This window comes from Streptomyces sp. NPDC048297 (assembly GCF_043201585.1).
In the GTDB taxonomy this organism is placed as follows: domain Bacteria; phylum Actinomycetota; class Actinomycetes; order Streptomycetales; family Streptomycetaceae; genus Streptomyces.
The window spans coordinates 1-46,861 of record NZ_JBICZA010000049.1 but is presented as its reverse complement, the minus strand read 5'-3'; the positions used below and the strand labels follow the sequence as shown (position 1 = coordinate 46,861).

The following is a 46,861-nucleotide window of genomic DNA, read 5'->3' as shown; positions in this document are numbered from 1 at the left end:
CGCGGGCCTACTCGGAGACCTTACGGATCATTCGGGAAGGTACGCCCTCCGCGTCCTCGCCCGGGGCTGATCCACAAGTCCTGAGCATTGCTCCAGTGCATCACGGCCACCCCGACCTTGCCCTTGTAGAGCCGTCCGTCGTGCGAGCGGGTCCCCTCCGGGTAGATGCCCAGCAGCTCGCCCCTGCTCAGGACACCGAGCCCCTCGCGGATCGCGGCCTGTCCCGCCTCCTTGCCGGAGCGGTCCACCGGGATCTGGCCCGCGCTGCGGAAGAAGAACGCGGTCAGCCGGCCCTTGATGCCCGGACCGGTGAAGTACTCCGCCTTGGCGAGGAAGGTGATGCGCCGCTTCAGGATCGCCGGCATCAGGAAGTGGTCGGCGAAAGAGAGGTGGTTCCCGGCGACGATCGCCGCACCCGACGCCGGCACGTGCTCCAGCCCCTCGATCCGGGGTCTGAAGGCCAGTCTCAGCAGGGGGCCCAGCAGCTTGCTGCGTCCTGCCCCTGTCGACGGCGCTTCGTCCGGTCTTGGGTCCCCCTTTAACGCGCTGATGTGGGAGCCGTCGACGGCAGCCCGGGAGAAGTCCAGGGCGTTCGCGCTGCGGAGTTTGGCGAGGAGTACCTCGTGCAGCCGCGGCCGGACATCGGCTTCGGTCCACTCGGCCAGGTGGCGCCAGCAGGTCATGCCAGAACCGAAGCCGGGTTCCTGCGGCAGGTGTTCCCAGGCGGTCCCGGTGTGCAGCACGAACGGGATGCCCTGGAACACCGTCGGTCCGGATGCCGCTTGCGTCCCGGATGCCGGGTCCGACGCTCGACCCTGGGCAGCAGCGGCTCGACCACCGCCCACAACTCGTCGTCGACTTCCCACGGCTTCGGCCGCCCCACCCCGAACCCCCAGATCACCAGTCTGGGGGTGATCCAACCACGTCGAAGATCATTTCGTTAGGAGTTCTTACGCTCGTGTCCTCTTTTCCACCGCCGTCCGGACGCGACCCCACCGCGCGCTACCGCAAGGTCTGATCGCGCGAGTTGAGCCACTCCGGCCCGAGATCCTGCAGCTGATAGCCGCTCGGGTAGGTCACGAGGGCCGGGCGGTAGGGCCGATCGTCCGGACGCGGTGGAAAACCACGAAGCACGAAAGCCCGGAACTTGAGCACGGCTTCCGCGGTCTTTCGCTCCCACCGGGACGGTAGCGGCAGGCCGACGGTGCGCAGCAGGTCCTCGTCCAAGAGAGCGCGCGAGAAACGCTGCATCGGAGCCTTCATCAGTGGACGCATCCGGGGTGGTAGCACGTCGGCAGCGATGTCCATCGCCGCCGACGACAGTCGCTTGCCCGCCTTGGTGTACGCGAAGTTCATGGCCTCGTACTCGTCGGCGAGGCGCGCGAACTCGTCAAAGGTCCGCGGAAGGTCCTTGATTCCCATCAGCTCGCCCAGCCGGCGCCCGACTGCTGTCATCGCCCGCTTCTCGTGGTCGGTCAGCTGGCGCCAACCGTAGCGGCCGATCCACCGCACCGGCACAACGATGTAGAGGGCGATGATGTAGCGGTGGTCATCGTTGCTGATGTTGTAGTGCCGGTGCATGCGGTTCATCCGGCGCAGGAAGGCACGGCCACGCTCGTCTTCCAGTCCATGGTGGGTGATCTCATAGAGGATCAGCAGGGTGTCATCGGCGCGCTTCTGTGTTCGGTTGGAGAACTCGCCGGTGCGATGAAGCAGCTCGGCGATGCTGGGGACTCCGAAGGTGCGGAAGAAGGCAAGCGAGGCGGACTGCCAATAATCCCACGGGAATTCATAGTCGGTGACCTGGCGGAAGATCTCCTCGCAGTCCTTCTCAGGGTCGAGCTGCCGGATCAGCCGGAGCCGGGCGTAACGGTCAGGCATGGGATACTCCTCAGTGGGCAGTAAAGAAAAGAGGGACATCACGTGCTGTAGCGCAGCGTTTCGCGGCACCAGTCATAGTGGCCGCGCATCCAGGTCCTGAGCACGGCCAGGTAGTGCCGGACCTCTGGTGTCGCGGTAGGCAGCACCAGGGCTTCGAGGTCGAGGTACGACCTTAGGGTGGAGTTGTGGATCTCAACGGCCTCGTCCATCGCTTCTCGGGCGCTACGGCTCTCCCGTTGGAGGATGGACGTGAGGTTCTCGATCAGCGGGTTTACCGCAGCCTCCCGGCCTGCGGAGTGGATGTCGTTGCACCAGGCCATTTCGTAGGCCGCCGTGCTGGACAATGTGCGTACCTGATCAGCGGCGAGGTCCTCGCTCGTCGCCCGACAGCCGGCGGCTATCTCGGCCAGGGTCACGTAGGGGGCGGTGGCGATGTTGTAGAGGCGGTTGACGGCGTACTCGGATGTGGTGGGCGATGCGCCACCGGCCCGCATCGCCGGTTCGTACAGGTAGCTGTAGAACCAGATCGTCATCTGGGTGCAGAATCGCTGGAACTGCTCCGGGCGGGCCACCGTCGACGTGCGCTTGACCAGATCGGCCAGGACATTCAGGCGGTGTGTGCGGTCCCCGTCCGCCAATCGAGGCAAGGCCACTAGGACACCCGTCGGGATGAAGGCCGAGATCGCGGCGATAGCCGCGGCAGCAGAGGTGTGCGGGCCACCATTGCCACCGTCCTCGTCGAAGAACTGGTCATCGTAGAAGAATCCGAAAGCTAGCCACTCGGCGAACAGCTTGAGCCGGTCCAGGTCGGCCTCCGGACAGACTCGCGCCGCGAACGTACCGAAGCTCGACTTCACGTATCTCGCGAGCTGGCCCGGCGTGCTGTACAGCGCATTCCGTTCCATCCAGGTGGCGACATACGCGTTCAGCGTCTCGGCATGCGGGCTGATGGCCGACGGAATCGGGAAGTAGAGCTCTGGTACCACGATCGGCAGAACATCGACAGTCACGGACACCTCGTATCGTCTTCTGGGTAGGTTCAAGCACTCGATCGGCTTGAGGTAGCGCGGATAGGGGTGCGGTCATGGTCGGCGGCGAGATCGACGAGCTCCTCGCGTTCTACGACTTCCCCGCAGAACACTGGGTGCACCTGCGCACGACAAATCCCATCGAGAGCACTTTCAGCACCGTGAAGTTGCGGACCAAAGTCACCCGTGGGGCCGGCAGTCCGACCGCGGCCCTGACGACGGTGTTCAAGCTCGGCGAGTCCACCCAGACCCGCTGGCGCGCGATCACCGCACCCCACCTCGTCGTCCTCGTCCGCAACGGCGCCCGCTTCAAGAGCGGTCACCTCGTCGAACGCCCCGAAGCCACCGCAGCCTGAACGACCCCGCTGATCCACAATTCTTGACAATTACTCCAGCACGTACTTGAGCAGCTAGTAGAACACGGCTCGCTCCTCACGCGGCCGACCCCGCTTGGAACCGGTGTCTTCCCAGGTCACCGCTAGGATCACGGATGCGGGCCGATGTGTACCTGTCGTCATCTGCGGCCATGTCCGGGCGGTCTTATGCCGGCCCTTTCCCGAGTTGACTGATGGCCAGTCAGGGCGTGGCGCGGGCGGCCCCACCGCCCAGTGCGATGGTACGGTGCTTCACCGGGTCAAGCACGGCATCAAAGCCGACGAGGCGAGCCTGGCATGCACTGGCGGCCGAGTAGGTCGAAGTCTGGCTGACCGCCGAAGGGTTTCCCGCCGCTCGTCCGCCACATCGCGGGACTCGTCCAGGTCGTGGACGGCAGCGGCCATCAACGGGGCGAAGAACTCTCCCGGCAGACGGACACGTTCGAGCAGTGCTGCGTACCGCATGGGCAAGGTGCCGTGTGTGGTGGGCTTTCCGGCACGTCAGCCGGGCCTGCGAGGTCCAGCAGCCGCGCCACCTCGGTGGCGCATGACAGGAATGAGCGTGCGCGTCCCCCCGGGAAACCTCAGGCGGTCTTCTCCTACGTCTGTGGAGCGAACTTGAAGTCGGCGAACTCGAAACCCGGAGCGACGATGCAGGTCACCAACACGGGCTCACTGACCGGCCGGGCACGCTGCCACACGCCGCCGGGGACCAGTACGGAAGGGCTCTCGCCTCGCTCGACCCACGGTCCGAGAAGCTTCGTGCCGACGTGTGGAGGCACCGACGATGGAGCTTCCTCCTCGTGACCGCCGAAATGTATTTCGAGCGGGCCTCCCCGTTGCCACAGCCACAGTTCGTCGGAGCGGACCCAGTGCCATGGGTTCTCTTCGCCCGGGTGGAGGAGAAAGTAAATGGCGGTCGCGTAGGTCCGTGGACCCGGGTAACCGGCGGGCTGGGTGGAGCCTGATGTCCTCCAGTATTCTTTGAACCATCCACCTTCGTGCGGCTTCAGGCCGAGGAGATCGACGAGCGGGGACAAGTTCTGGGGCATGGAATCCTTCCCGGTGGTCGGCGGTATGTGACGACGTGACGAACAGCTTCAAGCCTTGGCTAAGGCTTGTCCCGTAACTGCTGGTCACGGGTGAGATGATCTTGGTATGGCTGGTGTGATCACGGCTTCGGTGCCGTCCTGGATAGCCCCGTTCACCGGGCTGAGTCCGCGTCAGTTCGGCAAGCCGACCGCCGAATTGCGGCGTGAGGGCGCGGACCCGGTCCGCAAGGGCCGGCCCTGGAGTCTGCCGCTGGAGGACCGGGTCCTGCTGGTCGCCGCGTACTGGCGCACCAACCTCACCCTGCGCCAACTCGCCCCGCTGTTCGGAGTGTCGAAGTCGGCGGCCGACCGCATCGTCGATCACCTCGGGCCGTCCCTCGCGCTCCAGCAGCGCAAGCGGTTCCGCAAGGACACCGTGCTGATCGTGGACGGAACCCTGGTGCCCACCCGCGATGACAGCATCGCCGAGCAGTCGAAGAACTATCGGTACTCGACGAACCACCAGGTCGTCATCGACGCCGACACCCGGCTCGTCGTCGCCGTCGGCCGGCCGCTGCCCGGAAACCGCAACGACTGCAAGGCATGGGAACTGTCCGGCACAAAGGACGCGGTCGGCCGCACCACCGTGATCGCGGACGGCGGCTACCGCGGCACCGGCCTGGTCGTCCCGCACCGCCGCGAGCGCGTTCAGACCGAACTCCCGGCCTGGAAAGAGGAACACAACACCTCCCACCGCAAGGTCCGCGCCCGCGTCCACCACGCAATGCTCGGAATCGCCCGCCATCACAACCTCACCCTCGCCGGGTGACGGAAAACAGGCAGGTCACCAGTCATCCCGTAGATCATTTACGGGACAACGCTTAGCTGCTTGCTCTGGCGTGCGGGCTCGGGTTCGCCGACGTGATCCACGCTCAGAAGGTCACGCTCGCGAGATCCCTGCCTGTACACGGACACCCCCTTGCAGCCGAGTCGCCATGCGGTGACCAAGGAGTCGGAGACATCGTCAGGCGTACAGGTTTTCGGCAGGTTGACCGTCTTCGAGACCGCGTTGTCGACGTACTCCTGCCATCGAGCAGCAGTACGTACGTGCCATTCGCCGGAAATATCGTGGGCATAACGGTACTTGGCCAGGACGTCCGCGGGTATTCCGAGAGAGGAGAGGCCCACCCGGCGCAGCAGGTCCAGCGCCTGGCGGCGCGAGATACCGCGGTACCGTTGCAGATCGGCCAACAGCTCCTGGTCCGCGAATACGACTCCTTCGTCCAGGATCACGTCTTTGTTCCATACAGCAGCGAAGCGCGGCTCAATGGAACTGGAGCACTGCGCGATCATTGATATCGTGCCGGTCGGTGCGATCGTGGTGATGGCACAGTTTCGAAGCGGGGCGCTGCCGTCGACTGTTCGCCAATTCGGGTATGCTCCGCGCTCCTTTGCCAACTCCCGACTCGCCGTCCTGGCGACCCTCCGTATCGTTGCTCCGAGTTGGGCGATGAGTCCCAGCGCCTCGTCGGAGTCGTACGGGATTCCAAGACCGATCAGCAGATCCGCGTACCCCATGACCCCCAGACCGATCCGGCGATTGGCCCTCGTCAGCTCCGTGATGCGCGTATCCGGGTACCGGGATATGTCGATGGCGTCATCGAGCAGGCGGACGGCGACGGCAGTGGTCTCCTCAAGAGCGGCCCATTTGATACCACGGCCGTTCGGCTCCAGGAAGGACGCGAGGTTGAGGGAGCCCAGGTTGCTCGCCTCGTACGGATAGAGCGTCTGCTCACCGCACGGGTTGGTGGTCCGGATGGGCCCCAACTGCCTGAGCAGCGGATTCGATCGGTTGATCGCGTCAGGGAAGAGTACCCCCGGGTCACCGGTACGCCAGGCGTTCTCGCAGATGCGTGACCAGATGTCGCGAGCTGCCACGCGTCGTACGGTCCGACTGTCCAGGGGGCTGACCAGTTCGACGCTCCCGTCCAAGAGCAGGGCCTGCATGAACGCGTCGTCGACGGAGACCGACAGATTGAATGTGTGGAGCTGCCCCACGGTCCGCTTGGCGTCGATGAACTCCAGCACGTCCGGGTGGTAGACGGACAGCGAGGCAAGGTTGGCGCCCCGCATCTTTCCGCCCTGGGACACCACCCGGGTCTCCGCGTCGAAGAGGCGGAGCCAGGAAACGGGGCCGCTCGCTCCTCCCCCCTCTGCCGAGCTGATGACTGATCCCCGCTCGCGCAGTGGCGTCAGGTCGAAGCCCGTGCCGCCCCCTGTTCGGTGGCAATTGGCCGCGTCCGCGAGCGTGTTGAAGACGGCACGGAAGTCGTCCTCGAGAGGCAGAACGAAACACGAGGCGAGTTGCCCCTGCCGGGTACCGGCATTGTTGAGAATTCTTCCCGAGGGCCAGAAGAGGTTCTGCTCCATGAGCGAACGAAAGCGCGTGTGCCATACCTTTCCGGATCCTGGACGGAAAGATTCTTCATTTGCTGCCAAGGATCGCGCGACCCGTTCGATCACTTCTTCCGTGGACTCGCGAAGGGACGCCGAGCCGTCGATTCTGCGTGCGATCTTTCGCTCAATAACAGAGGTATCTATGGGGCGATCCCTTCAGGATTCCGCGGCACGCCGGAATGAAGATGACGTCAGTCGGCAGAAGTCGCGGGGTTCTCGGCGAGGTACGGGTCCTCGACCCGTAGGTAGCGCGGTCGAGATACGCCCTCGACCAGTACCTTGTCGCAGAACATCGACAGAGGGCGGGCCCAGACGAGCCCGTCTCCATAGAGCTGACGATAAACGGCCAGTTCTTCACCGGTCTCGGTGTGTCTGCCGACTGCTAGGAACTGATAGCAGCGTCCTTTGTAATGCTGGTACACCGCGTACTGCTGCGGCAGTTCCACGCTACGCCACCTCACTGCAAGAGTAATTCCAGGTAGATGAGGCGTTCGCCTTCAACTCCCGACAAACGCCATGATCATATGCTCGACTCCGGTCGATCCGCCAGGCGCAGCACGTGCGTTGGTCCGTCCGTACCTGGAGATCTTCCCGTTCGCCCTCCCGGGCCCTTGAAAACAGCCGTACCTACCGCCGTGTGGGGACGCGGCGGTAGGTACAGGTCTGCGGGGTGCCTCAGCGGACTGTGCGGGCCGCCTTGAGGATGGTGGCGGTCACGACGAACGGCCGGGCGGCCGGGACGTCGTGGCCGGAGTGGGTGGTGACGATGTGCGCGTGCACCCGGTCGGCCATGAAGAACTGCGTCTTCGTGGGGATCGCGTGGTCGTCGAGGGCGACGATCTCCCACTTCGGGGTGTTCGCGGGAGGGCTGACGGCGGCGCCCTCGGACAGGGCGGAGGCCTGGATCGGGCGCTGGACCACCGCGGCGGTCGCGACGTCCCTCCTGGACAGGCCGCCGGCGTACACGTCACCGAAGGTGGCGGGGTTGATGTAGAGGTCGGTGCCGTCCGGCTCGTTGCGGGCCACCAGGTTGTCCCCGGTCAGCTTCGAACCCGGGTCCTTGTAGGTCAGGTCGGCGGGCGACTCGCCCTTGAGCGGGATGTAGGCGGCGACGTAGACCAAGGCCTTCACGTTCGGGTTGGCCGCCCCTGCCTGGCTGATCAGCGCGCCCGCGTAGGAGTGTCCGACGAGGACGACCGGTCCGCTGATCGTCTTCAGCACGCTTTCGAGGTAGGCCGTGTCCGAGGCGACACCGCGCAGCGGGTTCGCCACCGCCACCACGGGGTATCCGGCCCGCTGGAGCGCGGGGATCTCGGCGCTCCAGCTGGAGGAGTCCGCGAAGGCCCCGTGCACCAGCACGATCGTCGGCTTGACGGAGGCCGCGTGCGCGGACAGGGGCCTGGCCCGTGCCTGCTCCGTGGTGACGCCGGCGTACGCCGAGGCGGCTCCCGCCAGGAGAGCGGCCGCGACCAAGGGCGCCGCCCAGGCGCGAGAGAGCTTCTTCATCACAGAATTCCTTTCGGGCGGATCCGGAAAGAGCAGCTCGGACCGCTGCTCATGGCTTCCACGGGGAGGGTTGGCGAGCAGACGCGACAGGGGCCGAGCCGGCGCCGCGTGACGGTCGGCGCGGGGCTACTTCTGCGCCGAGTGCAGGGTGACCGCGTTTCCCTCGGAGTCGAGCACGAGGGCGAAGAACCCGTTTCCCGGACGCTCCTCGGTCGGGTCGACGACGCTCCCGCCGTTCGCGGTCACGCGCTCAAGTGCCTCGGACAAGGGCTCGTCGACGTGGAAGTACGGAAGCGCCCCGAGGGTCGACGGCACGAAACCGTCCGTCTGGTTGAGCGAGACGCTCGGCGTGCCCGGCAGGATCGTGATGCGCCGGACTCCCATGTCCACGATCTCCGTGGGCTCGTGCTGAAAGACCGCCTCGTAGAAACGCTTCGCCCGCTCCAGGTCCTCGGCAGGAATCTCGATCCAGATCGTCTGCATGGCAGTTCCGTTCGCATGTAGGGACAGCTGCGCAGCGATTCTGGGCCGGAGCCGGCGGATATCTCCAATGCCTAATCGAGAGACTCAGATGCCTCATCGGCATACGACTTGGAAGAGGGCGGTCTTCTCCGACGTCCGGCGGCGTGGACACGTGGACACGTGGACACGTGGACACGTGGATACGCGAACCTGGTCCGGAGGCGGGCTGTTGTCGGAGCGTCAGTCCGGGCCGGGGGCGAGCAGACGGCGGGAGATCTCGGCGAACCGGTCGAGTTCGGGCATGACCCGATGCTTGGTGAAGGCCAGGGCGACCATCCGCGGAGCGACGTCCGTGAGCGACAAGTAGGCGACGTCGTCCCGGCGGTAGAAGTCGGCCATACCCGCCGGCATGATGTAGCAGCCCGCCTCGGAAGCCACGGCTTCCAGGCACTCCTCGATCGTCACCGGGAACCGCTGGGAGTCCGCACGCAGCGGGCTGGAGCCACGGGAGATCCGGCCACGCCACTCCGGGACGTCCGCCCGTTCCTGCAGCAGAGTCAGGTCGCGCAGTTCATCGATGCTCACGGCCTTCTGCCGGGCCAGAGGGTTCCCGCTCGGCACGGCCGCCACCCGGGGCTCCGGAAACAGCGGGACGATCTCGAACAGGCCCTCCGGGAGCGGCAGTCGTACGAAACACACGTCGACGCGGCCGTCGAGCAGATAGTCGACCTGATCGGTGATCGAGGTGTGGACGACCTCGACGCGTACGTCCGGCGTCGTCCGGGAGAACTCCCGCACGATGGGGGTGACCACGACGCCGGGCATGAATCCGATGGTGAAGTGGCTCTCCTCGCGGTCCGCGGTCCGGACCCGTCGCTGCACGGTCAAGGACATGGCCAGCAGTGGCTTCGCCTCGTCCAGCAGCTTGCGCCCGGCGCGGGTCAGCAGGGTGCCCTGCCTTGCGCGGTGGAACAGAACCACACCCAAGTCCTCCTCCAGGGCCCGGATCTGGCGGCTGAGGGCCGGCTGGGTCATGTACAGGCGGCTGGCGGCCCGGACGAAGCTGCACTCCTCGGCCACTGCCACGAAGTAGCGCACCCTCCGCATATCAAGGTCCATGCCAGGCATCGTAGTCACCCGCCCAGCACCCTCCTCCCATGCCGATCCGGCATGGGAAAGGACGAAATCGGCATGGCCGACGGACCCGCGTCGCATTTCGATGACGAGTCGACCGGCATGAAGTCGAGGGCCGGTCACGGCAGGTCAGCCGAACACGGCCGGCCGCGGTGGCATCGGCGATTCGCCGGGCGTCGTCGGGGATCGGGGAAAAGTGAAGCATTACGACCTTGTCGTGCTGGGAGCGGGCAGCGGGAACATGCTGCTGGGCCCGGAACTGGCCGGACTGAGCACCGCCATCGTGGAGCCCGACCGCTTCGGCGGGACATGCCTGAACCGTGGGTGCATCCCGTCGAAGATGTTCGTCGTCACGGCCGACGCCGTGATCGGGGCGGCGTCGGCGAAACGGCCGGGCGTCCACACCGAGGTCGAACCGGTCGACTGGAAGGCCGTCCGCGACCGGGTGTTCGGCCGGATCGATCCGCTCCACGACAGCGCCGTCGCCTACCGACGCCACACCGCGGACGTCTACACCGAGCCCGCGCGCTTCGTCTCACCGACCACGGTCCAGGTCGGGTCCGAACTCCTCGGCTCCGACAGGTTCGTCGTCGCCGTCGGGGCACGGCCGGTGGTACCCGCGATCCCGGGACTGGACAGCGTCCCCTTCCACACCTCCGACACGATCATGCGCGTCGATGAGGTCCCCACGTCGCTGGTCATCATCGGAGGCGGCTTCATCGCCGCCGAACTCGCCCACGTCTTCGGCGCTTTCGGCTCCAGCGTGACGATCGTGCAGCGGGGGCCCGGCTCCTGATGCAGGAGGACGAACAGCAGTCGACCCGCTTCACCGAACTGGCCTCGGAGCGCCACCGCGTCCTGCTGGACACCGAGGTCAGCTCCGTCGCGGCCCGAGGACAGGGCGTCGCGGTCCAGGTCACCCGGGGCGCCGCCCAGGGCCACACTCAGGAGACGATCGAGGCCGACGCGCTACTCGTCGCCGTGGGCCGGCGACCCAACACTGACCTGCTCGACACGGCGGCCGCCGGTCTCGAACTGGACGAGCACGGGCACATCGCCACCGACAACGCCTATCGCACCTCGGTCCCCGGCATCTGGTCACTGGGCGACGCCACGAACCACTTCCAGCTCAAGCACCTGGCCAACGCCGAGGTACGGGTCGTACGGCACAACATCCTGCACCCCGACGACGTCCGGACGCTCAGCCGCGCCATCGTCCCGCACGCCGTCTTCGCGGACCCCCAGATCGCCGCTGTCGGACTTACCGAACAGCAGGCCCGGGAGCGCGGTGTCGACCACGTCGTCAGCGTCCGTAACTACTCGGAGGCCGCCTACGGTTGGGCGCTCGAGGACACCACGAGCTTCGTGAAGCTGCTCGCCGACCCCCACACCCGGACCCTCCTCGGCGCCCACATCATCGGGCCGCAGGCGGCGACACTGATCCAGCCCCTGCTCCAGGCGATGGCCCTGGGACAGACCGTGGACCAGCTCGCGCACGACGTCCTGTACATCCACCCCGCACTCACCGAAGTGGTCGAGCAGGCGCTCCTCGCACTGTGACCGCCTGAGCGCAGGGGGAGGGGGACGACGGTCGGGTGCCCCGGCCGGCCGGTCAGGTTGCCGCGTTCAGAGTCGCGGCACCGGCCTGCCGGTCCGCCTGCGTGACCAGCCACTGGCGGATGCGGAAGGCCCCGCGTCAGGCGCAAGCTGTCGCCGACGACGAAAGCGACTACTTCTGTCGGTGGCTGTGGCGGGTGCTCCCTCCGGGTGTGCGTCGCCGCGTTCGCGCCGGACGCCGGTGACTCGCCGGCGGCCCTTTCACCGACCCCGCCCCGGTCACCCGGCCGATCGAGCAGGCTGCCAGGACCACCGTCCACTGAGCCCGCTCCCGCCGAGTGGCCGAACGGTGTGCTCCACCCGGCATGAGTGCGTAAGAAAAGGAAGACAGCTGTGTCTGTATCGAACCAGCCCACGGTGGTCCTGGTGCACGGGGCGTTCGCCGACGCCTCCGGCTACGCGGGCGTCGTGCGGGAGCTGACCGCGGCGGGCGTCCAGGTGGTGGCACCGCCGAATCCGCTGCGTGGGCTCGCCGGCGACGCCGCCACCGTGCGAGCGGTGGCGGGCGCGATCGAGGGGCCCGTCGTCCTCGTGGGCCACTCCTACGGCGGCGCGGTCATCGGCGAGGCGTCGGTCGGCCTGGACAACGTCGTCGCCATGGTCTACTTCGCCGCGTTCAGCCTCGACGTCGGCGAGAGCTGCGCCTCCGTCCAGGCCCCGTTCCCGCCGTCCCTGCTCGCCGGCACCGCGCAGCCCACGCCGTACGAGGCCGCCGGCGCGGTGGGCGGCCCCGACCTGTACGTCGGCGCCGACCGGTTCCGCGAGACGTTCTGCGCCGACGTCCCCGTCGACGTGGCGCAGGCCATGTGTGCCACGCAGCGCCCCCTTGCCGCGGCGGCATTCACCGAGAACGCCACCGGCGCCGGCTGGAAGAACGTTCCCACCTGGTACCAGCTCGCGCGGCACGACAACGCCATCTCTCCCGAGGCCCAGCGGTTCATGGCCGAACGGATGGCCTCGACCGTGGAGGAGGTCGACGGATCCCACACGGTGTTCGTCGCCCAGCCGGTGCGGGCCGCGCAGCTCATCCGGCGGGCCCTGGCCAAGGTCGGGTGACGTCGGCACCCACTGAGCACAAAGCCGGCCCACGCGACCCTCACCCGGGTCGCGTGGGGCCGGTGGTCCAGCGAGCGAGACGGCTGGGCCGGGGGACGCGGGCACGGCCCGGCCTCAGCGGTACCCTCACCTGGTGAACGCGCCGACGGATTTGCCCAGGTTGTGGCGGCCAGCGGAACTGACAGGCCGACATGCCGAGCGGCAGGCCCTCGACCGACTGCTCGGGGCCGTTCGCGGCGGTGAGAGCCGGGTACTGGTGATGCACGGCTCACCCGGCATGGGCAAGACGGTCCTGCTCGAGTACCTGATCGGCCGGTCGCAGGGCTGCCGGGTGGCTCGGGCGACAGGCGTGGAATCCGAGATGGAACTGCCGTTCTCCGGGTTGCACCAGCTGTGCGGGCCGATGCTGCCCCTGGTGGACGGCCTGCCGGAACCGCAGCGTGACGCGCTGCGGATCACCTTCGGGATGAGTGCCGGGCCGGCGCCGGACCGGTTCCTCGTGGCCCTCGCGGTACTGGGCCTGCTCTCCCAGGCCGCCGAGCGGCAGCCGCTGGTCTGCGTGGTGGACGACCACCAGTGGCTCGACCGTGCCTCGGCCCGTGTCCTGGCCTTCGTCGGCCGCCGCCTCGGGACAGAGTCGGTGGCACTGGTCTTCGGCACCCGGATCCGGGACTCCGACCTGACCGGGCTGCCCGAACTGGCGGTCCGCGAACTTCCTGACGGTGATGCCCGCGCACTGCTGGAGCGGACACTGGACCGACCCATCGACGCGCACGTCCGCGACCAACTCGTCGCGGAGGCACACGGGAATCCCCTGGCGCTCCTTGAGCTGGCTCGCGGTCTCGTAGCGCGCAGGCTCGCCGGCGGGTTCGGCCTGCCCGGCGCTCTGCCGCAGTGGCGCTGCATCGAGGAGAACTTCTACCAGCAGATCACCGCGCTCCCGCTCGACAGCCAATTGCTGCTGCTGGTGGCAGCCGCCGACCCCTCGGGTGACACGGCGCTCGTACGGCGCGCCGCCGTCCTGCTCGGCATCCCGTCCAGCGCTGCCGCCTGTGCGAGTGACGCGGAACTGGTCGACTTCGGCTTGCGCACCCGGTTCCGGCATCCCCTGATCCGGTCGACGCTCTACCGGACGGCGCCGCCCGAGCTGCGACGGCGGGTCCACCGCGCCCTGGCCGAGTCCACCGACTCGCCGCGCGACCCGGACCGGCACGCCTGGCACCGGGCGCAGGCCGCCGCGGAGCCGGACGACGATGTCGCCGCGGAACTGGAGACCTCGGCCGGCCGGGCTCGCGCACGGGGCGGGCTGTCGGCCGCGGCGGCGTTCCTGCGGCGGGCGGCCGAACTGACGACGGACGCGGTACAGCGGGCCGACCGGCTGCTGGCCGCCGCCGATGCCGAGGTGCAGGCCGGCTTGTTGGACACGGCGGCCGACCTGCTGGACACCGCCGGAGCCGGGCCACTGAACGACCGCCAGAAGGCGCACTCGGACCTGATCCGGGCCCGGCTCGCGTTCGCCACCAGCCGCGGCAGCGACGCCCCGCCCCTGCTGCTGGCGGCTGCCCGCCGGCTCCAGCGGGTGGATCCGGCCCTGTCCCGCGCCACCTACCTCGACGCGCTGTCGGCCGCCGGCTTCGCCGGCCGCACCGCTCCCGTCGGCGCCAGCATGGCGGACGTCGCCCGTGCGGCGGCCCAGGCGCCACCACCGCCGCACGAGCCACAGGTGTCCGATCTCCTGCTCGACGGTACGGCGGCGGCCTACGCCGTCGGATACGCCGTAGGCCTGCCGACCCTCCGCAAGGCTTTGGCCGCCTTCGACTCCGGCATGCCCGCCGAGGAGGAACTGAGCCTGCTGTGGATGGCGACCACCACGGCCATGCGCCTGTGGGAGGACGACCACTGGGAGGCACTCTCCGCACGCCATCTGCGGCTCGCCCGGGAATCCGGCGCCCTCAGTGAGCTGCCGCTCGCCCTCACCTCGCGGATCTACCTGCTGCTCTTCAGCGGCGACCTCGCCCAGGCAGCCCGTCTCGACGACGAGTTGCAGGCGATCGTCAGCGCGACCGGCAGCGGCATGGTGGCCTACAGCGCCCTGGGCGTGGCCGCCTTCCGCGGCGACCAGGCCACGTTCGCGCCGCTGCTCACCACGGCCCGCGCCGACGCGGTACGGCGCGGCGAAGGCAACGGGATCACCTTCGCCCAGTGGGCGAACGCCCTGCTCCACAACAGCCTCGGCAACTACCGGGAGGCACTGCTCGCCGCCCAGGACGCGGCCGCCTACCGGCAGGATCCCGGCACGCTGATCTGGCCGGCCGTCGAGCTGGTCGAGGCCGCCGTACGCATCGGGGAACCCGAGGCCGCGACCGAGGTCTACCAGCAGTTCGCCGAGGTCGCCCAGGCCAGTGCGACACCGGCGGCCCTGGGCCTGTGCGCACGCTCCGACGCGCTGCTGACCGCGGGCCCGGAGGCCGAGCAGCACTACCGGGCGGCGATCGGCCATCTCGAACACACCCGCCTGCGCCTCGACTTCGCACGCGCCCACCTGGTGTTCGGCGAATGGCTGCGCCGCGAGCGTCGTCGCAACGAAGCCCGCGCGCACCTGCGCACCGCCCACGACATGTTCGTCGCCATGGGGACCCTGGCCTTCGCGCACCGCGCCGAACTCGAACTGAAGGCCGCCGGAGGCCTGTCCAGCTCGCCGTCCCTTCCCGCCGCGCACACCGACCTGACCGCGCAGGAGGCCCAGATCGCGCGGCTGGCCCGCGACGGCCTGTCCAACCCCGAGATCGCCACCCGGCTCTTCCTCAGCCCGCGCACCGTCCAGTACCACCTCCGGAAAGTGTTCGCCAAGCTCGGGATCACCTCACGGAGCCAGCTCGACCGGGCCATCCCCGATGTCACGTGAGCAGGGAGCCATCCTCGTCGTCGCGGGAGTCCTCACCTGAGTTCAGGGCGTTGCCGCATTCGGCCGACGTTCGCGCGACCGGTGTTCCAGACATCCCGGACCGTGGGTTCCTCAGGATGTCCCGACGGGCTCGGATGGCGATGGTGATGCGTCCTGTCACTGACCGCGCCGAGTGCGGTCGGCTGGGAGGGGCGGGAGCGCCGGGACATGGCGCGCAGGGGCAACGAGTACGTGGGCGAGCGGAAGACGGCCTTCAACCACGGCAACGCCAAGAAGATCTTCGCGCGCCTCACCTGACGAGGACAGGCGCACCGGACGCCATGCCCGTCAGGCGCGACGCGCCGAAGGCCCCGCACCGTGGGGGCACGGCATCGCGGCACGGCGCTGATGCGGAATGTGCGCCCGGAGGGGCAGGTCAGCGGGCGAGGCGGGGGAAGAGCACCTCGGCGTTACCGCGGTCGACGGCCGCCGCCTGGCCCGGGGTGAAGTCCGGGTAGGTCTCCAGGAAGTGGTTGTAGTAGGTGCCGGCCTCCTGCGGGGCGAAGGGCCAGTCGCTGCCGTAGAGGACGTGGCCGGGCTCGGCGAAGGCGAGCAGGGCCGGCAGCGCGCTGGGGCTGGCGGACAGGGCGGTGTCGAAGTAGAACCGCTTCAGGTCGCGCAGGATGTCCTCGGCCCTGCGCTCCCGGTCCACGACGGTGGAGGTCAGGCCGGAGAAGCGGTAGGCGGCGTAGGGCAGGAAGCCGCCGCCGTGGGACAGGATGACGCGGACGTCGCGGTAGCGGTCCATCACGCCGTTCAGCACCATGTTCAGCGCGGTGCGGGTGGTGTCGAAGACGTAGTCCGCGAGTGGGGCAGGGGTGCCGGGCAGCAGCGTCATCGGCGGCTGCGCGGGGTGGACGAAGACGTTCGCGGCGCGGCGGTCCAGCTCGGCCCACAGCGGGTCGAAATCCGCGTCGCCGAGGTACTTGCCGTGGGCGTTGGACATGAGGACCACACCGTCGGCCCCGAGGACGTCGAGCGCGTGGACGGCCTCGGCGACGGCGGCGTCCACGTCGGGCAGCGGGATGCTCGCGAAGTGGCCGAAGCGGTCGGGGTTGTCCTGGACGACCTCGGCCCCGTACTCGTTGACGGCGCGTGCCAGGTCGCGGACGGCGGCGTCGTCGCCGAGGTGTACGCCGGGCGAGGTGACGGACATGACGCCGGTGGCGATGCCCTGCTGGTCCATCATCGCGATCGCGCTCTCGGGGCTCCAGGCGGGGATGGCCCAGCCGCCGGAGTTCAGGCCGCGCGCGGCCAGGGTCTCGGCCCAGACCGGCGGGACGATGTGGTGGTGGACGTCGATGCGTACGGGGAGGTCCATGACTCAAAGCATCCTAAAATTTAGCTTGCTAACGACTTCATTTAGTAAGCTAACAGTCATGCGACAGGTGAGCAAGCGCGAAGAGGAAGACGCCCAGTGGCCGGCCGGGGACGAGGAGGGCGTGAGGGAGCTGGCGCAGGCCGCTGACCGGCTGTTCTATGCCATGCGCCGCTCGCGGGCGGCCACCATGGGCCGCTCCGGGGCCGGACTCTCCATGGCGCAGCTCACGCTGCTGGAGCCCCTGGCCGCGGACACCCAGGGCAAGGGGCTGCCGGTCGGCAGGCTGGCCGTGACCGCCGAGGTCAGCGTCCCCACCGCCACCCGGATGCTCAAGCAACTGGAGACGGCGGGCGTGGTCACACGGCAGCGCTCCCCCCACGACGAACGCCAGGTCCTGGTCCGCCTCACCGACGACGGCGCCGACCGTCTCGCCGCCATGCGGGCGGAGCTGCGCTCACGCCAGTCCGAGGCGCTGTCGCACTTCACGCCCGAGGAACGCCGCGAACTCGCCGCGCAGCTCCAGCGCCTCGCCGCCGTCATCGGCGACACCGTCCCCCAGTTCGGCGAGGGAGAGGCCACACACCAGTGACGCACCCGGGGTCCGCCGGCCGCCGCACGGAGGAGGAGTTGAACGACGACGTGGCGGCGGGCCTCCGGCCAGGATCTGGTCGCCTTGAGCGGCGGCCTCGGCCGGAGGCCCTCCTGAACGCAGGGGGCTGCTCCCCGTTACGGTGCGGGACTCGTACCGTGTTGAAGGACGGGCGGGCCGTCGAGGGGGTGCGGTTGGGGCGCGTGACCGAAGGTTCCGTGACTGCCGTCGCCGTAGGTGAGCCACGTGCCCATCGGCGCGGTCTGGCCCTGGCCCGGCACACGGTAGTCGCAGACCCCCTGGGGGAACACGGCCTTCAGCGCACGCTGCTGGCTCTCGGTGAAGTGGACCCGGTAGTCGCTGAAGTCGACGGGGCGCAACCGGCACTTCAGGACGTCGGACGCCGCCGGGGCACCGGCCACCGCGCGCGGGTCCGAGCCGATCGGGTACTGCGTGGCGCAGGGTCCGGAGGCCGGGGCGGTGAGCGGCGCCAGGATGCGCCGGCCGTCTGGCAGGTAGCAGCCGTCGCCGAGCCCCGCCGGCTTGTCGGCGGCGACCTTCTGCTGGGCGCTGCGGTTGCTCTCGTCCACGGCGATGTTGGCCAACCAGGCGTCCATCGCCCGAAGTTCGTAGGCGCTCGCGGCGTTCTGCTGTGCCGGGTCGGCGCTGTTCTCGATGATGACCTGGTTGGCGGCGGTGCCGTTGGCCTTCAGGAGGCGGGCTCGCATGGCGAAGGACCACTGTGCGGTGTGGATGTCCGAGAGGGGGCCGGCCTGGTCGAGGTAGGTGCGCTGATCGATGATCGGGATCGCGCGCAGGCCCTGTGCTCCGGACGGGACGAGACCCTCGCGGTAGGTGTCGGCAATCGCTTCCTTCTTGGCCGACGTGCGCTCGGCCGCGACCCTGCCCAGCTGATCGTATCCCCCGGTGTCACGGTTGAGAGCGATGAACTGGTCCGGGCCGATGGCGCCGGAGTCGAGGGCGCCGAGGCCGTACTGGACACCGACGTTGTCGTAGAGCATCGGGGCGAAGCCGGTGCGCCGGTCGATGCCGATCTGGTTGCCCAGCTGCTGCTGGAGGCTGCAGATGACGCCGTGGGGATTGGTGGTCGCGTTCCAGATGGCCGAGGCGGGGATGGCGTCGTCCTGCGAGGCGAGGTCCTTGTTGCAACTGTCCGTGGGGGTGAGACGGTTGGCGAAGAACTTGTCCCAGGACGTGCAGGTGTCGTAGTTCACGTAGCCTGCCACGGCCTGGCGCTGCGCGGCCGTGAAGGAGCTGCCGGGGCCGGAGAAGTAGGTGTTGAGGAGGCGGCAGTCCGCCACCTGACCCATCGTCGCCAGCGGATCGGTGAAGGGCACGCCCGGCACGATGCCGTCGAGAATCCCCGGATAGGCGTCCGCGATGTCGTACTGCTGGATCCCGCCACCGGAGGCACCCCAACCGATGGTGTAGGTGACCGGGCCGTAGGCGTTGATGAAGTGTTCCTTGACCATCATCGCCGATTCGGCGGACAGGACGATGCTGCAGTTCTGGTCCAGGACGTTCAGCGTGGACGACGCGACGGCGTAACCCTGGGAGAGCGCGATGTCGTTGAGGACGCCGCCGGTCGAATTGCCCTGGTGGAAGCCGCCGTTGCACCCGCCTCCGAAGGCGTAGACGAGCTTGCCGTTCCAGTGGGCGCTGCGGTGGAGCGGTGAGGGCGGGGCTCCGTCGTCAAGGGCGGCGATCTGGTAGACGGCGCGGTTGATCGTCCCCGTCTCCATGCGCACGACGTACGGCACGCTGCGACCGTCGACGCGCGCGGTGGCGAGGTCGGCGGGCCGGGAGTGCGGGTCCGCGAGTGGCTTGAACGTGCCGCTCGTGGTCCGGTACTGGTAGGTGACCTCGGTGGGAGCGGAGCAGTCCGGCTGCTGGGCGGGGGCCAGACCGAAGGCCGTGGTCTCGCAGAAGAACGGGTGCTGCTGGGGTCCGGAGAAGACGGGCCCGGTGATCGGGTGGTCCTCGATGCGCAACTCGGCCGTGGAACTTCCGGCTGTGGCGGTCACCCGGTTCGCTCCTGGGTGGAGATTGGTCGCCATTCCCAAGTAGCTGCCGTCGTCCTGCTTCCGGAAGGAGCGGGTGATGTCCTCACCGTTCTCCAGAACGCGGAGCGGGCTGCGGGCGTCGGGCAGGGACGACACCCGGATCAGGGTGCCGGATCCGCTGATGAGTTGGGGCCTGGGGTTGGCGGGAGTGGTGAGGGCCAGCGCGGACGCCCGCGCGGGGGCCGAGGCGACGGGGCCGGAGGCGGCGACTGTGGCGAGTACCGGAACTGCCGCCAGGAGGGTGGACAGGGCGATGCGCCTGGCGCGGACTGACAACGGTGTCAAGGTATGTCCCTTCTCCGGCGACCGGTCAGCGGTCGCGGAGCCAGGTGTGAACGTCCTTGCGGCACACGTGGGTCGTCGCCGTGGGACGGAATCGCGGCGGACGACGTGAGGCGCCGTGAGGACGCGGACAAGGGGGATCGGAGCTGTCTCGGCGAAGCGGCATCAGTGCCGAGACCGGGGCTCTCAGGAGGATGGCTGGGGCCCCGGAAGTGCCATCATGATGATGCTGAGAGGCATGCTGATCCATGATCTGCTCATGGGGCACCACTTTCAGCGACGAAGCCGGACGCGTTATCCGGAGTCGGCTCCGGATAACGCGGTTGGACTGTAACCGGAGCCGGCTCCGGCTAGCAAGACCCGTGCACCGCCTCACCGCGGCACCCGTCGCGGCCTCGCGGGAAGCGGCTTTGCGGCATGCGGCTGAGTGGCAAGCGGGAAGCGGCTTTGTGGCAAGTGGCTTTGTGGCAAGCGGACTTGCGGCAACCCGAGGGGGACGATTGAGTACGACAGGCGAACGGCGTCGGCGGTCGGACGCGAGGACGAACCAGGAACGCCTGGTTGCGGCTGCCGCACGCGCCTTCACTCGTGATGGCACGGGAGCCACGCTCAAGGCGATCGCCCAGGACGCCGGCGTGGGCATCGGCACCCTCTACCGCCATTTCCCCACGCGCCAGGCGCTGGTGGAAGCCGTCTATCGCAGTGAGACCCAGCGCCTGTGTGACGCCGTGCCGGAGTTGCTGCGGCAGCTGCCCCCCGTCGAAGCGTTGCGCGCCTGGGCCGCTCAGTTCCTGGAGTACATGGCCACCAAGGACGGGATGGCCGACGTGCTGCACGGGGTGTTGTCCGCCGACGAAGGCCTGCAGACGGACACTCGCACCAAGATCGATGCCGCTCTGGGGATGCTCGTCGACGCCGGGAAGCGCACCGGGGACCTTCGTGGCGATCTCGACATCGAAGAGGTCGCACTGGCCCTGGGCGGATTCGTGCTCATCGTCGAGCGACGCAGCAGCCCGCAGGAGATCGGGCTTCGCCTGGTGGACCTGCTCCTCCAGGGACTCACCCGGCACTGAGGCCCGGCGCTGGGCCCTGCGCCGGGGGCCCCGCACTGAGGCGTCGGGCTATGTCGCGTGGGCGCGCAGCATGAGGAGGGCCTGCCGCAGGGCGGACCCCAGATGCCGGCGGGATCCGGTGGCCTTGTCGATGACCGCGCCGCCCTGAAGCGCGGCGAGCATGGCCGAGGCGAGATCGGCCACGGGAGCGTCCGATCGCAGCAGGCCGGCGCCTTGCATGGCCGTCAGTTGATCGCGGAGCTGATCGGCCCACAGCTCGTACATGCGGCCGACCATGCTTCGGGTGACTTTGTCGGTGTCGAGTGCGCGGCCGGCCAGGGCGGCGACCTCGCACGCGTCGTCGTGGGACTGCTCCTCGTGCAGGCGCAGGATCTGCTCGATCCAGTCCTCCCAGTCCTGCCAGGTGGCCAGCGCGACCGGGGCCTCGGCTTGCGCGAGGCGGGCGAGATGGCGCTCCGCGGCGGCGCGACGCAGTTCGTTCCTGCCGCCCGGGTAGTAGTAGAACAGCTGTCCCTTGCTCGTCCGGGTCATCCGCATGACCTCGTCGAGGTTGATGTCGTTGCCGGTGACCAGCAGGTCGGCGGCAGCCTCCAAGATCCGGGTCTTGGTCGCTTCTCCTTTGGGAGTGGGCATACCCCATCCTAACCACATCTGGACTTGAAAGTCCAAAAAACGGGTGCCACCCTGGCGCGTAGGCGCGTCCGGGAAAGTGGAAATTTTTCCGCGGTTCGCCGTACAGAAGTGCCGGATTCGAAGCGCTGGGGCGTCATGAGGTTTGCCCGTCGCATGTACTTGTCCGCGACGAGCCCGAAGAGACCCGCGCGGGGTTCGCTCATGAACAGGCGTCCTGGCTGAGGGGCTCGAACCAGCAGAGAGGGACCAGCAGAGAGGGAGGCGAGACGGATGACATCCGCCCATCACCCGGCCGGCAAGTCGGCGACCTACTTCGCCAGGGCAGGTGTCGCGCCCGTCACGCCTACCGAAGGGCTGGTCCAGCACCCGACGTGGAACGGTATGCCGCCCGGTCACGCCCAGCCGAGGCTGCTCGTGGGGAATACCAGGAGTGCAGGGAGTGCCGGGAATACTGGGAATGCCGGGAAGGCGGGGAAGACCCCGTCGCGTCCGCCGGCCGTGGCCGGCCACGCGGTGGCGCAGGACCTCCGTGACTGCGCCGACGACGTCAGGCAGCCTGAGGTCCCGGGCACGGCGCGAGTGACCCTGCTGACGGACGACCCCATCATCGGTCTCGCCGTCATCAACCACGTCCGCCGCCACCCTGAACTGGCCCTGTCCGCACCGGACGCATGCGCCGAGCTTGCCGTGGCCTCCCTGCGGGACCCCGACAACGAGGCTGTGACCCGCTTGGGTCATCACGTGGCGGGCGGCACGCCGGTGGTTCTGATCGTCGAGGGCACCTGGCACGCGGACGTGCAGGTGGCACTCGCTGCCGGGGTCCGTGCGGTGATCTTCCGGTCCGAGTTCACGTGGACCCGGTTCGACGAGGCGATTCAGCAAACCCGCCGCGGCCGTGGCGATCTCCCGGCCGTCCTTCGAAGGCGGCTGACGAACCAGGTGGAAAGAATCCGGCAGCAGGCGCCGGCGCGGCGGGGTCTCGCACCCGAGGAGCTCACCTCCCGGGAAACCGAGGTGCTGCGGCTCGTCGCCGAAGGCCACGAGTTGCAGGACATAGGCAGGACGCTCGGCTATTCCGAACGGACCATCAAGAACGTGTTGCACGGCATCATCAAGCGACACGGCCTGCGCAACCGGTCCCACGCCGTCGCCTACGCGATCCGGCACAGGCTGATATGAGCACGGCTGTCGCCGATCGCGGCCCGCTCGCCGCCGCCCCCGGGGCCCCTGCCACATCTGGGGCCCCTGCGGTGTCTGAGGCCGCTGCCGTATCGGGATAACCGCCGTATCCGGACAACCAGGAGAGCGCGGTCAGGAAGGCCGCCGAGATCCCTGAGCACGAGGACGGCCGGCACCGCGACTTCTTCGGCACCGGCCCTTGCCGAACCAGCGACGCCGAACCAGCGACCGTGTTCACCGCGTTCGAGCACAGGATGAACGCGCGGCGGGTTCCCCGCGGTGGTGTGCCGCGGGGAACCCGGTCGTGCCGTGGGGAACCCGGTGGTGCCGCGGGGAACCCAGTCGTGCCGTGGGGTCAGTGAACGGTCGCGGTGGAGGCCCGTTCGATGAGGTCGGTCACCGGCTGCGGGTTGGTGAACATGATCAGGTGGGGGCCGTCGACCTCGACGGTGTGGGCGTGGGCGCGCTGGGCCATGAAGCGCTCGAGGTCGGGCGCGATGGCGTGGTCTTCCTTGGCCACCATGTACCAGGACGGGATCGAGGACCAGGCCGGCGTGCCGGACTGCTCGGTGACGGAGTCCAGGCTGAGGGGACGCTGCTCGGCGGCGAACGCCTGAGCCTCGTACGACGGCAGTTCGTCGTCGAGGAAGACGTCGCTGTACTTGGCGGGGTCGATGGTCAACTCGGTACCGGTGGTGCCGTCGGGCTTGGGGAAGCTGGAGGGCTGGGCAGGGACCGCGGGGATGGGATGGGCGACCTGCATGCCGTTCAGGCTCGCCAGGGAGTCACCCTTGTCCGGCGCGAACGCGGCGATGTAGACCAGAGCCTTCACATTCGGGTTGCCCGCGGCGGCGTTGGTGATGACGGCGCCGCCGTAGGAGTGGCCGACCAGGATGATCGGTCCCTGGATCTGCTTCAGGTAATTGGCGATGTACTGGGCGTCCGAGGTGAGGCCACGCAGCGGGTTCGGCGGCGCCTTGACCGTGTAGCCGTCCCTCTCCAGCCGCTCGGCGACCGGCGTCCAGCCCGAGGCGTCGGCCCAGGCGCCGTGCACCAGGACGACGGTCGGCTTGGCGGAGGAGCCGGTGGAGTCGGAGGTGGTCGCGTGGATCGCGTTGACCGTGCGGGCCGACGTGCCGGCGTGGACCACACTCGCGTTCGCGGTCGAGTTGACGGTCAGGGCCGCGCCCGTCACCACGGCCGCTGTCCCGGCAAGGCTGGCGATCCAGGTTCTGCGTTTCATGGTAGTGCTCCCAATATTTCGAATGATCAAGAGGAGGTTCCACGGGGGTTCACCGATCAGCGGGGAACCCCTCGGACAGCGAAGTGGATCGGGAGGTCAGCGGGCCGAGAGCAGACCGCCGTCCACGGGCAGGACGGCCCCGTGGATGTGGGCGGCCTGGTCGCTCACGAGGAAGACCACAGCGGCGGCGACCTCGTCACCGGTGCCGGGGCGCTGATCCGGGACGTCCACCGTCAGTTCGCGCAGCTTCTCGTGGTACGGCGCGTTGGCGGGGGTCATCGTCGGTCCGGGGGCGACCGCGTTGACGCGGATGCCCTTCGCGGCGAGTTCAGCGGCCCAGGAGGCGGTGAGGGAGTGCAGCGCCGCCTTGGTGGCGCCGTAGAGGGCGGCGACCGCCATGCCGATCTCGCCGTTCACCGAGCCCATGTTCACGATGGAGCCGCCGCCGGCCTTGAGCATGCCGGGGACGACGGCCTTGACCAGCAGGGCCGGTGCCTTGACGTTCACGGCCAGCGCCTGGTCCGCGAGGGCCTCGTCGACATCGAGGAGGGACTGCGCGGGGACCAGGTGGGCCGCGTTGTTGACGAGGAGGTCGATCACCCCTCCCGCGGCTTCGGTCGCCTCGGTGACGAGGCTCTCGATGGCGGATGCGCCGTCGGCGAGGTCGGCCGCGACGAAGTGCGCCGTTCCGCCTTCCGCCGCGATGGCGGCGACCGCGGCGGCGCCTTCGACGCTGTTGCGGCCGGAGACGATGACGGTCGCGCCCTCGCGGGCGAGCGCCTCGGCGACGGCGCGACCGATCCCGGAGGTGGATCCGGTGACCAGGGCACGGCGGCCGGTAAGACGCTTGGAGGTGTGAGTGCTCTCGGGCATAGGTCTTTCTTCCAGCTTCCAGGTAGGTGATGCCAGGTAGGTGGTGGGTGAGGGATGCGGTGCTCGCGGCGAGGAGCGGCAGGACGAGGCCGATGGCGGCCTCCCGGCCGACGGCAGTGGAAACCGTGACGCGCTCGGGAGTGCTGTCGTCGGTGACCTGGAACTCGGGCCGGCCGAAGTCGCCGGCCGTGCAAGCCCGTTGGGACCGAGCACCGCGCCCAGCGGCCGGGGTCGGGCGGCGACTGTCGGCCGGCAGCGGCTCCTGGAACAGGGGCACGTCGGCCAATGAGCGCAGCCTCGGACAACGGCTTTTGGACTCTCACTCCCAAATTGTCCTCTTGGAAATTTGGACTTGCAAGTCCAAAAATCGGGTGGGTGCGCGATTGGGGCGAAAGGTGCGGCGTGGGGCGGGGTGGAGGCGCGGCCGAAGGTGTGGCGAAGGGCGGGGTGGAGGTGTGGCTAAGGCTGGGGTGAAAGGCGCGGTCGAAGGTGCCGCGGAGGGCGGGGCGAGGCGAGGCATCCCGCGAGGCCGGGCATGTGAGCGGAGCGATGCCATCAGATCATGCCGTAGCGAAGGGCGTATGAGACGGCGTGGGCACGGTTGCGCAGGTTGTACCGCTTGATGACGCCGTACAGCACGCTCTTGACGGTTCGTTCCGAGTAGCCCAGTTCGGAGCCGACCGCCTGGAGTTCGTACCCGTCCGCGACCAGGCGCAGGACGTCGACCTCCCGGACGGTGAGCCCTCCGGACGTGAGCCCGCGTGGCTCCAGTACCTCGACGTAGGTTCTCGCCACCTGGTCCATCAGCCGCCCTTGGAGCATGGCGGGCAAGTCGCCATGCCCCGAGGCCACTTGCTCCAACGCCTCACCGAACCGCTCCCAGGTGAAATCCGACCGGAAGATCACGGCTCTCGTGCCGAGTTCGAGGGCCTTCTGGATGTCGGCATGCCACTCGCCGTCCACGATCAGCACCAGGAACGTTTCAGCGTTCACCAGTTCGCGCAGCCTCGTCAGCGCGGCGATGTTGGGGTCGGACACGGCGGCCACGACCAGCTCGGCGTCGCCGCCGACGCGAGTGAGTACGACCTCGGCGTGATCATGGAGGTAACTCGACAGCGCCTGTTGGGTGAGCTGGTCCTGCGCGACTACGCCGACCTTCACTCTGTTCATGCCGCCCCATTGGTTCACTTCGCGAAGGGTCTCGGCCGTGCAATGCGGACCGCACCCGCCTGAACACTGTTAACTTACACCGTTCAGTGCTCTGATCAAGGGGTTCGTCGACACCGGGGCGAGCCTCAAGGGGGCTGTTCGTCGTGTGTGTTGGTGCCGTGCCGTGCCGGTGACCTTCGGGGGTGACCCCGTTGTGCGGCAGCGGGGGTCACCGAGCTGTGCGGCATCGGGGGTCACCGCGAGGGGGTCGCCGCCATCCGCGCGATGCCGGCGACGAGAACGTCAAGGTTGAAGTCGTAGTACGTGTCCGGATCCGCGCAATCGCAGAGATGATCGGCGAAGGACACGACGACCGGGAGGTTCCGGGGCGGGAGGGCCGACAGCAGTGCCCGCTTGACCCGGACCGCGTCCTCGCGTTCCTCCTTGTCCTGGGGCAGTTGGCGGCCGGGCTCCGCCGCGATCATGGACACCACCGCGCCGAGGAGGAACATCGCCGTACCGGCGATCCGCTCCGCGGGAAGGCCGGCTTCTTTCAGCAGCGCGAGAGTGCGGTCCGTGACGGCCAATCCCGCCGGTGACGCCAGCAACCGCGTGGGGATGAGCTGGGCCGCCGCAGGGTGGGCGCGCAGGACGACGACGATGCGCGCCAGGATGTCGCGCAGTTGTTCCGGCCAGTCACCGTCAGGGTGTTCCGGAACCTCGACCTGCTGCAGGAGATGCTCCGCTATGCCGTCCAGCAGGCGCTCCTTGTCCCTGAAGTGCCAGTACAGGGAGGTGGGTGCCACGGAGTGCTGCTGGGCCAGCCGGCGCACCGTCACCGCCTCAAGCCCTTCGGTGTCCGCCAGGGCGATGGCGCTGGTGACCAGGGCTTCTCTGCTGAGGCGGGCCTTGGGCTGGCCGTCCTTGTCTGCGTTGGGCATGCGCGAACCCTACCTGTCGGGGGAGTGGTGATTACGCTCCGTAGGCATCGGTCACGCATCCGGTGCGGCTCGGGGCCGGTGGTGGTCGGAGGCGGGTGGTGACTGCGGGCGAGCGGTGACCACGGGTGAGTGGTGACCATGGGTGGGCGGTTTTGGACTTGAAAGTTCAAAAAGTGGCTGCCACGCTTATGGACGTGGCAGTCCAAAATTGCTCGCCTCGCCCTGAAGCGGTCCGGCGAAGCCTTCGAAGGCGGGCGCCACGTGACCGCGCGGGAAACCTCCCCACTGACCACGACCGAAGGTGAAGATCACGATGTCCGGCAGCAAGAGCGCGTGGGACGTGCACAACCTCCCTGACAACTCGGAACGCACGTTCCTGGTCACCGGCGGAAACGCGGGGATCGGGTACTTCATCAGCGAACAGCTCGCCGCGACCGGGGCCCGCGTCCTCATCGCCTCCCGCAGCGCCGACAAGGCACGCCTGGCCATCGAGGCGATCCACAGCCGCCTGCCACAGGCCCGCGTCGACCATGTGCCACTGGATCTGTCCGTATCCGGGTCGGTGGCGGGAATCGCGGACCGGCTCGGCGCGCTGTCCGGGATCGACGCCGTGGTACTCAACGCCGGCGTACTGGCGCAGCCGCAGTACTCGATCACCGAGGACGGGAACGAACTCGTCTTCGGGACCAACCACCTCGGCAACTTCGCCCTCATGGAACGGCTGTTGCCGCTCCTGGTGGCCAGCCCGGGAAGCCGCGTGGTCACGATGGGAAGCGTGGCCGCGCGCTTCACCAAGCTCGACCTCACCGATCTGCAGTCGTCACGCGAGCCCTACCGGCCCATGCGGACCTACGCGCGCAGCAAGCTCGCGCAGACCGTTTTCGCGCTTGAGCTGGACCGTCGCCTTCGCGCGGCGGACTCCCACATCCGCAGCGTGATCGCCCATCCCGGGGGAGCGCTCGACGGTTTGACGCCCTCGCGTCCGCCCCTGCGGACCCGTGGGCGTGCCGAACATCTGAAGGCGCTGCCGAAGGCCGTCATGGCCCAGAGCAAGGAGAACGCGGCCTGGCCCGCCGTGCGGGCCGCCCTCGATCCCCGCATCGACGGAGGCGAACTGTGGGGCCCCCGGGTGCTGCGCGGCTTCGGGAAGCCCGTCAGGGAGAAGGTGCCCGCGGAGTGGCTCGACCGTGACGTCGCCGCCGAACTGTGGCAGCAGTCCCAGCGCTTGACCGGAGCGGCCTGGAAGGAGTTGGATCAGGCCGCGATCTAGCTCGCCCCGTCCGCGGCAGCCCAGGGGCGGACGGCAAAAGGGGTGTTCACCCTGGGGCGGCAGAACACCGCGGCGGCCGGGAGGGGTTGAGGGTGAAGGCGCCAGGCATCCGAGTCGCCGCATGCCGACAGCGTGAACGCATCAAGCAACGTGAGCACATCGAGCAGCGCGAACACATCGAGCTGTGTGAACACATCGAGCAGCGTGAACTCAACGATCCGACGTAGTTGTAGTGGTGGAGGTGGCCTGGACATGGCCAATCTGGCGGAGTTCCTGACAGCGACGGCCGCGCGGCAGCCGGGGCATCCCGCGCTGAGAGTCGGGGCGCAGGTCATCAGCTACGCGGAACTGGAGCAGTTGACCGCCCGCGCGGCTGCCCTCCTGCGGGCTCAGGGAATCTCCCCGGGGGACCGGGTGGCGCTCATGCTCCCCAACGTGCCGGAGTTCGTCGTGCTCTACTACGGGGCGCTGCGGGCCGGAGCCATCGTCGTCCCGCTGAACCCTCTGCTGAAGCAGCGGGAGGTCGAGTACCACCTGCGGGACTCCGGCGCGGCGGCGCTGTTCATGTGGCTGCACGCTCCCGGCGAAGGCGCCGCGGGCGCGGACGCGGCGGGGGTTCCCTTCCACGTGGTCGAACCGGCCATGTTCATCGAGCAGTTGGCCCGGTACGAACCGCTGGCACAAGTGGCCCCCGCTCATGGAGAGGACATCGCGGTACTGCTGTACACCTCTGGCACCACGGGCCTGCCCAAGGGCGCGGCGCTCACCCATGCCGGGCTGCGCCACAACGCCGAGACCAGCGCCCTCCACGTGCTGCAACTGGCCCCGGACGACGTGATCATGGGCTGCCTGCCGCTGTTCCACATCTTCGGCCAGACCTGCACCATGAACGTGGCGATCCGCTCGGGTGCCGCGCTGACCCTGGTTGCGCGATTCGATCCGCAGGCGGTGCTGGAAGCGATCGCCCGGGATCGAGCCACCGTCTTCGAGGGTGTCCCGACCATGTACGCGGCCCTCCTGCAGCACGGGTCCGACGTGGACACCTCGTCCCTGCGCGTGTGCGTGTCCGGCGGCGCCTCGCTGCCGGTCGAGATCCTTCACGGCTTCGAGCGACGCTTCGGATGCATGGTGCTGGAGGGCTTCGGGATGTCCGAGACCAGTCCCGCCGTGTCCTTCAACCATCCCGACCGGCCGCGCAAGGCCGGCTCCGTCGGCACACCGGTCCGGGACATCGAGGTGCGGCTGCTCGACGGCAAGGGCCGGGAGGTCCCCCCGGGCGAGGTCGGCGAACTGGTGGTCCGTGGACCGAATCTGATGAAGGGGTACTGGGGCCGCCCGGAAGAGACCGCCGCCGCCATCCCCGACGGCTGGCTGCGCACCGGCGACCTGGCCCGCCAGGACGAGGACGGCTACCTCTACATCGTCGACCGCAAGAAGGACCTCATCATCCGCGGCGGCTACAACGTCTACCCGCGCGAGATCGAGGAGGTCCTCCACGAGCATCCCGCCGTCGGGCTCGCGGCCGTCGTCGGCATCCCGGACAAGCAGCTGGGAGAGGACGTGGGCGCGGCGGTCGTCCTGCGCCCCGGCGCGCAGGCGGCACCGGAGGAACTGCGCGAGTTCGTCAAGCAACGGGTGGCCGCGTACAAGTACCCGCGCTGGATCTGGATCGTGGACGCGCTGCCCACCGGCCCCAGTGGCAAGATCCTCAAGCGCGAGATCCCGGTGCCGACCCGCTGACCGGACCCGCCGGCATCCACCGCTCGCGGCGGTGTCGCCGGTGACGAGAAGAAACCCCGGCCCGCGCTGTGACTTCACCGGCGCAGGCCGGACCATTCGCCGTGAGTCTCGGCGGGACGGGTGGCAGCTTGTCGCAACTGGTCCTTGCCTCAGGGAAGCGATCATTCGGACTTGATAGTCCAGATGACTCGGAGCATAGTTCGTGGCCATCCACGCCGCCCTCAAGGCCGAGGGTGAGGGACGTTGCCGAAAGGATTGTTCGTGAAGGTCGGATTCACGTTGCCGCAGTTCCACAAGCAGGCGTTCGAAGTCGAGCGGGCTGCGGAGTTCGCACGGGAGACAGAACGGGCGGGCGGTGCCAGCCTGTGGGTGGGAGACCGGAATCTCGCGGCCGTGCATCCGCGCATCGGGTACGGCGGCCGGGGGAGCACCATCCCCGTCGAGATGAACCCGGCCGCTGACCCCTTCGTCCTGCTGGGGGTGGCCGCCAGCGCCACCGAGAGTGTGCTGCTGGGCAGTCACGTCATCGTCGCCCCGCTGTATCCGCCGGTCCAGCTGGCCCGGTCGTTGACGACGATCGACCTGATCAGCGGTGGACGCCTGCTGCCGGGATTCGGCATCGGCTGGTCGCCCGAGGAGTTCGAGGCCGCCGGGGTGGACTTCACCAGGCGCGGGGCCCGGATGGACGAACTCCTCGACGCACTGGAGGCGATCTGGACCACGGATCCAGCGGCGTACCAGGGCGATCAGCTGTCGATTCCCCTGCACCACGCGCCGCTGAAGCCGGTCCGCCGACCTCGCCCGCCGATCTACCTGGGCGCGTTCTCCGAGCGTGCGCTGCGCAGGGTCGCCGAGCGTGGCGACGGTTGGCTTCCGGTGTGCACGGTGCCGAGTTGGCCGGACGTCGACGGCCTGGTGCAGCAGCGGGCGCTGATCGACCGACTGGCGCGGGCGGCGGGCCGTGAACCCTCTGCCATCGACAGTGTGCTGCGCGTGAACATGGACGCGGGGGCGTCGACGGACGAAGTGGCCGCAGTCATCAAGGCGGTGCGGGAGCGCACGGACATTCGCCACGTCATGGTTGACACCATGTACAGCGACGAGAGTGTCGACCAGTCCCTCCAGCGGGCGTCGGACATCCTCACCGCCGTGCAGAAAGGCTGAAACGCGGAACGGACGATTTTCTCTTCTTCAGGAAGTCGTCCGGAAATCGCCCGGGAGAGGCTTGCTTATCGCAGGCCTCTCCCGGGCGACTCTGTATGTCCGGGCTGATCACCCGCAGATCCGGGCGCGTTCGCTGCTCCGGTCACGCGGTCACCTAGGGACTGTGCCGAGTTCAGATCACGGGTTTACTGTAATTACGGGGCCATTCTTGGCGGAGTGCGAGACACATCGCCCTTCATCGTCCCTGATGGGGTGGTGAAGGGCGATGTCACGTACCGCTCGAATTCGCCAACAGCGTCGGCGCTGCCTCGGGGCCATGCGGCACCGAACACGCCGCCGCCTGCTGTGATGGATCACTGCGGCCGAGGTTTCCGCAGACGGGTGTACTCCTTCGGCCTCTCAACGCGTACCCGATGTGGGCCGCCGGGGCTCTTGCAGCGGGAGTCCGGGCCCTGGCCGCAGTCCGTGCATGTCACCTCGTACACCCGCCAAGGTCGCGGGACGGCCTTCGGATTCGCCTTCTGCTGGGCCTTTCGTTCGTCCACGATCGGCTGCACCCGCTCGTCATGAGGGAAGTCGTGCGCCTTGCCGACATCGGTGCCCTCGGCGAGTACGCAGGGCTTGCCCCGCCCCGCGTGACAGCGCGGGCAACTCTTCTGGATCCAGTACCGGCGCGCCACCTGCCTGTGCAGCCGGAACGACGGCAACTGCGCCCCGTCGGCAGCGCGCTGCTTCCAGGTAGCAACATCTCGTGCCTGTCCGGCAGTCACACGGTCTCTGGCCAAGGCCGCTGTCCGGATCAGATCAGCCACCTGAGAGCGCAGGTCGTGAGAGTACGCGTCATGACGGCGCAGGCCTCGGAGCGGACGCCGCCCACTCCGGCGCCGGTACGACGCGGAGAGCCTGAGCCTCACCACGCCAGGCCGGGTCGTATCGCAGGCGGGTGGCCTTCGGGGTCAGGTCACGGGCGGGAGGTTGGGACCGGTGGTGCCGAGCTGTTCCGTGGCGACGACCTGCGGCACGGGCCATTGCACCGCCGGGGGCGGCCAGTACTGGTTGGTCTCCTGCAGGAAGTCCGCGGGGGGCTCGTACAGGGGCGGCTGGGTGCCGTCAGGAATCATCGAGGTCCACTTGACCGCCGCTTTGCGGTCCTTGAACTCCTGCTGCATGGCGTCCAGCAGTTCGGGCTGCTCGATGAGGTCGACGGCGCTGGCCGCCAGATACCGTGCGGCGGACAGCAGGGCCTGGTGACCGATGTTGGTGGCGGCCGTCGCCGTGACGCCCCAGTTGTGGTTCGGGATGCCCGGCGGGTAGGCGGCGGACAGCAGGACGGCGGTGGGAGCCTGCCAGCTGATGTCCGCCGTGTCGGTGGACAGGCCACCGGTGTATGCGGCCGCCGGCGGCGTGAGCGGGGTCAGATCGGTGGGCATGCCCACCTCCGGCCGGCCGAGCGACTTCTGGATGGCCTTCGCCAACGCGTGATCGTCGTCGGTGAACTTGGGAGCGCCGATCTGGCGCATGTTGTCGTTGAGGAGTTCCGCGCCCGCCTTGTTCGCCAGCAGGTTCCATGTGCCGGCATGGAACCTGTGTACCAGGCGGGTCTGGCTGGCCTGGGCGGCGGCCTTGGCGCACTCCACGATCTTGTCGTACAGGACGCGGGCGCGATCGGGGCTTCCCTCGCGGACGAAGAACCAGATCGAGCACATGTCGGGTGTCACGTTGGGAGCGCCGCCCCCGTTGATGATCGCGTAGTGGAAGCGGCCCGAGGGCGCGACGTTCTTCTCCCGCAGGTATTCCGACATCGTCGCCATCAGCAGGGCGCCGTCCAGGCCGCTCTTGTTGCCCAGCGGCGAGCCGCCGTGCCCGGAGGCGCCGAGGAAGGTGAAGGTCGCCGAGAGCAGGGCGCTGGTGGTGTTCCAGAACGGCACCGTGATGTTGAAGGGATGCCAGTCCAGGAAGGCGTCGAGGCCGTCGTACACGCCGGCCTTGACCGCGTACGCCTTGCCGACCAGTTGCTCCTCACCGGCGCTGCCGAACAGCTTGACCGTGGCCTTCAGTCCGTGTGCGCGGATCGCCTGGGCCACAGCGATGGCGGCGGCCGTGCCGCCGGCGCCGAGGGCGTTGTGGGCATCGCCGTGCCCGGCACCGTACGAGGGGCCGTAGGCGTCGTAGTTGTAGACCAGCGGGTCGTGGTCGGGCACACCGCTCTTCTGGGAAAGACCCGGCAGCGCGTCGTACTCGGCGTTGAAGCCCAGGACGGGGCCGCCGTTTCCGTAGGTGGCGACGAAGGCGGTCGGGAAGCCGGCGGAACCCCACTTGACCGAGAAGCCGTTGTCCTCCAGCAGACGAGCCGTGGCGAGAGAGGACTGCCACTCGCGCAGCGACAGTTCGGCGTGCTTCCACACCTCGTCGCTCAGCTTGGTTATGTCGCCCGTATGGTTGTCTATCCAGTTGAGGGCGGTCGCCTTCGCCTCGGTGTCGGCGGCAAGACGGGTGGGCGGACGGTAGCCGGTCGGGGAGACTCCGGTCACCTCGTCGTACCCCAGGGTCGCCGCCAGCACCGGGTCGGCCTGGAGAATGGCAGCGGTTGTCGCAGTCGCACTCAGCCCGAACATCTTGAGCAGGCGTCTGCGGCCCACATGCAGGTCATTCACGTGCGTCTCATTCCTCGGAAAGTTCGGAAATGGATCAGTGATCCGCGGCCCAGGGCACTCACGGCAGCACGCCCGCCTGTGGTCCACGGCACTGGAGAGAACGGCACATCGCTGCCGAATGCTTCGAGAAGCTCCGGCGTCGGCAGATGCCCGGCCGGGGATGGAACACCGCGCATGTGCCCTCGTCCGCGACGCAGGAGACCGACCGCGATCACACCTCGGGATCGACAGGTTTCGTGTGCCTCACAACGATGATCATAGCTAAGGGCTTGCAGATCATTAACACGTCGTCCTGATCTTGCTGTTGGGGTCGCCGGACTGGGCACGAACCCGAGCTTGGAGGGCAGTGAGGGCGGAGGGCGGGGTGGTTGCCGGCGGGATGACGATGCCGTGTGCCTTGAGCAGTGTCCTGATCTTCAGCAGGGTGCGGTGCATGGCGGTCCGGCTGCTGTCGAAGAGCACGGCGAGGGGTTCCGCGGCCAGGGCGACCCGCAGGTGAAGGACGGCCGCCAAGACCTGGTCGGGGAACTCGAGTCGGGGCGGGCGTCCGCGCTTGACGTCGCCATCGACAGCCAAAGTGTCAGTGAGATCGCGCAGTTGCTGCCGGGACATGCCGGTCAGGCCGGGCTCGGACAGTAGAGCATGGTCCCACTCCTGGGCCTGCTTCTGCGGAGTCCGGGGTGCTGGGATGGCAGAGCACGGCCGGGGGTGCATGGCATAGTTCCAGTCGCCGTGGAAGGGGTGTCGGGTCAGCGGCAGGGCCGCCATCTCCGCGTCGCCGATCTGGATTCCGGTCGGGTAGATATTGGTGTCCAGCTCGGCCATGACGCGCAGTCCGGTGCGGGTGGTGGTCGCGGCGATGGACTGGACGATGACTTCGTGACTGTACAGCGGCTGGCCGCGCCAGTTCATGGTGATGTGCGAGAAGAGCCGATGCTCGATTTTGTTCCACTTCGATGTGCCCGGCGGCAGGTGGCAGACGGTGATCACCAGTCCTGTTTCGGCCGCGAGCCGGGCGAGTTCGAGCTTCCGGGCCCGGGTGCGGTAGCCGTTTGAGCCGCCCGCGTCGGCGGTGATGAGCAGTCGTGTCGCCTGCGGGTAGTCGGCCCGGCCCTGCCCGCACCACCAGCGGCGGATCGATTCCACGGCGAACGCGGCATTGTCGTGATCGGTGCCCACGTTGACCCAGCCGGTGTTCGCCGCGAGATCGTAGATCCCGTACGGGACGGCCTTGCCCAACTGCGGGTCGGCGAAGTCATGGACGTTCACCGGCATCGGATCAGGCGCAGGCCGCCACTGGCGGCCGTTGTTCTTGAACTCGCCGACAAGTTCCTTCTTCTTGGTGTCCACGCTGATCACCGGCTGGCCAGTGTCCCGGTGATCGCGAGCCTGCTCGTTGAGATAGCGGAACTGGGCATCCCGGTCCGGGTGTTGGCCTCCCTTGATGGCCTTGGCGTTGGCCTGCAGGCTGAAGCCTTCCTCCCGCAGCAGGTCCGCGACGGTGTCCGCACTGACCTTGTGCCCGGTCCGGGCCAGCTCCCGCGCCAGCGTGCGGGTCGACTTCACCGTCCACCGCAGTGGCGACATCGGATCACCGCGCTCGTCCGGTTCGACCAGCGCCAGCAGTGCCGGCCGCAGTCCCGGATCGAGATCTGCGACCCTTTTGCGGCCTCCGCCCGGCCGCCGCACCCGCCCCAGAGGCTCCTCGCCGGTCTCCAGCTCGAACACGCCCTTGCGGACCGTGGTCTCCCTCACCGAGGCCGCCCGCGCGACGGACCGAACACCACCGTGTCCCAGGACACGAGCCTCTGCGGCCATCAGTAGCAGTCGCTGCCGCTCATCCAGATGCGGGAACAACACCGCAAATTTCATGGCGAGTTGGGTACGGATCTCGTCCGGGATGCGCATACCACACCAACGAGCCACGGGGCGGGAAGCAACACCTTGATGATCTGCAAGCCCTTACGAGTTGGTGCGTGATAGTGGGTGAGGTGTCGTGCCTGGCCGGTGGCATCCAACTCGTTAGTCGGCTCGGCTGAGCCGAACTGGTTGCAATGGCTGTGGCTATCGGCTGTTTCGCGTTCGGTGGGCATGGCTCGGGCCCGGCGCGTGGTCGGGTGCTCCAGGTCCTCATGTAGTGGGCGGTCAGGGACGAAGCCACTGGTCAGGTGGCGGGTCTGGGCAGGGCCGCGAGGCAGGCGAAAGCGTTCGCCAGCTCGTGCCGCCATGGCCAGGTGACGGCGATTCGTAGGTGGGGGCGACGGCCTCCGCGGGTGAGACGGGCGGCTGCGTGCGGCAGCCGGTAGCGGAGCTTCTTGGGCTCGGCATCGGCGAGTTCGCCGTGCAGGAGCGGGGTGCGGGTCCAGGCGAGCAGGTCGATCGCGGTCAGGGACAGCTCCAGCCAGACCGCGTTGATCTGGAAATGGCGGGAGGGGAAGCGGCCGAAGCCGGTGGTCTTGCCGCAGCGGATGCGGTCTTCGACCCGGACGTGTGCGCGGTGGCGGACCTCCAGGTGCTGCACGGAGCCCTCGCCATAGGGGGTGTCGGTGAGGAAGACGTGGTGGCGCATGCCTTCATCGAGGTCGAACAGGGAGAGCTGGGCGCCGGGGTGCGGTCGCTCGCGGCGGACGATGATCCGGGTGCCGTCGGGATGTCCGGTCAGGTCGACCATGCCGGTCAGCTCGGCGACCTCGGCTGAACCGCGCAGAGAGCCGTCCTCTTCCAGGGCCGGGTGCCAGACCTGCCGGGGCAGGGCCCGGATCGCGCGGCGGACCGGTTCGGTGACGGGGTGTCCGACGGAGAAGCGTGTCTGGATGCCCTGTTGGCGCAGGTTGCGTAGGTGGGTCAGGAATGCTTTGGCGCCGCCTGCGCTGTCGGTGCGGATGAGGATGCCGGTGCCGTGGCGATGGGCATCGGGGATCTGGGCGGGCGCAGCGTCCAGGACGGTGATGTGGTCGCTCGCCGTGTTCGCGCCGGCGTTGCCCGGCCGCAGCAGGCCGGCCAGAGCCTCGCCGGTGTTGTCCAGGAAGCGCAGCAGCGGATGGAAGCCGAAGCCGCGTTTGTAGGTGGCAGCTGCCTGTTCCTTCTCTGAGTGGCAGGTGACGAGGGTGGCGTCGAGGTCCAGGACCAGGCCGGGCAGGTCGCGTCCGCCCGCGCGGGAGGCCGGTATCCCGTGCCGGGTCTCGGCGGCCTGCAGCCAGGCGGTCTCCCGGGCAGCGGCGCGGGCCGTGTGCAGTGCAGCGAGTGTGGTGGTGTCGATGCCGGCCAGGAGGCGCCAAGCAGTGGAGGTGGAGGCCACCGGACCGAACACCTCGCGCTGATCGCGCAGGAGGGCCAGGTCGGCGATTGCCTCGCCGCCGTCGGCGAGCATCACCGCCACGTCGACCGCCACCCGGCCCGGATCGTGGCCGGTGCCGCGCGGCCGCAACCGGCGCAGCGTGTCAGCGAAGGAGCCGGTCAGGCCTGTGGCATCGGCGGGATCGGCCAGCAAGCGGGATCCGGCGTGGCTGACCACTGCGCGACCGTCGGCCGAGACAACGAGCTTGGGACGCGACCCGGTAGTGTGCACGCGGAAAGTGTCTTCCCGCTGTGGTGACAGAAGCCCTAGACAAGCCTCATCATCCCAGCTCAGAAAGCACTTTCGTCTTTCCGCTCAAGATCCGGACACGGCCGTAAGCGAAACACGCAGGTTAGTCACACGGTACCGCGTCTCAGTCGGCTGCGACCGCTTCCAGGATGGTCATGGGGGAGTTGGTCGGGCTGCTCGACACCAGCTTCAGGCCGGCCGCCGCGAAGAGCGTGCCGTACTCGGCGATCGTGCGCTCCCGCCCACCGACCATCACCATCATGTTGATGTCCTGCGACGGGCCTATGGCGGGGCCGCCGAGCTTGTCGACCGTCAGTTCCAGCACGAGAACCCGGCCACCCGGTCGCAGGGCCTCGCGGCACTTGGTGAGAATGCGCCGCGCGGACTCGTCGTCCCAGTCGTGCAGGATGTAGCGCAGGAGCAGCAGGTCGCCCTCCGGGACGGCTTCGAAGAAGTCTCCCGCCTCGGCGGTCAGCCGGTCCCGCAGCCCGAACTGGTCTATTAGGATGTGGGCTTCGTCGATCTGGGTCGGCAGATCGAGGATCACACCGGACAGTTCGGGGTTCACGGCCATCAGCGCCCGCAGGAGCGAGCCGTTCCCGCCGCCCACGTCCACCGCCCGTTCGACGCCAGTCGTGTCGATCAGCCGTGCGGCCTCGTCGCCGACGGCGGCCGTCATGCCCGCCATTGCCAGGCCGAAGTCGGCGGCCTCGGCCGGCTGTTCGGCGTAGTAGCCCCACACGTCGTTGCCCAGCGCGGCAATCGCCTGCGGCTCACCGCTGATCACCGCGTCGGGCAGCCGGCCCCAGACCAGCCAGTGTCCCGGTGCGCTCAGCGCCAGCGCGAGGCCACGCATCGAGCCGGGCTGGTCGGCCCGCAGGGTGGCCAGCAGGCTGGTACCGCCGAAGCGGCCGTCGTCCTGCGCGGAGACCAGACCGTACGAGGCACACATCCGCAGAAAGCGGAACACCGCATCAGGTTCGGCCGACTCCGCCTTGGCGATCTCGTCGGCCGTCCTCGGCCCCTCGGCGAGATGCTCGGGAAGGGACAACAGCGCTGCCGCACGGGCCAGTTGACTCGCCCGGTAGGCGGTCACCATGTCCCACATGACACCGTAATCGCTTTGCTGAGGGGTGAGTTCGGACATCAATGACTCCACTCGTGCTGATGTACCAGCGGCGTTGGATTCGCCGACTGTTTCTCATTTCGGATACCGGCGTCCGCGGGGGCCGTGTTCGCGCGAGCACGGCTGTCGTTCCGGGAACGCCGACGAGGGAAAGGCTCACAGGAGAGACGATGGGAAGACTCATAGGACAGAAGATGGAAAGACTCACAGGAGAGGCGTGACCTGGGTCGGCATACCGAACAGGGAGCGGGCGTACACTTCACGGCTCAGATCGAAGGAGATCAACTGGTGCCGAGAAGCGACCTCGATGTTCCGCCAGATCTGCTGAACGGGTTGGTCGAGCGCGAAACTGCTCGATCCGCCGGCGTCGAGCAGCAGGCTGACCGTATCGCGGACCTTTTTGGACGCGGTGCCCAGGTCCATGCGAATGCGTGCACGCTCCGCTGAATTCAGTTCGGACCCCACTGCCACGCTGTGCTCGACATCTCCCAGTGCTCGGGCCGTGTGCAGCTTCGCCGTTTCGAGCGAGGCGGCGGCATCGCTCATGGCCAGTTGGGTGCTGGGTGAGTCTTCTGCTCGGGTGTAGATCGTCCCGTTCATCGGCTTGCCGGCCTTCAGGCGGGAGATCGTGTTGTTCAGCGCCGTCTCCGCCATTCCGATCAGGGGTGCCGGCATCGTCACGGAAGTCAACGGGATGGCCGGCGCGGAGTAGATGCTGCCCTGCGGGAACCGGGCGGAGTATTCGCCGCTCAGGAGCTTGCTGAACAACAGAATGCGGTGGTCCGGGACCTCGGCCGAGTCGATCACGGCGGTGTGGCTCCCCGTGCCCTGCATGCCGGCCACCCGCCAGGTGCGCTCAACTGTCGCGGCAGCCATGGGAACCAGCGCCATTCCCCGGTCCACGACGGTCCCGTCCGCGTCCACCACGGGCACACCGACAAGGGCCCACTGGGCGTGATCGATTCCCGTCAGCGGCTGCCAGCGGCCACTGATCCGAAGGCCTCCGGGAACTCGGACGGCGTTCTGCGCCATGCCGAAACCTCCGCAGACGACCGCACGGCTGTCATCCCCCCAGATTTCCTGGCGCACTCGGTCTCCCAGCAGTGCGGCCAGATAGGAACCCCCGGACAGCAGCATCGCGGTCCATGCGCTCGCCCCGCAGCCGTGGGCCAGATGGCGGAACACCTCCGAAGCCGTCCTGACGTCCGCTTCGAGTCCCCCGTATTCGGCGGGCGCGAATATGGACAGGAATCCCGCTTTCCGCAGCGAAGCCGCGCTGCGATCGGAAAGCCTTCCTGCCGCCTCCGTCTGGACGGACTGTGTGGTCAGCAGCTGAACGAGGTCCCGTGCGGCCTGCACCGATTCCTCACCCGAGGGGCGCATTTGTGCTGAGTGAAAGGTCGGTCGTGCTGTGGTGCTCATGAACATCGAACCTTATCGAGAGAGTTTTCTGAATGCCGCCGCACATTTTCGGGAAGTGGCGAGAACGGCTGTTTCGTGCTCAGGCAGGGCCGGTCGCCGCCATGCTGGCACGCGGTCCGAGCGTCCTGGACAGGTCGTGGGTGAGACAGGCCGGGCAACTGGCCGAACGAACCTTTTGAAGCAAGCCACTGGCGGATTCGGTTTGCGGGCAGTGACCGTAGGCTCCGACTTGGACGGACGTGCTGTGGGGGACGGCGCTCGCGCGGTTATGCGGCGGGTGACCGGCTCTGTCTACGGCAAGGGCATCCCGCCCGTCGGCTTCCCACGGCCACCATACACACGCGCGGCGGGCGTTTCGCATGCCCGGCCCCGGACAGACAGGCAGTCGTGCTTCCCGGACGGGCAACGTTCGCGCCGTGGGGGTCAGGCAACTACGGTTAATCCGTAGGAAGTACGGCATGGGCGGGCATGAAGCAACTCGCCAGGACGCGACGGAGCGAGCCATACTCGGTCGCCCTGGCGGCACGCGCACCCTGGAGCAGGAGACAAGGGCTGTTCTCTCCTCGCGGGAGAGCGGCCGTTCGCCCTGCCGGCGAAACCGGCCATGGGCCCCTGAGCGCGCGTGCCGAACAGCGTCGGCGCCAGCTGAGTCGCCGCTCTGATCCGTGCCCGGACGGACCCGGGGGCCGGGTCGGTCGCGCCCCGATCGACGAGCGACAAGAGCACGAAGGACAGGTGTCAGCGATGACGGGCAGGACCGCAGAACGCCAGCGCGAGATCGTCGAAGTCGCCCGCCGTGAAGGCTCGGTCGAGGTGACCACGCTCGCCCTCGAACTGGGCGTGGCCAAGGAGACCGTACGGCGGGACCTCCGTGTCCTGGAGGACCGGGGGCTGGTCCGCCGCACCCACGGCGGCGCCTACCCGGTGGAGAGCGCCCACTTCGAGACGACGCTCGCCGCCCGCGCCGCCAACCATGTGTCGGAGAGGCGCCGTATCGCCGCCGCCGCGGCGGAGCTGCTCGGGAACGCCGAGACCGTCTTCGTCGACGAGGGGCTCACCCCGCAGCTGATCGCAGAGGCGCTGCCCGAGGACCGGCCACTGACCGTGGTCACCGCGTCAGTGGCCACCGCGGTCGCGCTCGCGGAGGCCGAGAACATCACCGTACTGATGCTGGGTGGCCGGCTCCGGCCCAGCACGCTCGCCACCGTGGACCAATGGACGACGAGGATGCTGGCCGGGTTCGCCATCGACCTGGCGTTCATCGGCGCCAACGGCATCTCCCGTGAACACGGACTGACCACGCCGGACCCGGCGGTGAGCGAGGTCAAGGCACAGGCGATCCGCTCCGCCCGGCGCACCGTCTTCGCGGGCGTGCACACCAAGTTCGGGGCGGTGAGTTTCTGCCGCTTCGCGGAGATCGGTGAGCTGGACGCCGTCGTCACCAGCACGCTGCTGCCCGCGTCCGAAGCCCACCGCTACTCGCTGCACGGCCTGCACGTCGTCCGTGTCTGACGACATGTCTGAGTACGTGTCCGACGACGCGTGGCCGGTTTCAAGAGGCATCCGTCGACTGGCCGTCACGGCACAGGCCGGCACCCGCTGAACACGCGCAGCCTTTCTTTCCTCTGCTTGCCGTACAGAAGTGCCGGATCCGGACTCCTGGGAGTCGTGGGGGTTGCCCGTCGCGTGTACTGGTGTGCGGCGAGTCGGGGGAGTCGCCGAGAGCGCCTGGTCCGTGGGGGGATGTGTACACCCAAACGTGACGGCGCGGGAAAACTGCAATCAGGAGCTTCTGCGCCGGAATCGTGCCCGGGGTGATGTCAAGGGCCTTTCCAGACAGATGCCTTGTGCGCGCGAACGCGGAGGAATCTGCTCGGTCGACCGATGGACGGGTGCACCGACCGGAGACCCCCGGCCACCGGAGAGGAGAGAGGGTTGGCAGCCGCCAATCACCCCGCGACGAAGTCGGCAGCGTACGCCACTCGGGCGGGACTCACGTCAGTCACGCGCGAGGAAGGTCAGGGCCCGCGTGTGGCGCACAGCGGCGCACAGCACGGCCACACCAGGCCGGCGATCACCGGGCAGACAGAGGTGCGCCCACCGGCCACCGCCGACCTCGCGGCGGTACGGGAGCGCCGGGACAGGGCCGGCGGCTTCAGCGCGGCGGACGCCCAGGACACGTCGCGGGTGAGCGTGCTCACCGACGACCCCATCGTCAGACTCGCTCTGATCAGCCACCTGCGCCAGCGTCCCGAACCGGTTCCGTCCGCACCGGGCGCCGCCGCCGATCTGGCTGTGGCCGTCCTTCGCGACCCCGACACGGAGGCCTTGACCCGGCTGAGTCAACAGGTGGCCGGCAACACCCTGGTCGTACTGATCGTCGAGGGGGAGTGGCGGGCGGACGTGCACATGGCCCTTGCTGCCGGGGTCCGTGCGGTGCTGTTCCGGTCCGGGTTCACCTGGAACCGGTTCGACGAGGCGATCCAGCAAGTCTGCTCAGGCCACGGCGACTTGCCGGCCGCCCTCCAGGGGCAGCTGATGAACCAGATGGAACGGACCCAGCGGCTCGTCCTGGCTCCACGGGGTCTCACCCCGGAGGGCCTGACTTTCCGGGAGGCCGAGGTGTTGCGGCTCGTCGCCGAAGGACACGAGTTGCAGGACATCGGAGCCCATCTCAGCTATTCCGAACGAACCATCAAGAACGTGTTGCACGGCATCATCAAGCGGCACGGCCTGCGCAACCGGGCCCACGCCGTCGCGTACGCGATCCGCCGCGGGCTGATATGAGCACCACCGTCGCCAAGCGCGGCCCGCGTGCCGAGGGCCCCGAGGTCCCCGAGGACCAGATCGAGCTGGCCGAGCCGCCCTCGCTGGGCGAACCCGCCACCGCGGACATGAGCTCGGCCCTGTCGTTCGTGCCGATGAGCCTCGGCACCGGCGCGATGATGCTCATGTATTCCCAAGGGCGTCCCGGCCCGACGACGTACCTGATGTCCGGCATGATGGCCACGTCCATGGCGGGCATGGCACTGACCCAGATGGGCCGCTCCGGCGGCGACCGGCGCCGTCGTATGCGCGCCGAACGCCGCGACTATCTGCGGTATCTTGCCCAGAAGCGCCAGCAGGCCCGGCAGGCCGCCACCGAGCAGCGAGAGGCGCTGTTGTGGGACAACCCGCCCCCCGACCGCCTGTGGGCACTGGCGAACGGCGGTCGGCTGTGGGAACGACGGCCAGGCCACGACGACTTCGGGCGGATCCGGATCGGCACCGGCACCCGCCGGGCCGCCCTGGAGTTCCTGCCGCCGCAGACCCGGCCGGTCGAGGATCTGGAACCGCTCACCGCGGTGTCGCTGCGCCGCTTCACCAAGGCGCACCAGCGCGTTCCCCACCTGCCGGTGCCCATGGCACTGCGGCGCTTCACCAGCGTGGAGTTCGCCGGCTCCGGGCAGCAGGCCCTCGGGCTGATGCGCTCGATGGTGGGCCAGCTCGCGGTCATGCACTCCCCGGACGACCTGCGCATCGCCCTGCTCGGCCGGGAGATCGCGGCGCAGGAGTGGGAGTGGCTCAAATGGCTTCCCCACAACCAGCATCCCGAGGAATGGGACGCGGCCGGCCCGCTGCGACTGGCCGCCGACGACCACGACACCCTGCTGGAACTGCTCGGCGACGAGGTGCGCGACCGGCCCGGCCACGACCCCGACGCCGCGTCCAACACGGCCGAGCCGTTCGTCGTGGTGATCGCGCAGGACACCCGGATCCCCGAGACGTCCCCCCTGCTCACCGGCGTCCGCAACATGGTGCTCCTGGACGCCACCGGAGCCCTGCCCGGCGGCGAGAAGGTGCTCCGCCTCACCCTGCGCGACGGCATCGCCGAATACCCGTCGGGGGACACGACCGCCGAGGTGAGCGCCGACTTCGTCGGCCGGACCGCTGCCGAGAACCTGGCACGGGCCCTCGCACCCATGCGGACCAGCGGAACCGTCGAACTCAGCGACCAGTCGCTCGAGTCCGACTTCGAACTGACCTCCCTGCTCGGCCTGCGCGACCCGCACGCCTTCGACATCGCCGCCACCTGGCGGGCCCGGCAGGCACAGGCCGCCCGGCTGAAGGTCCCGCTCGGTGTGAACGAGAACGGCGAGATCGTCGAACTCGACCTCAAGGAGTCCGCACAGGGCGGCATGGGGCCGCACGGACTGCTGATCGGAGCCACCGGATCCGGCAAGAGCGAACTGCTGCGCACTCTCGTGATGGGGCTGTCGGCCACCCACTCCTCCGAAGTGCTCAACTTCGTGCTCGTCGACTTCAAGGGCGGAGCCACCTTCCTCAACATGGAACGGCTGCCGCACACTTCGGCGGTCATCACCAACCTCGCCGACGAGATCCACCTGGTGGACCGCATGCGCGACGCCATCAACGGTGAGATGACCCGCCGCCAGGAACTGCTGCGGACCGCCGGCCACGCCTCGCTCTTCGACTACGAGAAGACGAGACTGGCGGGAGGCAGCGGCCTCGCCCCGCTGCCGTCCCTGCTGATCATCGTCGACGAGTTCTCCGAACTGCTCGCCAGCAAGCCGGAGTTCGTGGACCTCTTCGTCTCCATCGGACGCCTCGGACGCAGCCTCGGCGTCCACCTGCTGCTCGCCTCCCAGCGTCTGGACGAGGGCCGGATCCACAAGGTCGAGGGCCACCTGTCGTACCGGGTGGCGCTGCGCACCTTCTCCGCAATGGAGTCGCGCAGCGTCATCGGCGTCGCCTCCGCCTACGAACTGCCCTCCGCGCCCGGCAACGGATTCCTGAAGGTCGACACCACCAACCTCGTCCGGTTCAAGGCCGCCTACGTCTCCGGGCCCGCCCCGGCGCCGCAGACGACGGGCGAGAGCCCGGCCGGCGGCAGCGACCCGATGCGGGCGGAGGTGGCGCTGTTCGGCCTCGGCCGCCTGGGACCGGCCGTCGCCGAGGAGCCGTCGGTCCCGCCGCCCTCCCAGGAGACGCCCGAGGAGCCGCAGGCACCGGAGGAAGACGGCGAGAGCCTGCTGGAACTCCTGGCCCGGCGACTGGAGGACAGCGGCCCGCCCGCCCGCCAGGTGTGGCTGCCGCCGCTCAACGACTCACCCACCCTGGACGAGTTGCTGCCCGGTATCGAACCGGACCCGGTACGCGGCATGGCCGCCACCGGCCACACCGCGCCGCTGCTGACCCGGATCCCGCTCGGCATGGTGGACCGCCCCTACGAGCAGTCCCGCGAACTGCTCGTCGCCGACCTGTCCGGCGCCGGCGGCCATGTGGGCGTGGTCGGCGCGCCGCGGACCGGCAAGTCCACGCTGCTGCGCACCCTGATGCTCTCGCTGAGCCTGACCCACACGCCCGAGGAAGTGCAGTTCTACTGCCTCGACTTCGGCGGCGGCGGCCTGGTGTCCACCGGCGGCCTTCCGCACGTCGGCTCGGTGGCCACCCGGCTCGACCGCGACCGGGTGCTGCGCACCGTCGCGGAGATGTCGCAACTGCTGGAGCGCCGCGAGCGGGAGTTCACCGAACGCGGACTGGAATCGATGGACGCCTACCGGGCGCTGCGGAAACAGGGCGAGATCGACGACCCCTACGGCGACGTTTTTATCGTGGTCGACGGCTGGGGAACCCTGCGCACGGAATACGAGGAGGCCGAGTCCGCGATCACCGAACTGGCCGCGCGCGGCCTGGCCTTCGGCATGCACGTGGTGGCCTCCGCGGTGCGCTGGTCGGAGATCCGGGCGCGGCACCGGGACCTGTTCGGCACCAAGCTCGAACTGAGGCTCGGCGACTCCATGGAGTCCGAGATCGGCTCGCGGGTGGCGGCCGGCGTACCGGACCAGCCCGGCCGCGGCCTGGTCCCGTCCGCGCACCACTTCCTGTCCGCGCTGCCGCGGCTGGACGGCTCGCCAGGCACCGAGGACCTCACGGCGGCGACGAAATCCGCCGTCGCCGAGATCAACACCTTCTGGCCGGGCCGTTCGGCGCCGGAGGTACGGCTGCTGCCCGCCCGGCTGCCGGCCGGACAACTGCCCGCGCCCACGGACGCCGCCGACCTCAATTTCTGCCTCGGCCTGGACGAACAGCGCATGGCGCCCACCTGGCACGACTTCGCCGCCACCCCGCACATGATGGTGCTCGGCGACGAGAAGACCGGCAAGACCAACGCGCTGCGGCTGGTACTGCGCGCGATCGTCGCCCGGTACACGCCCGAGGAGGCACGGATCATCGCCGCCGACCCCGGACGGGAGCTGCTGCAGGACATCCCCGAGGCCTACCGGGTCGGCTACGCGGTGGACGCCGCCGGTCTCACCGAACTCGCCAAGGCCGCCGCGGTGTCGGTCGGGAGGCGGGTCCCGGGCGCGGACGTCACCCCGGAACAACTGGCCCGCCGCGACTGGTGGCAGGGCTCCCGGCTGTTCGTGGTGATCGACGACTACGAACTGTTCTCCGCCGGCATGGGCAATGCCACGCCGACAGCGCCGCTCGTGCCGCTGCTCGCCCAGGGCCTGCACGTGGGGATGCACGTGATCGTCGCCCGCAGCACCTCCGGCGGCATGCGGGCCATGATGGACCCGCTGCTGCGCCGGATGTGGGAACTCGGCAGCCCCGGCCTGCTGTTCTCCTACCCCCGCGAAGAGGGCAAGTTCCTCGGCGAGGCGAAACCGCGCACGCTGATTCCCGGCCGGGCCCAGCTGGTCACCCGGCGCTCGGTCCGGCTGGTGCACACCGGACTAGTGACGGCCCCATGACCGACCGTCTCGCCGTCATGGCAACCGCCTCGGACCACACCGCACCCGCCGGGCGTGCTCTACGACCCTTCGCGCGTGCCCTACCTCCCGCCGGGCGTGTTCTACGACCCTTCGCGCGTGCCCTACCTCCCGCCGGGCGTGCTCTAGGACCCTTCGCGCGTGCCCTACCTCCCGCCGGGCGTGCTCTAGGACCCTTCGCGCGTGCCCTACCTCCCGCCGGGCGTGCTCTAGGACCCTTCGCGCGTGCCCTACCTCCCGCCGGGCGTGTTCTACGACCCTTCGCG

General features: G+C 68.7%; 35 protein-coding genes and 4 pseudogenes. 15 read left to right on the top strand and 24 right to left on the bottom strand.

The window, feature by feature from the left end:
* Positions 1 to 98: 98 nt before the first annotated feature.
* The 4 genes and pseudogenes from ACGFYV_RS34540 to ACGFYV_RS34525 form a co-directional block, all read right to left on the bottom strand.
* Positions 99 to 485: pseudogene (locus tag ACGFYV_RS34540) on the bottom strand (lysophospholipid acyltransferase family protein); the annotation flags it as partial.
* A 10-nt stretch (positions 486 to 495) separates the two neighbouring features.
* Positions 496 to 916: pseudogene (locus ACGFYV_RS34535) on the bottom strand (transposase); the annotation flags it as partial.
* 86 nt (positions 917 to 1,002) lie between these two features.
* Entirely contained in the window at positions 1,003 to 1,881 is an 879-nt protein-coding gene (locus ACGFYV_RS34530) for an oxygenase MpaB family protein (protein ID WP_393882485.1), read from the bottom strand.
* Positions 1,882 to 1,919: 38 nt separating this feature from the next.
* A complete protein-coding gene (locus tag ACGFYV_RS34525; RefSeq protein WP_393882484.1) occupies positions 1,920 to 2,891 on the bottom strand; it encodes a hypothetical protein in 972 nt (323 codons plus the stop codon).
* Between the two features lie 86 nt (positions 2,892 to 2,977).
* On the opposite strand from ACGFYV_RS34525, the pseudogene ACGFYV_RS34520 reads away from it, so the two are divergent.
* Positions 2,978 to 3,265, top strand: a pseudogene (locus ACGFYV_RS34520) (transposase); the annotation flags it as partial.
* Positions 3,266 to 3,882: 617 nt separating this feature from the next.
* Here ACGFYV_RS34520 and ACGFYV_RS34515 read toward each other — a convergent pair.
* Positions 3,883 to 4,335 carry a cupin domain-containing protein gene (locus ACGFYV_RS34515; RefSeq protein WP_393882483.1) on the bottom strand — a complete coding sequence of 151 codons (453 nt, stop codon included), beginning with the start codon at positions 4,333 to 4,335 and terminating at the stop codon, positions 3,883 to 3,885.
* A gap of 106 nt (positions 4,336 to 4,441) precedes the next feature.
* Here ACGFYV_RS34515 and ACGFYV_RS34510 point away from each other — a divergent pair, with 106 nt between their 5' ends.
* A complete protein-coding gene (locus ACGFYV_RS34510; protein ID WP_393882482.1) occupies positions 4,442 to 5,143 on the top strand; it encodes a transposase family protein in 702 nt (233 codons plus the stop codon).
* A gap of 38 nt (positions 5,144 to 5,181) precedes the next feature.
* On the opposite strand, the gene ACGFYV_RS34505 is transcribed toward ACGFYV_RS34510, so the two are convergent.
* From ACGFYV_RS34505 to ACGFYV_RS34485, 5 genes are all read right to left on the bottom strand, one after another.
* On the bottom strand, positions 5,182 to 6,888 hold the full coding sequence (locus ACGFYV_RS34505) for an adenosylcobalamin-dependent ribonucleoside-diphosphate reductase (RefSeq protein WP_393882488.1): 1,707 nt from the start codon (positions 6,886 to 6,888) through the stop codon (positions 5,182 to 5,184).
* Between the two features lie 74 nt (positions 6,889 to 6,962).
* Complete coding sequence (locus ACGFYV_RS34500) at positions 6,963 to 7,217, bottom strand: DUF1653 domain-containing protein (RefSeq protein ID WP_393882481.1); 255 nt, start codon at positions 7,215 to 7,217, stop codon at positions 6,963 to 6,965.
* Between the two features lie 229 nt (positions 7,218 to 7,446).
* Positions 7,447 to 8,277, bottom strand: coding sequence for an alpha/beta fold hydrolase (locus ACGFYV_RS34495; protein WP_393882480.1), 831 nt, complete (start codon positions 8,275 to 8,277; stop codon positions 7,447 to 7,449).
* 126 nt (positions 8,278 to 8,403) lie between these two features.
* Positions 8,404 to 8,760 (bottom strand): VOC family protein, encoded by a 357-nt coding sequence (locus ACGFYV_RS34490; protein ID WP_393882479.1) that lies wholly within the window; start codon positions 8,758 to 8,760, stop codon positions 8,404 to 8,406.
* A gap of 219 nt (positions 8,761 to 8,979) precedes the next feature.
* A complete protein-coding gene (locus ACGFYV_RS34485; RefSeq protein WP_393882478.1) occupies positions 8,980 to 9,858 on the bottom strand; it encodes a LysR family transcriptional regulator in 879 nt (292 codons plus the stop codon).
* 256 nt (positions 9,859 to 10,114) lie between these two features.
* Between ACGFYV_RS34485 and ACGFYV_RS34480 the strand changes: the two are divergent.
* From ACGFYV_RS34480 to ACGFYV_RS34465, 4 genes and pseudogenes are all read left to right on the top strand, one after another.
* Positions 10,115 to 10,959: pseudogene (locus ACGFYV_RS34480) on the top strand (FAD-dependent oxidoreductase); the annotation flags it as partial.
* A gap of 6 nt (positions 10,960 to 10,965) precedes the next feature.
* A complete protein-coding gene (locus ACGFYV_RS34475) occupies positions 10,966 to 11,433 on the top strand; it encodes a hypothetical protein (RefSeq protein ID WP_393882487.1) in 468 nt (155 codons plus the stop codon).
* A gap of 390 nt (positions 11,434 to 11,823) precedes the next feature.
* Positions 11,824 to 12,546, top strand: coding sequence for an alpha/beta fold hydrolase (locus ACGFYV_RS34470; RefSeq protein ID WP_393882477.1), 723 nt, complete (start codon positions 11,824 to 11,826; stop codon positions 12,544 to 12,546).
* A 133-nt stretch (positions 12,547 to 12,679) separates the two neighbouring features.
* Positions 12,680 to 15,451: an AAA family ATPase gene (locus ACGFYV_RS34465; RefSeq protein ID WP_393882476.1), complete on the top strand. Its 2,772-nt coding sequence runs from the start codon at positions 12,680 to 12,682 to the stop codon at positions 15,449 to 15,451.
* Between the two features lie 415 nt (positions 15,452 to 15,866).
* Here ACGFYV_RS34465 and ACGFYV_RS34460 read toward each other — a convergent pair whose 3' ends face one another.
* A complete protein-coding gene (locus ACGFYV_RS34460; RefSeq protein WP_393882475.1) occupies positions 15,867 to 16,811 on the bottom strand; it encodes an amidohydrolase family protein in 945 nt (314 codons plus the stop codon).
* A gap of 58 nt (positions 16,812 to 16,869) precedes the next feature.
* Here ACGFYV_RS34460 and ACGFYV_RS34455 point away from each other — a divergent pair, with 58 nt between their 5' ends.
* Positions 16,870 to 17,400: a MarR family winged helix-turn-helix transcriptional regulator gene (locus ACGFYV_RS34455; RefSeq protein ID WP_393882474.1), complete on the top strand. Its 531-nt coding sequence runs from the start codon at positions 16,870 to 16,872 to the stop codon at positions 17,398 to 17,400.
* A 137-nt stretch (positions 17,401 to 17,537) separates the two neighbouring features.
* Here the strand turns inward: ACGFYV_RS34455 and ACGFYV_RS34450 are convergent, their stop codons facing one another.
* Complete coding sequence (locus ACGFYV_RS34450; RefSeq protein WP_393882473.1) at positions 17,538 to 19,769, bottom strand: DUF6351 family protein; 2,232 nt, start codon at positions 19,767 to 19,769, stop codon at positions 17,538 to 17,540.
* Positions 19,770 to 20,014: 245 nt separating this feature from the next.
* On the opposite strand from ACGFYV_RS34450, the gene ACGFYV_RS34445 reads away from it, so the two are divergent.
* A complete protein-coding gene (locus ACGFYV_RS34445; RefSeq protein WP_393882472.1) occupies positions 20,015 to 20,839 on the top strand; it encodes a TetR/AcrR family transcriptional regulator in 825 nt (274 codons plus the stop codon).
* Positions 20,840 to 20,887: 48 nt separating this feature from the next.
* Here the strand turns inward: ACGFYV_RS34445 and ACGFYV_RS34440 are convergent, their stop codons facing one another.
* A complete protein-coding gene (locus tag ACGFYV_RS34440) occupies positions 20,888 to 21,472 on the bottom strand; it encodes a TetR/AcrR family transcriptional regulator (protein ID WP_393882471.1) in 585 nt (194 codons plus the stop codon).
* A 498-nt stretch (positions 21,473 to 21,970) separates the two neighbouring features.
* Here ACGFYV_RS34440 and ACGFYV_RS34435 point away from each other — a divergent pair, with 498 nt between their 5' ends.
* Positions 21,971 to 22,651 (top strand): LuxR C-terminal-related transcriptional regulator, encoded by a 681-nt coding sequence (locus tag ACGFYV_RS34435; RefSeq protein ID WP_393882470.1) that lies wholly within the window; start codon positions 21,971 to 21,973, stop codon positions 22,649 to 22,651.
* Between the two features lie 355 nt (positions 22,652 to 23,006).
* On the opposite strand, the gene ACGFYV_RS34430 is transcribed toward ACGFYV_RS34435, so the two are convergent.
* From ACGFYV_RS34430 to ACGFYV_RS34415, 4 genes are all read right to left on the bottom strand, one after another.
* Positions 23,007 to 23,894 (bottom strand): alpha/beta fold hydrolase, encoded by an 888-nt coding sequence (locus ACGFYV_RS34430; RefSeq protein WP_393882469.1) that lies wholly within the window; start codon positions 23,892 to 23,894, stop codon positions 23,007 to 23,009.
* Between the two features lie 96 nt (positions 23,895 to 23,990).
* Positions 23,991 to 24,767, bottom strand: coding sequence for an SDR family NAD(P)-dependent oxidoreductase (locus ACGFYV_RS34425; RefSeq protein WP_393882468.1), 777 nt, complete (start codon positions 24,765 to 24,767; stop codon positions 23,991 to 23,993).
* Between the two features lie 555 nt (positions 24,768 to 25,322).
* Positions 25,323 to 25,937 carry a response regulator transcription factor gene (locus ACGFYV_RS34420; RefSeq protein WP_393882467.1) on the bottom strand — a complete coding sequence of 205 codons (615 nt, stop codon included), beginning with the start codon at positions 25,935 to 25,937 and terminating at the stop codon, positions 25,323 to 25,325.
* 233 nt (positions 25,938 to 26,170) lie between these two features.
* Positions 26,171 to 26,857 (bottom strand): TetR/AcrR family transcriptional regulator C-terminal domain-containing protein, encoded by a 687-nt coding sequence (locus ACGFYV_RS34415; RefSeq protein WP_393882466.1) that lies wholly within the window; start codon positions 26,855 to 26,857, stop codon positions 26,171 to 26,173.
* Between the two features lie 313 nt (positions 26,858 to 27,170).
* Between ACGFYV_RS34415 and ACGFYV_RS34410 the strand changes: the two genes are divergently transcribed.
* The gene (locus ACGFYV_RS34410; RefSeq protein WP_393882465.1) at positions 27,171 to 28,127 is read left to right on the top strand and encodes an SDR family NAD(P)-dependent oxidoreductase; all 957 of its coding nucleotides are present in this window, start codon (positions 27,171 to 27,173) and stop codon (positions 28,125 to 28,127) included.
* On the opposite strand, the gene ACGFYV_RS34405 is transcribed toward ACGFYV_RS34410, so the two are convergent.
* On the bottom strand, positions 28,124 to 28,321 hold the full coding sequence (locus ACGFYV_RS34405) for a hypothetical protein (RefSeq protein WP_393882464.1): 198 nt from the start codon (positions 28,319 to 28,321) through the stop codon (positions 28,124 to 28,126). The two genes, ACGFYV_RS34410 and ACGFYV_RS34405, sit on opposite strands and share 4 nt — an antisense overlap.
* 58 nt (positions 28,322 to 28,379) lie before the next feature.
* Here ACGFYV_RS34405 and ACGFYV_RS34400 point away from each other — a divergent pair, with 58 nt between their 5' ends.
* A complete protein-coding gene (locus ACGFYV_RS34400) occupies positions 28,380 to 29,867 on the top strand; it encodes a long-chain fatty acid--CoA ligase (protein WP_393882463.1) in 1,488 nt (495 codons plus the stop codon).
* A gap of 261 nt (positions 29,868 to 30,128) precedes the next feature.
* Positions 30,129 to 31,031 (top strand): TIGR03619 family F420-dependent LLM class oxidoreductase, encoded by a 903-nt coding sequence (locus ACGFYV_RS34395; RefSeq protein ID WP_393882462.1) that lies wholly within the window; start codon positions 30,129 to 30,131, stop codon positions 31,029 to 31,031.
* A 956-nt stretch (positions 31,032 to 31,987) separates the two neighbouring features.
* Here the strand turns inward: ACGFYV_RS34395 and ACGFYV_RS34390 are convergent.
* The 5 genes from ACGFYV_RS34390 to ACGFYV_RS34370 all read right to left on the bottom strand — a co-directional run bounded on the left by ACGFYV_RS34390 (position 31,988) and on the right by ACGFYV_RS34370 (position 39,819).
* Positions 31,988 to 33,685: an amidohydrolase gene (locus tag ACGFYV_RS34390; RefSeq protein WP_393882461.1), complete on the bottom strand. Its 1,698-nt coding sequence runs from the start codon at positions 33,683 to 33,685 to the stop codon at positions 31,988 to 31,990.
* Between the two features lie 279 nt (positions 33,686 to 33,964).
* Positions 33,965 to 35,593, bottom strand: a complete 1,629-nt coding sequence (locus ACGFYV_RS34385; RefSeq protein WP_393882460.1) for an ISAzo13 family transposase — start codon at positions 35,591 to 35,593, stop codon at positions 33,965 to 33,967.
* A gap of 256 nt (positions 35,594 to 35,849) precedes the next feature.
* The gene (locus ACGFYV_RS34380; protein ID WP_393882486.1) at positions 35,850 to 37,283 is read right to left on the bottom strand and encodes an IS1380 family transposase; all 1,434 of its coding nucleotides are present in this window, start codon (positions 37,281 to 37,283) and stop codon (positions 35,850 to 35,852) included.
* A 112-nt stretch (positions 37,284 to 37,395) separates the two neighbouring features.
* Positions 37,396 to 38,418, bottom strand: a complete 1,023-nt coding sequence (locus tag ACGFYV_RS34375; RefSeq protein ID WP_393882459.1) for a methyltransferase — start codon at positions 38,416 to 38,418, stop codon at positions 37,396 to 37,398.
* Between the two features lie 183 nt (positions 38,419 to 38,601).
* The gene (locus ACGFYV_RS34370) at positions 38,602 to 39,819 is read right to left on the bottom strand and encodes a hypothetical protein (RefSeq protein WP_393882458.1); all 1,218 of its coding nucleotides are present in this window, start codon (positions 39,817 to 39,819) and stop codon (positions 38,602 to 38,604) included.
* A gap of 744 nt (positions 39,820 to 40,563) precedes the next feature.
* Between ACGFYV_RS34370 and ACGFYV_RS34365 the strand changes: the two genes are divergently transcribed.
* Positions 40,564 to 41,331, top strand: a complete 768-nt coding sequence (locus ACGFYV_RS34365) for a DeoR/GlpR family DNA-binding transcription regulator (RefSeq protein ID WP_393882457.1) — start codon at positions 40,564 to 40,566, stop codon at positions 41,329 to 41,331.
* Positions 41,332 to 41,837: 506 nt separating this feature from the next.
* Here the strand turns inward: ACGFYV_RS34365 and ACGFYV_RS34360 are convergent.
* Entirely contained in the window at positions 41,838 to 42,020 is a 183-nt protein-coding gene (locus tag ACGFYV_RS34360) for a hypothetical protein (RefSeq protein ID WP_393882456.1), read from the bottom strand.
* Between ACGFYV_RS34360 and ACGFYV_RS34355 the strand changes: the two genes are divergently transcribed.
* Together ACGFYV_RS34355 and eccCa are read left to right on the top strand one after the other, a co-directional pair.
* Positions 42,007 to 42,606 (top strand): LuxR C-terminal-related transcriptional regulator, encoded by a 600-nt coding sequence (locus ACGFYV_RS34355; protein WP_393882455.1) that lies wholly within the window; start codon positions 42,007 to 42,009, stop codon positions 42,604 to 42,606. The two genes, ACGFYV_RS34360 and ACGFYV_RS34355, sit on opposite strands and share 14 nt — an antisense overlap.
* On the top strand, positions 42,603 to 46,577 hold the full coding sequence (gene eccCa / locus ACGFYV_RS34350; RefSeq protein WP_393882454.1) for a type VII secretion protein EccCa: 3,975 nt from the start codon (positions 42,603 to 42,605) through the stop codon (positions 46,575 to 46,577). Before ACGFYV_RS34355 ends, eccCa begins: the two co-directional genes overlap by 4 nt.
* Positions 46,578 to 46,861: the final 284 nt, after the last annotated feature.

Excerpts from the sequence above, each read along its gene's own strand:
- ACGFYV_RS34415 (WP_393882466.1), bottom strand. The coding sequence starts at position 26,857 with ATGCCCAACGCAGACAAGGACGGCCAGCCCAAGGCCCGCCTCAGCAGA.
- ACGFYV_RS34440 (WP_393882471.1), bottom strand. The coding sequence starts at position 21,472 with ATGCCCACTCCCAAAGGAGAAGCGACCAAGACCCGGATCTTGGAGGCT.
- ACGFYV_RS34445 (WP_393882472.1), top strand. The coding sequence starts at position 20,015 with ATGATCTGCTCATGGGGCACCACTTTCAGCGACGAAGCCGGACGCGTT.
- eccCa (WP_393882454.1), top strand. The coding sequence starts at position 42,603 with ATGAGCACCACCGTCGCCAAGCGCGGCCCGCGTGCCGAGGGCCCCGAG.
- ACGFYV_RS34510 (WP_393882482.1), top strand. The coding sequence starts at position 4,442 with ATGGCTGGTGTGATCACGGCTTCGGTGCCGTCCTGGATAGCCCCGTTC.
- ACGFYV_RS34495 (WP_393882480.1), bottom strand. The coding sequence starts at position 8,277 with ATGAAGAAGCTCTCTCGCGCCTGGGCGGCGCCCTTGGTCGCGGCCGCT.
- ACGFYV_RS34485 (WP_393882478.1), bottom strand. The coding sequence starts at position 9,858 with ATGGACCTTGATATGCGGAGGGTGCGCTACTTCGTGGCAGTGGCCGAG.
- ACGFYV_RS34425 (WP_393882468.1), bottom strand. The coding sequence starts at position 24,767 with ATGCCCGAGAGCACTCACACCTCCAAGCGTCTTACCGGCCGCCGTGCC.
- ACGFYV_RS34515 (WP_393882483.1), bottom strand. The coding sequence starts at position 4,335 with ATGCCCCAGAACTTGTCCCCGCTCGTCGATCTCCTCGGCCTGAAGCCG.
- ACGFYV_RS34375 (WP_393882459.1), bottom strand. The coding sequence starts at position 38,418 with ATGTCCGAACTCACCCCTCAGCAAAGCGATTACGGTGTCATGTGGGAC.
- ACGFYV_RS34530 (WP_393882485.1), bottom strand. The coding sequence starts at position 1,881 with ATGCCTGACCGTTACGCCCGGCTCCGGCTGATCCGGCAGCTCGACCCT.
- ACGFYV_RS34460 (WP_393882475.1), bottom strand. The coding sequence starts at position 16,811 with ATGGACCTCCCCGTACGCATCGACGTCCACCACCACATCGTCCCGCCG.
- ACGFYV_RS34430 (WP_393882469.1), bottom strand. The coding sequence starts at position 23,894 with ATGAAACGCAGAACCTGGATCGCCAGCCTTGCCGGGACAGCGGCCGTG.
- ACGFYV_RS34410 (WP_393882465.1), top strand. The coding sequence starts at position 27,171 with ATGTCCGGCAGCAAGAGCGCGTGGGACGTGCACAACCTCCCTGACAAC.
- ACGFYV_RS34400 (WP_393882463.1), top strand. The coding sequence starts at position 28,380 with ATGGCCAATCTGGCGGAGTTCCTGACAGCGACGGCCGCGCGGCAGCCG.
- ACGFYV_RS34365 (WP_393882457.1), top strand. The coding sequence starts at position 40,564 with ATGACGGGCAGGACCGCAGAACGCCAGCGCGAGATCGTCGAAGTCGCC.
- ACGFYV_RS34420 (WP_393882467.1), bottom strand. The coding sequence starts at position 25,937 with ATGAACAGAGTGAAGGTCGGCGTAGTCGCGCAGGACCAGCTCACCCAA.
- ACGFYV_RS34490 (WP_393882479.1), bottom strand. The coding sequence starts at position 8,760 with ATGCAGACGATCTGGATCGAGATTCCTGCCGAGGACCTGGAGCGGGCG.
- ACGFYV_RS34455 (WP_393882474.1), top strand. The coding sequence starts at position 16,870 with ATGCGACAGGTGAGCAAGCGCGAAGAGGAAGACGCCCAGTGGCCGGCC.
- ACGFYV_RS34385 (WP_393882460.1), bottom strand. The coding sequence starts at position 35,593 with ATGCGCATCCCGGACGAGATCCGTACCCAACTCGCCATGAAATTTGCG.
- ACGFYV_RS34370 (WP_393882458.1), bottom strand. The coding sequence starts at position 39,819 with ATGAGCACCACAGCACGACCGACCTTTCACTCAGCACAAATGCGCCCC.